The sequence below is a fragment of the Serratia quinivorans genome, assembly GCF_946227985.1.
In the GTDB taxonomy this organism is placed as follows: domain Bacteria; phylum Pseudomonadota; class Gammaproteobacteria; order Enterobacterales; family Enterobacteriaceae; genus Serratia; species Serratia quinivorans_A.
On sequence record NZ_CAMKGL010000001.1, the window covers coordinates 1,089,805 to 1,147,475 of the forward strand.

Genomic DNA, 57,671 nt, shown 5'->3' on the forward strand with positions numbered 1-57,671 from the left:
CGCCGGCTGGATAGGCAAAATTACGCCGAAGGGCACGCTTGGCTACATGGAGGAGGAGTCGCGGGCGGTATTCCAGAACGGCGATGCCCTGTTTATGCGCAACTGGCCATACGCCTACGTGCTGGCACAGGACAACAGCAGTGCGATCCGCGGCAAGGTGGGCGTGATGCCGCTGCCAAAAGGTGCCGATGGCCGTTCAGTCAGTGCGTTGGGCGGTTGGCAGTGGGCGATAAACGGGTATACCAAAAACCCTCAGGCGGCGATCGCGCTGCTGAAAATCGTCAGCGATGCCGAATCACAAAAAAGGGCGCTGGCACTGCTGGGCCAGGCGCCTTCCCGCACGGCGTTATACGACGATCCGCAGGTACTGGCACAGGCGCCTTATCTGGCTGACTTTAAGGGCATTTTCGCTCAGGCGATGCCGCGCCCGGCAACCCAAACCAAAAGACAGTATGCGCAGGTCTCCCGGGCTATCTACAACGCCACCTTTAACGTGCTGCGCGGCGATAGTGACGGTGTCACGGCAGTGGCGGATCTACAGCAACGGCTGGAACGAATTAAAGCCAGAGGATGGCGTTAAAAGCAGGGTCATTATCCATTAACCGCCGGAGTCTGATGCATGAAACGCGATACTCACGCTTTATCCCTGACGGCCACGCCGGCGCCTGCCCATGCGCGGGCGTTCAGGCGCAGCAAGCTTAATCACCAACAGCGTCGCAGTCGCATCGCCTGGTTACTGGTGGCACCGGCCATGCTGTTGCTGGCGACGGTGGCGGGTTGGCCACTGCTGCGCACCCTGTTTTACAGCTTCACCGACGCCATGCTGGACGCGCCGGACGACTATCGCTTTGTCGGTTTCGCCAACTACCTTGACCTGACTACGGACGGCCAGCATTACGGGGTGCTGGCGGATCCGCTGTGGTGGCTGGCGGTGGGCAATACCTTGCGCTTTAGCCTGTTATCCGTCTCGCTGGAGCTGGTGTTTGGCATGCTGCTGGCGTTGCTGATGAATCAGAAATTCCGTGGGCAGGGGCTGGTCCGTACCGCCATTTTGGTGCCCTGGGCCATCCCGACTATTGTTTCCGCCAAAATGTGGGGCTGGATGTTTCATGACCAGTATGGGGTGGTCAACGACCTGCCGCTCAAAAGCGGCATCATCGCCACGCCGTTGGCCTGGGTGGCGGAGCCGGGGTTGTCGATGTGGGCAGTGGTGATTGCCGACGTCTGGAAAACCACGCCGTTTATGGCCTTGATGTTGCTGGCTGCGCTGCAACTGATCCCTGGCGATTTGTATGAGGCCGCGCGGGTCGATGGTGCCAACGCCTGGCAGCGCTTTCGCCGCATTACCTTGCCGTTGATTATGCCGGCGATGATTGTCGCGCTGATTTTCCGGGTGATGGATGCGTTGCGGGTGTTTGATCTGATCTACGTGCTGACCTCGAATAGCGAGGCCACGGTGTCGGTATCCGGTTATGCCCGCGACCGCATGGTCAGCTATCAGGAAATGGGCTCTGGCTCGGCCGCTTCGGTGCTGGTGTTTATGATGGTGGCGGGTATCGCCGCCAGTTTCCTCACGCTGGGTCGCCTGAATGATAAGGAAAAACGCGCATGAAACTGAGCCGCCTACAGCAAAAGTACGGCCACAAGGCGCTGATATTTGCCGCCGCCGCGTTGGCCAGCCTGATTTGCCTGTTTCCTTTCTATTACGCGCTGATCACCTCATTGCGTTCGGGGCAGGATTTGTTCCAGGTCGCCTATCTGCCGAGCAACCTGCACTGGGGCAATTACCTGACGGCACTGATGGAAAACGGCATCGCCCGCAGCCTGCTCAATTCCATCGTCGTGGCGACGCTGACGGTAGGCATCTGTCTGCTGGTGTCAATTACCGCCGCATTCGCCCTGGCGCGCATCCGTTTTCGCGGCCGCAAGTATCTGCTGTTCACCATTCTTTGCGTGTCGATGTTCCCGCAGGTGGCGGTGCTGTCCGGCATGTTCGAACTGGTGCGCTTTATGGGGCTGTATGACTCTCTGGGTGCGCTGGTGTTGTCCTATACCACGTTCTCACTGCCGTTTACCGTCTGGGTGTTGACCACCTTTATGAAGGCGATCCCGGCGGAACTGGAGGAGGCGGCGATCGTCGACGGTGCCGGTACCTGGACCATCATCAGCCGTATTTTTGCGCCGATTATGGGCCCGTCGCTGGTGACTACCGGGCTGCTGGCATTTATCGGTGCCTGGAATGAATTCATGTTCGCGCTGACCTTTGTCATCTCCAGTGGCAAACGCACCGTGCCGGTAGCGATTGGCATGCTGCAGGGCGCTTCTCAGTTCGAACTTCCCTGGGGCGCCATCATGGCGGCCTCGGTCAGCGTCACACTGCCGATCATCGCACTGGTTCTGATTTTCCAGCGCCGTATCGTCAGCGGATTAACCAACGGTGCAGTAAAAGGCTGATTTTCGATTAACCCTAAGCAGGAGCAAACCAATGGCTACAAAAATCGTTTTAGTGGGTGCGGGCAGCGCGCAATTCGGCTACGGCACGCTGGGGGACATCTTCCAGAGCAAGACGTTGTACGGCAGCGAAATTGTGCTGCACGACATCAACCCGGCCGCTCTGGCGGTGACAGAGAAAACCGCCCGGGACTTTTTGGCGGCGGAAGATCTGCCGTTTACCCTCAGCGCCACCACCGATCGTAAAACCGCGCTGCGCGGGGCGGAGTTTGTGATTATCTCCATTGAGGTGGGTGACCGTTTTGCGCTGTGGGATCTGGACTGGCAAATCCCGCAGCAATACGGTATCCAACAGGTCTATGGTGAAAACGGCGGCCCCGGTGGCCTGTTCCACTCGCTGCGTATCATTCCGCCGATCCTCGACATCTGCGCCGACGTCGCTGACATTTGCCCAGATGCCTGGATATTTAACTATTCCAACCCGATGAGCCGCATTTGCACCACGGTGCATCGACGCTTCCCGCAGCTCAATTTTGTCGGCATGTGCCACGAAATTGCCTCGTTGGAGCGCTATCTACCGGAGATGCTCGACACTTCGTTTGAAAACCTCAACCTGCGGGCCGCCGGGCTTAACCACTTCAGCGTGTTGCTGGAAGCCCGCTACAAAGACAGCGGTAAAGACGCTTATGCCGATGTGCGTGCCAAGGCACCGGATTATTTTTCCCGCCTGCCGGGCTACAGCGACATTCTGGCTTACACCCGTACCCACGGCAAACTGGTACAGACCGAAGGCAGCACCGAGCGTGATGCACTGGGCGGCAAAGACAGTGCCTATCCCTGGGCCGACCGCACGCTGTTTAAAGAGATCCTGGAAAAATTCCACCACTTGCCGATCACTGGCGACAGTCACTTTGGTGAGTATATCCGTTGGGCCAGTGAGGTCAGCGATCATCGCGGCATCCTCGATTTCTACACCTTCTATCGCAATTACCTCGGCCATGTGCAGCCGAAAATCGAACTGAAGCTGAAAGAGCGCGTGGTGCCGATCATGGAAGGAATACTGACCGATTCCGGCTATGAAGAGTCGGCGGTCAATATCCCTAACCTGGGGTTTATCAAACAATTGCCGGAGTTTATTGCGGTTGAAGTGCCGGCCATTATCGATCGCAAAGGCGTGCATGGCATCAAGGTCAACATGCCGGCCGGCATCGGTGGCTTGCTCAGCAATCAGATTGCCATTCACGACCTGACCGCTGACGCGGTCATTGAAGGCTCGCGTGACCTGGTGATCCAGGCGCTGTTGGTGGATTCGGTCAACGACAAGTGCCGGGCGATCCCCGAGCTGGTGGACGTGATGATTTCGCGTCAGGGGCCGTGGCTCGATTACCTTAAATAAGCCGGATGGCGGGGCGCTTGTTGTCGGCGTCCCGCTCAATGCCAACTGGGTGTGAGAACGGGAGGAATATGGCGCAATTAACGCTGGAAAAACTGCAAAAACGCTACGGGGCTAACGCCGAGGTGATCAAATCGCTGGATCTGCAGATCAATAGCGGCGAGTTTGTGGTGATCGTCGGGCCTTCCGGCTGTGGCAAATCTACCCTGTTGCGGATGATCGCCGGGCTGGAGGAGATCAGCAGCGGTGGCATGTATATCGATGGCAACTACGTCAACGACGATACGCCCGCCGAACGCGGTATCGGCATGGTGTTTCAGTCTTACGCACTTTACCCGCACATGAGCGTGTATAAAAACATGGCGTTTGCGCTGGAGTTGGCGGGGCATTCGGCGGCGGAGATCGACAGTCGGGTGCGTGAGAGTGCGCGAATCTTGCAGCTTGAACCATTGCTGGAACGTCGGCCGAAGGATCTTTCCGGTGGTCAGCGGCAACGGGTGGCGATTGGCCGCGCCATCGTGCGCGAACCCAAGCTGTTTCTATTCGATGAACCACTGTCCAATCTCGACGCGTCGCTGCGGGTACAGATGCGTATGGAGGTGGCATCGCTGCATAAGCGGCTGAGGTCGACCATTATTTATGTCACCCACGATCAGGTGGAAGCAATGACGCTGGCCGATCGCATTGTGGTGCTCAACCAGGGACATGTTGAACAGGTGGGGACGCCGCTGGAACTGTATGACCAGCCGGCCAATGAGTTTGTCGCGCAGTTTATCGGTTCGCCAAAAATGAACCTGATCCCGGCAATTTTACGGCGTGTCGGTGAACGCCAAAGCGTGGTGGAACTGGACAACGGCAAGGCGCTGGTGCTGCCGATCGCCACGCCAGCCGGCGCGGAAGGCCAGAGCGTTAACGTCGGCATTCGGCCGGAGCATATTCGCGGCGGTGAACGGGCCCAGTGCGAGTTTCAGGGGGAGGTGATGTTCGTTGAACACATGGGCAATGAAACCTATCTCTATCTGGATAATGGCAACGCTTGCGAGCCCTGGGTACTGCGTAACCCCGAGCGTTCGACCATTCAGGCCGGTGATACGGTGGGTGTGCGTCTGCCGGTGGAATGCTGTTATCTGTTTGACTCTCAGGGCCAGGCGTTCCAGCGTATTTTGACGTCGGCACAGGCACATTAATAGATAAAAGGAAAATGACATGAGTGGTGGGCAAAGGGTGCGCTGGTGGAAACAGGCGGTGGTTTATCAGATCTATCCGCGCAGCTTTATGGATTCCAACGGCGATGGCATTGGCGATCTGAATGGCATCACCGACAAGCTGGACTATTTGCAGTGGCTGGGCATTGACGTGATTTGGATCTGCCCGATGTATCGCTCGCCAAACGACGACAATGGTTACGATATCAGTGATTATCAGGCCATTATGACGGAGTTCGGCACCATGGCGGACTTTGACCGTTTGTTGGCCGAAGTGCATGCCCGCGGCATGCGTTTGATACTGGATTTGGTGGTCAACCATACTTCGGATGAACATCCGTGGTTTATTGAATCCCGGTCATCTCAATCGAGTGCCAAACGTGACTGGTATATCTGGCGAGACGGCAAAAACGGCGCGGAGCCCAACAACTGGGAAAGCATCTTCAACGGTTCCGCCTGGAAATATGACCCCGGCAGCGAACAATACTTTCTGCACCTGTTCTCGGAACGTCAGCCTGACCTGAACTGGGAGAATCCGCAGGTGCGTGCGGCGCTGTATGACATGATGCGCTGGTGGCTGGACAAGGGCATTGACGGTTTCCGCATCGATGCCATCTGCCATATGAAAAAACAGCCGGGGCTGACCGACATGCCCAACCCACAGGGGTTGCGTTACGTGCCGTCGTTCGAACGGCATCTTAACTACGACGGCCTGTTGGACTATGTCGATGACCTGTGCGAGCAGGTATTTAACCGCTACGACATCATGACGGTGGGCGAAATGAACGGCGCTTCGGCGCAGCAGGGTGAGGACTGGGTGGGGGAACAGCACGACCGCCTGAATATGATCTTCCAGTTTGAACACGTCAAACTGTGGGAAACCAGCCATCAGCAGTCACCGGACGCTGGGCTCGATGTGATGGGTCTGAAAGATATCTTTACCCGCTGGCAGACATTGCTGGAAGGTAAAGGTTGGAACGCGTTGTACGTCGAAAATCACGATATTCCGCGCGTAGTCTCGAAATGGGGTGACGATAAGCAGTATTGGCGTGAAAGCGCCACCGCCATCGCCGCCATGTATTTCCTGATGCAGGGAACACCGTTTATCTATCAGGGCCAGGAACTGGGGATGACCAATACCGTCTTCAAGAGTCTGGCCGACTTTAACGATATTGCCGCCAGAAACCGCTTTGCCAGGCTGCGGGAACAGGGCATGGATGAAGCGCAGATCCTGGCGTTCCTCAGTCGTAGTGGGCGCGATAATTCACGAACCCCAATGCAGTGGGACGACGGGCCTCACGCTGGTTTCAGCACGGTGACGCCGTGGTTCGCATTGAATGCCAACTTTGAGCAGATTAACGTGGCGCGTCAGCGTAACGAACCGGATTCGGTACTGAGTTTTTACCGGGCCTTGATCCGCCTACGCAAGCAGGATCCGATGTGGGTCTATGGCCGCTACCAATTACAACTGGCGGCGCATCCTAATATTTACGCCTACAGCCGTAGCCTGGATGAACGGCAAGGGTGGGTATTGTGCAACCTGAGTGGTGAATCACAACAAATTGACTCTCAACTCTTGCCGTTGGGAAAAAGATCATTGTTGTTGAGTAATTATTCCCACCAGGGTGAACGACAAATGCTTCGCCCTTATGAGGCACGAATCTATCAATAGGGGAAATATTGCAATGGATTGAACCAGGCCCTAAATTAGTTTCTATGGGAAAGTTATTTAAAATCGTCAACTTTCCCAGTTAATGACTTCCCAGAACAATTGCAAAAATACGGTTTGTTCTACTTTAAAGCGTATGGGATGGCTTAAATGACCAGAAACCCTACAGACTTTTGTTTGATTCCTCCCCCCGCAGCCACGACATTCTTTAATATGTTGATATTTAAATGATTTTATTTCGTTCATTTTGAGGGGAGAGCATTTTACGGGCTGTGCCCCAACAGTAACACCCCCTAAACCAAGGTGAAATTTTATGATTTTTTACGATTTCACTTTTAATTTCACATTAACAACGCGTGTATTGGCCCTAATGTTATTTTTTTTCACATGCCAGCGTGCAACTTTAGCGCTACTCTGACCAGGCTGTGTCTAATTAAGGAAGATGCCATGTGGAATAGGCAAACTAACATAGGGATATGTTATGAATTCCTCTGTTACCCCATTGAATTTCATTTCCTCGAGATTCTTTCCCAAAGCACACCTTTTTCATGACTCTGCGATAATACTCATGGCTTAGGAATTAATTGGTATTTATCTTAAATTGTCAGGGTAACAATAATAATATCATATCGTGATTATTATTTAATTGTTCTTTTTCAATCGGATGAATTTCTTAGCCAGTCTATTTATTCACTCAGGAGCACACTAATGAACCCGTGTTTGGACTTTATCGGTATTGGCATCGGTCCGTCCAACCTCAGTATTGCTGCGCTTGGCAGCGAAATCGAAGGTTTTAATTGCAAATTCCTTGAGCGCAAAACGCAGTTTTCCTGGCATCCAGGCATGATCCTGGCGGAATGTAGTATGCAAACCAGCTTTTTGAAGGATCTGGTGACCGCCGTCTCGCCAACCAACCCTTATAGCTTCCTCAACTATCTGGTGAAAAGGAAAAAATTCTACCGTTTCCTGACAACGGAACAACGCACAGTGTCACGTGAAGAGTTTGCCGATTATCTCAACTGGGCTGCCACGGGCCTGGATTCGCTGGTTTTCAACCAGGACGTTCAGCGCGTGGAGTTTGATAGCCAACAGCGGCAGTATGTTGTCACCACCCAGAATGAGGTGTTTTACGCTAAACACGTCTGCGTGGGTATTGGCAAGAAGGTTAAACTGCCGGACTGCGTGACCGAACAAAATGATCAATGTTTTCACGCCAGCGAAATGATGTTTCGTCAGCCAAACCTTAGCGGAAAACGCGTGGCCATTGTGGGCGGAGGTCAAAGCGGAGCCGACCTGTTCCTTAATATTTTTCAGGGCGAGTGGGGCCGGCCAGAGCAACTGAGTTGGATCTCCCGACGTAACAACTACAACGCTCTTGATGAAGCGGCATTTGCTAACGAGTATTTTACGCCCGATTACGTCGACGACTTCTACACGCTCAGTGACACGGCCAAACAACAGATGCTGCGCGAACAAAAAATGACCTCCGATGGCATCACCAGCGAGTCTCTTTTGGCTATTTATCGCGCCATGTATCACCGTTTCGATGTCCTGCAAGAAAAACGCTGGGTACGCCTGCTCCCCAGCCGCTCCGTGACCGCCCTTAATAGCCAGGATAATTTTTATCGGTTGGAAACACAGCATCATCTTGATCGTGGGCGTGAGACCCTGGATGCCGATGTGGTTATCTTTGCTACCGGTTATGAACAGGCTCAACCGGCTTTTCTTGCCTCCCTGGCGGATCGGGTGTTGACCGATGCCGATGGGCAATATCGTATTGCCGCTGATTTTACCCTTGAGCGCGAGGCGGGGCATGAGAATGCTTTGTTTGCCGTCAATGCCAGCATGCACCACCACGGTATTGCCGATCCTCAGCTCAGTCTGGTGGCCTGGCGATCGGCCCGCATCCTCAATCGGGTACTGGGCGAGAATAAATTTGATCTGAGTACCGCCCCGGCGATGATCCAATGGCGCAGTGAGCAATAACAGCCAATAGCAATAAACCTCCTTTGGTTCCTGTCAGGAGCCGTTTTAATACTTTGTTCAAGTTATGAGACAGGTTGTATGAAAAAGAATATTAATAAATTTATCATGAACCAATTGGCTACATTCACACCGACTTTTAAAACCAAATTAATATATAAAAAAGCGTTCGGGAAGAGATTAAATCTTAACCCACCAGTGACCTGGAACGAAAAGATAAATTATCTGAAACTTAACGGTTACAGCAACAATGCGCTGGTTACGCAATGTGCGGATAAATACGCAGTCAGGGAGTATTTGAAAGCGAAAGGCTGTGAAGAAATTCTCAATGAGCTTTACTTCGTTTGCGATTCAGTCGATGAGATCCCTTGGGGGTCTTTGCCCGATAAGTTTGTGATTAAGGGCAACCATGGTTCAGGTTACAACCTGATTTGCCAGGATAAAAAGTCACTGGACGTTACCAAAGCCGCTAAAACCATTGATAACTGGATGAAAGAGGACTACTGGAAAGTCTATGCAGAGTTGAACTATAAGCGGATAAATAAAAAAATAATAGGTGAGAAATTTATAGAGTCATCCAGTGGTCATGGCCCTGATGATTATAAAATATACTGTTTCCATGGTGTTCCTTACTGCACCTTACTTTGTGTTGGCAGAGAAACCGGCACGCCGAAATATTACTTTTTTGATAAAGACTTCAAGTTTCTTTGTTACAGCCAGGATTGCCTGGCGCTTAGCCAACAGGAGATAGATGCCTTTGTTAAACCCGAGGGTTATGATGCTCTCTTCGAGTACGCCAGGACATTATCTGCGCCCTTTGAGTTTGTCCGTGTTGATTTCTATATTGCCAACGGCAAACCCATTTTCGGCGAATTAACCTTTACGCCCTCCGCCGGTATTGATACGGACATGCTCGAATCAACCGATATTTTACTTGGGAAGATGCTAAAGCTGAAATAACAGCAAATAATCCCCGGGTAGGGTGCAGTGGTACCCGGGGCTTTCAATCAAAAATCTACCGTTGCCTGCAGGCTCAGGCTGCGCGGTTCTCCCTCAATCACCCGCAGGTTGCCTGCGCTGGACGCATAGTACTCGCGGTTGAACAGGTTTTTGACGTTCAGTTTAATTTGAGTGTGTTTGCCGACAAGCTTGCTGTCCCAGGCGATAAACGCATCTGCCACGGTGTAAGCCGGCATGGTAAAGCTGTTTTCCGGATCGCCGGCACGACGACCGACATAACGCCCCCCACCGCCAAGACGCACATCACCAGGAACCATCGGCAGCGTTATGCGATGGCTCAGGTACAGGCTGCCCATGTTGGTAGGGGCGTTTACCAGCCGGTTGCCGACGTTATCCGGGTTGAGGTTGTCTTCCACAATCTCGGTTTTGTCGTAGCTGTAATTGGCGGTCAGATCCCAGTTACGGGCGACTTCGCCGTTCAGCTCCAGTTCAACACCGGTAGAGCGTGCCTTGGGAATACTGCGAGTCACACCGTTAATAAAGATCGACATATTGTTTTCATCAATGCGATACAGCGCCAATGTGGCATCCAACGCCGGATTTACCTGCCATTTGCCACCCACTTCATAGGTGGTGCCGGTTTCTGGTGTCGCGACGTTGCCATTGTCATCCACCGCCGTTGACGGGGTGAAGGATCGGCTGTAGTTGGCATATAAAGAAACGGCCGGCGTCAGTTTATACACCACACCCGCCTGCGGCAGGAATTTGTCATCTTTGTCGTTCAGCGTATTTTTCGGGTTCTGGAAGCCGTTACTGTTGTTCTGATAATAAGACTGGTAGCGAGCGCCCAGTACCGCTATCCACTGGTCAGTCAAATGGATGCTGTCTTTGACATAGGCCGAGCGGCTGTACAAGGTAGTACGCAAATTACTCAGAGCATCATTGTAGGTGCTGCTGTTGGTTACCGGCGTTTCGCCATACGCCGGGTCATACATATTGAAGCTTTGCGAGACCTTGCCGCGATAGGAATAGGCCTTATAGGTTTGATTTTTCTCATAGTCGACGCCAATCAGCAGGTCATGTTGCATGCCCAGTGCAACCGGCGAACCATTCAGATCCCAGGAGTAATAGTCGGTCTGATGGTTGAAGCCGCGGTTGGCGTCCGCACGGCGTGAAACGATGCCGGTGGTGGTGTTGACTGCGGTGGCACGCACTTCATTACTGTCGTAGCGGCGTTGCATCCAGGCATAGTTAAAGCGGGTGGTCCAGGTGCTGTCCAGCGCATACTCATAGTGCGTGTTCAGACGTTTGTTCTTGCCCCAGGCGTGGTTGGCGTAGTCATCCAGCCTGCGGTTATAGGGGACATCGACCGGTTTGCCATTGATAAAGGCGGTACCCCGATCATAAGGGATATCGTACTTGTACTCGCTGTAGGCGATGTTAAAGGCAGCCTTGTCGCCAAACCAACTGAGCGAGGGGGCGAGCAACGTATGTTCGTCGGTGCCGAAATTGCGCCAGTAATCCTGGTGTTGGCGTTCGGCAATAAAGCGGAAAGCAAAGCCGTTCCCCAATGGCCCGGTGACATCAACGGAACCACTGCCGCCACCAAAGTTGTTGGTGGCGCCGCTGATACGGGTATTCCAGTCGTACTGCGGTTTTTTGCTAATCAGATTGATGATGCCGCCGGGGCTGAGAATGCCATACAGCAGCGAAGCCGAGCCTTTGAGAACCTCAACACGATCGGTGGTGGCATCCATGCTCAATCCCTGATTGCTGCGGATGCCATCGATAAATACCGAACCATCCGAGTTGACGCCAAAGCCACGTTTGACGAAGCCATCTTCGGTGCCGCCAAGGGTATTGCCCTGAGTCACGCCGCTGACGAATTTCATGGCGTCGTTGACGCTTTTGACTTGAAAGTCGTTGATCACCTCGGGGGTTACGACACTAACGGATTGGGGCACCTCGTTGAGCGGGGTGTTGGTTTTGCTGCCGGTTGATGCGGTATCTGTGCTGTAACCCTCGGCAGATAAAGCGTTGGTGGTCACAGTGAGTGAATCATCCTCGGCCAGTACGGCGGTGATGGGCAGCGCGGGCAAGACGCTAACGAGGAGGGGAAGCGAACGAAGAGCCTGACGTTTTTTGGTTTTTTTAAGACGATGATTTTCTACCTGGTGCATACCATTCCATATCAAAGTAATAAATAATAACGATTATCATTTTTATTATAATTCGCATATGTACGATTTGGATAGTTAATGTTTGTCCTGCGGATGCAGAAGGAAGTCCATCTTGGGTACAATGTTTTGATACTGGGCTTGGGGTCTCTCACTGACCCCGGCTGGGTTAAGGAACTTCACCAATAGCCTCATTCCTCTGATTTTCCCCTCACCAGAACTTAGCCAAAGCCCAACGCTACAGATTGAAACATAATAGTATTTTTATATTTTCAATTAACGGATGCCAGACCCGCGAAAACTGGCAATAATGTCGGTGGGCTGTTCACCAAGTAGGCATTGGCAGGCCGGGTGAGCAGGCTAATGGCCGCCATCATGCAGGCCGAATTTTATTCGTATTCTTCGCAAGCTTCTGGAAGCAAGATGAACACCACTGAGTTACCTGGCGCCCAAAAGTTACGCCACGCGCTAATCGTTTTTTTGCTGGTGTTCTGCACCTGCATCTTTGGTATCGAAAGCCGTCCCATCGGTTTGTTAGCGCTATTTTGGCCCACCAATGCGGTACTGTTGGCCGTGCTGGTACGTTACCCGGCCATGGCCAGTCCTGTTGGCTGGTTGATGGCGATGTCAGGCTATTTGGCGGCAGATCTGATCACCGGTAGCCCACTGGGCAAAGCCATCTTGCTCAATGGTGCCAATATTACCGGCGTGGCGGTCGGGTTTTATCTGTTTATGCATTTATCGCCGCAGGTCAGAACGCTGGAACGCGCCTCCTCGAGCATTTACCTGTTCGCCATCTGCCTGGCGAGCGCGACGGCTACGGCGTTACTCGGCGCCGGGGCTTCGGTGCTGTTGTTTGGCCGCCAGTATCTGCCTTCATTGGCATTGTGGCTGTCTTCGGAATTTACCAACTACACCACGCTGATGCCGTTTATCCTGGCTTTTCCGCGGGACTGGAAAGGTTATCTGCGCAGCATTTTCCAGGCCGTAACCCTACGCAGCCAGTGGCCCAATACGGTCAGAAAAATCGCGGTATTACTCCTGCTGCTGTTGGCCTGCTTCGGTAGCATCCTGATTGGTGGCCCCGGAGCGGTGATTTTCCCGATGCCTATCCTGCTATGGCTGGCGATGTCATTCTCGCTGTTCAGCACAATGATCGCGGTGTTGGTCTATGTGTTGTGGTGCCATCTGGCGATCGATCTGGGCCTGATTACTACTAACCTCGATATGAAAATGCTGCAAAATACGGTGTCGATGCGACTCGGCGTGGCGTTGCTGGCGCTGGGGCCGATTGCCGTTGCCAGCATGAATTTTGCGCGTAATGCGCTGCTGCAAAGGCTTGAGCACGTGGCGAATCATGATGCGCTGACCCACGTATTGACCCGCAGTGCTTTTATGCAGCGCGGAACGCGGCTGGTCAGCCAAAAAGGGGAGCAGGTCTGCATTATGATGCTGGATATCGATTATTTTAAATCGATCAATGACCGCTTTGGGCACGCCGGCGGCGATGCGGCGCTGCTGTCCTTTACCCGCGCCATTACTGGCGATCTGCGCGATAACGATTTGTTTGGCCGCATGGGGGGTGAAGAGTTTGCGATCGTCGCCCCCATTGCGCAACAGCAGGATGCGCTGTCGTTGGCCGAACGTCTGCGCCGTCGAATTGAAATTGAATCTATCACCATGCCTGCAGGCGCTTCTTTGCAGATCACCGTCAGCATCGGCATGGTCACCTGTATGGGCGGTTCCGGACAGGATCTGGATAACCTGCTAAAAATCGCCGATCTGGCGGTCTATAAAGCCAAAAATAGCGGCCGTAACCGGGTCGCCACGCCAGAATTCCTGCCGCACCATTCCCCCGAGATCTCAAACCCGGCTGGCTCCGTCAATGGTTGACCCCGCTAATGGGGTCTAAAATGGAAGAGGGCGCAGGCAGTTCCGCCGGTGCCAACCCGACTGTCTAATCGACAAGAGGAAACTCCGATGAAATATGTTGATGGTTTTGTAGTGGCGGTGCCGGCCGCCAATAAGGAGGCGTATCAAAAACTGGCCGCCGCGGCTGCACCGCTGTTTAAAGAATTTGGGGCTACGCGGATCGTCGAATGCTGGGGCAATGATGTTCCCGACGGAAAACTCACCGATTTTCGCGGTGCGGTTAAGGCTGAGGCCGACGAAGTGGTGGTGTTCAGTTGGATCGAATATCCGTCAAAAGAGGTTCGCGATGAAGCCAACCAGAAAATGATGGCCGACCCGCGCATGAAAACGCTCGGCGATCAAATGCCGTTTGACGGCAAACGTATGATCTACGGCGGCTTCGAGCCTATCCTGGACCAGTAGCGGAGGGGCGATTGTGAAAATAACCCAACATTTGTGGTTTGAGAAGGATATGGAAGCGGCGCTGCGTTGCTATATCGCCTTGATCCCCGGCTCCTCTCTGACCTGGCAATCCACCTTGCCGGCCGATACTCCCAGCGGCCCGGCCGGCAGCGTAAAACTGGCGTCTTTTACCCTTGGCGATCAGCGCTATGCAGCGATTGAGGCCGGCCCGTTGGATCCCTTCAATCACAGTTTTTCGATTATGGTCGAATGCGCCGATCAGGCAGAAGTAGACCGACTTTGGCAAGCGCTGAGTGACGGTGGCCAGGTTGAGCAGTGCGGTTGGCTGCGCGATCGCTGGGGCCTGAGCTGGCAGATAGTTCCCAAACGCTTGGCCGAGCTGATGAGTGATCCCGACAGTGCGAAGGTGCGCAGGGTCACCGAAGCGATGCTGCAGATGGTCAAACTGGATATCGCCGGGTTGGAGGCGGCGGCGCGCGGATAAGATTACGCGGGTTGATGCCCCGTAGCATCCAGGGTTACGGGGCGTTTAGGGTGATTCAGTATCACTCAAACCGTCAGTACGGCTGATAAATTGACGGACATCATCTTTTTGCATCAATTCTGCTCACGCAAGGCTAAAATTTTATCATTTGTCAGCCTGGGAAAATCGCTGCACCCTAGGGCATAACTTTATGCAGCGCAGAGAACAACCATGGAAAAGACACAGATTCAGCAGTTGGTTAAGCAATTCCCGCTGGTGCAGGAACTGATCGCACTAAACCCGGTGACCTGGTTCAACCCACGAGCGACCACTTTACAGGACGGACTGCCGTTTGTTGGGCTGGACGCCACCGACGTGAGCGATGCAGAACAACGTCTGGCGCGTTTCGCCCCTTATCTGAGTGCCGCCTTCCCGGAAACCCGGGCTGCAAATGGCGTGATTGAATCCGCAGTGGTGGCGCTTCCCGCAATGCAAACTGCGCTCGACCAACGTTACGGCTTGCCGCTAGCCGGCCGGTTGCTGTTGAAAAAGGACAGCCATCTGCCGATTTCCGGCTCTATCAAGGCGCGTGGCGGTATCTACGAGGTGCTGGCGCATGCGGAAAAACTGGCTCTGGCAGCAGGGCTGCTGCAACTGACTGACGATTACGCCAGGCTGTTCTCGGCGGAATTTCGCGAATTCTTTGGCGGTTACCGCATTGCCGTCGGCTCGACCGGTAATCTGGGCATGTCGATTGGCATCATCAGCGCTCGGTTGGGGTTTAGCGTCAGCGTGCATATGTCGGCAGATGCTCGCGAATGGAAAAAACAGAAGCTGCGTGACAATGGCGTCAACGTGGTGGAGTACGAACAGGATTATGGCGTTGCCGTTGAACAGGGGCGTTTGCAGGCGGCGAGCGATCCGCGCTGTTTCTTTATCGATGACGAGAACTCACAGACGCTGTTTCTGGGCTATGCCGTGGCCGGTGGCCGCCTGAAACGTCAGTTTGCCGAAAGTGGTATCCAGGTTGATGCTCAGCACCCGTTGTTTGTTTATTTGCCTTGTGGCGTTGGCGGCGGGCCAGGCGGGGTGGCCTTTGGGCTGAAACTGGCTTTCGGCGACCACGTACACTGCATCTTTGCCGAACCGACGCATTCACCTTGCATGCTGCTTGGTGTGCATACCGGCCTGCACGATAGTATCGCGGTACAGGATCTGGGCATTGATAACCAGACCGCGGCGGACGGGCTGGCGGTAGGGCGCGCATCCGGCTTTGTCGGCCGCGCTATGGAGCGCCTGCTCTCCGGCTTCTACACCCTCAGCGACCGCGAGATGTTTGCACTGCTGGGGCTGTTGGACAGCCATGAAGATATTCAGCTTGAGCCTTCTGCATTGGCGGGTATGCCGGGGCCGTGGCGCGTAACGGCTAACACTGAGTGGTTGGCGAGCCAGGGGCTGAATGCACTACAAATGAAAAATGCCACCCACCTGGTGTGGGCGACCGGTGGCGGCATGGTACCGGAGGCGGAGATGACCAAGTACCTGGCCAGCGCGCGCCAGTCGATTTAATGGCTTAGCAGAGAAAGCTCCTGCGCGCCTTCGAGCAGGATCGGCAGGATGCGTTCGGTCAGTTCGCTTAGTGGGACATGGCCGGCCTGCACCCCGACGTTTAACGCGGCAGTGACGCCGCCGTTGACCGAGGTAATCGGTACCGCGATGGATCGCAGACCGATTTCCAACTCCTGATCGTTAATCGCGTAACCCTGAGTGCGCACCTTATCCAGTTCATCACGCAGTTTATCAATCGAACCCAGGGTGTATTGCGTGTAGCGCGTCAGGATGATGCGTTGCAGGTAATCCTCACGCTTATCACTCGGCAAATGGCTCAACAACACCCGACCCATCGAGGTGGCGAAGGCCGGCAGGCGGCTGCCGATGTTCAGATCTATGGTCATGATGCGTTCGGCAGAGGCACGGGCGATATACAAAATATTGTCGCCGTCCAGCGTGGCGATAGAACAGGACTCATTCAACAACTGGCTAATGTGTTTCAGCACTGGCTGGGTGGCTTTCGCCAGCGGCGTGGCACCGAGATAGGCATGGGCCAGCGTCAGGATCCGTGGGCGCAGCTCAAAGTTTTTGCCGTCCTGCGCGTAGACAAACCCCAGCTTGTTCAAGGTATACAGACAACGACGCACCGCAGCGCGCGGAATGCCGGTTTTCTGGCTGATTTGTGAAATCGACATCAGACGACGCTGTGGAGTAAAAGCCTGGATCACCTCAAGGCCGCGGGCCAGCGAGGCCATAAAATTGGGGTCGCCCTTAAAGGGATCGCCGCTGGCGGCGGACGCTAAACTATCAGGCGCGGTAATTTCTTCGCCGACGGTGATTTTGGTCATCACAATCTCCCAGGGGGCAGTGCTTACAGCGCCAGATAGCGCAGGGTGGCCACCACGGCCAACTGACGGATATGACGAACCTGATCTTCCGGCGGTTGATGGCTTTCAAACAGGGTATTAAAGGTGTATTGGTTGGCAACGTAGTGGAAACACAGGCTGCTGATCAAGCGATGCACATCGGCTGCGCTGGCGTCCGGCGTGAACACTTTTTCCTGCTTGCCGCGCTGCAATATATCTTCCAGCAGGGTCAAGGCACTTTGATTTAACGCCTTGATGCGTGAAGACTGGCGGATATACTGGCCGCGCATCATGTTTTCCATGCAGATAACCCGGATGAAGTCGGGGTGCTCCGCATGGTAATTAAAGCTTTCCTCTACCAAACGAGTCATGGCGGCAACGGGCGCCAGGGTTTGCAGATCCAACCCGGTTTCGTGCGCACGGATATGCTGATACACGTGTTCCAGCACCTCCAGGTACAGTGATTCCTTGGTCTTGAAATGATAAACCACCATGCGTTTGGTGGTGGCCGCGTGCTCGGCAATGTTTTCCATGCGGGCACCTTTCAGACCGGCCTCGGCGAACTCGGCCAGCGCCGCAGCGAAAATACGCTGTTTCAGCCCAACAGGGTCGTTTTTGCGTTTAGTCGCGGGGATATCATCATTGTTCAAAACATCAGTCACTTATCTTGGAGGAACACCGGTTAAGAGTAACTGGGGTGACCCGGTAATACAATCCGCTGCCGCTGAGCTTTTGTGAACGACGTCATATTGCTCACATGTAAACCCTGGCGGCAATAGCCGCAGGGTTGGGACGTTCCCTCTCACAATTTGACAACATTATTTTCCGCGTGGCCAGAGTGTATTTCCGGGCAGTAAATGGAATTTTTGGTTCTATCGCAGCGTATTGTCTTGCCAGTGAGCGTTGCCGTGGTTTTTTTTGATGGTTAGCGAACGTACCATTGGGTTCAATGAGCGCCGGGTTATCAATAATCTCCGTTGCCGAGCCGCACGGGAGTTCTTACAGTAGACGCCAGAATATTTTATTTCGGTTCGATTATCGAACATTTGCATTATTGGCGTCTGTACCAAGGAAAAATTGTGGCTTCAAACGAAATTGATGTGCGAACGCTGATCAACGATCGTCCGATATGCGGTTTTCAAAAACTGATTATTCTGCTGGGGTTTATCGTTGTTGCTCTGGATGGCTTCGATATTACCCTGATGGGGTTTATTGCCCCTGAGCTGAAAAGCCAGTGGGGCGTCAGCAACCAGCAACTTGGCATGGTGATTAGCGCCGCGCTGGTCGGCCTGACGATCGGTGCGCTGCTGGCCGGCCCGCTGGCAGACTGGCTGGGGCGTAAGGTGATCATTATCAACAGCGTGTTCTTTTTTGGCATCTGGACGCTGGTCACTGCGTTTTCGCACAATATTGATCAAATGATATTTTTCCGTTTTATGACCGGGTTGGGGCTGGGGGCGGCAATGCCGAACGTCGGCACTTTAATCTCCGAATATGCGCCAGAGAGAAAACGATCCTTCATTATCACCGTGGTGTTTTGCGGCTTTACCTTCGGTGCCGCGCTGGGCGGGTTTGCGGCGTCATGGATCATTCCACAAATGGGGTGGCATGTGCTGCTGTTGCTCGGTGGCATATTGCCGCTGCTGAGCGTTCCGCTGTTGATAGCCAAACTGCCTGAATCGGTGAGGTTTTTGGTTACCCGGCGAGCCAGCAATCAACGCATTGGCAAAATTGTGGAAAAGCTGGCGCCGGGCAGTACCCATGCCGACACCCGTTATACGCTGCCGCCACTGGTGGCACCTGGCAAGGGAGCCATGCAGATTGTGATCTCGCGGCAGTACCGATTTGGCAGCCTGATGCTGTGGCTGGGCTATTTCATGGCGCTGTTTCTGGTTTATCTACTGGGCAGTTGGTTGCCGACGCTGGTGAAAGGCATCGGCATGAGCGTGGCGCAGGCGGCGGTGATCACCGCGCTGTATCAGGCCGGTGGTACTTTCGGCTCGCTGTTTGCCGGCTGGCTGATGGATAGGGTGGATCCACACCGGGCGCTGGGCATGATTTACCTGCTGGGTGCAGGGTTGACACTGTTGATTGGCCTGGCGTCTCACAGCAGTCTGATGCTTGGGGTGTTGGCACTGGCCTGTGGTTTTTGCCTGAACGGTGCCAATACCGGCATGAACGCGCTATCGGCGCATTATTACCCGACCGAGGCACGCGCCACCGGGTCTAGCTGGATGCACGGCGTTGGGCGTATTGGTGCCATCCTGAGCGCTTTCGCCGGTGCGCAAATGCTGGCGCTGGGCTGGGGGTTCGACCGCATTTTTGCCATTATCGCCATTCCGGCGTTGATCACTGCCTGTGCCATCTTTATCAAAGGTGCCAGGGGGTATAACCGTCAGGCGCAGTTGGCCACTCAGGAAACGGCCAAAGGCCTTTGAGCTCAATGGCTGAGGCGTTGCAATTGGACTTGATCGGCCTGCCGCGCCTGCTCTGCCAGTGAGGAAAACTGTGCCGGGCGATAGAAAGTTTTGGGTGCCGGCAGGCGGCGCATATCGCTGCCTTTATGAATTTGCAGTTCGCCCAGATGGCTTAAGGTCAACCCGGCTATTTTCACCGGCATGGCCAAGCGATACGGCGGCGCTTTTTCGAAAGGCACAGCGGTAGGAATTCGGTTTTCGCCAAGCGAGTAATTGCGTTTCAGGACTAAAAATTTATCAGGCACCCGACGTTTGCTGTTCCACCAGTCGCCATCGACCTCACGGAATTGGCGTGCTGTTTCAGCCTCATTGACCGCCTCAAGGCCAATTAAAGCTTGCCTAAGCGCCTTATCCATCGCCAGATTGTAGTTCTCCACAGAGCCGGCATGCCCCTGCAAAATCACGTTTACCGCCAGCCTCGCTCCCAGCAAATTAGCGTAAAGGTCTTCCGGTGAAAAAGCAGAAATTTCCTCAGAAAATCCGGCCACCGACTGGAAGCCGTACCACTGGGCAATCTCATGCCACTGCGCCAGTTGAAACGCCACATGCCCGGCCAGCCATGCCGCCAGATTATACCTGTCGGTCATCGATGCCGGAGGGGTAAACGCGTAAAATTGAGCGCGTCTGAGCCCTAACTCCTCACTGTAAAACAAGCGCCATTCCTGCCCCAGTTTCGGATACAGACGGGTGAACAGATAAAAGGTGTTATCGGCGGTATCGCGAACATGGGCGATATCAATAAACCCGCCGCGTCGCGTATAGATAAGCCCGTTGGCTTCGTCACTCAGACCAACGATATTTTTCACCGCGCCCAGCGCACTGTCATTGTAGTGATGATGGCCTAGCGTACTGAGTGAGAGCAGGTTGCCAATTTGATAAACGGGGATCGGGATGCCGGCCGCGCGCACCTGAAGGTTATAGCCAAATGCACAGCAAGGGCGAAGTGCTTCCGGTGGCGAAAGGTTTTGCGCGACGGGCCAAACGCGTCTTGCCTGCTCAAAGGGTAAAACGTCGCTCTTGCCAGGTTGCGCACCTGCCATACCGGCGACAACCAGCAACAGTGCGAGAAAAAAAACACGCATTAAAAGGCCTCCGCGACCTGAAAATAAAATCCTGCGCTCTCGCGTCCCACGCCGAGATCGAGTCGCAGATTCATATTAGGTTTGATTTCAAAACGATACCCTGCACCCAGGGTCGGCAGAATAGGGTGTTGTCCCATTTTATCCAGGCTGTCACCCAGTGAGCCCGCGCCTAGCCAGAGCACGTAACCATGACGCCAGTTTAATTTTTTGCGGTATTCGATTTGGCTGCTCACGACATCTTTGTCACGGTAACGCCCCTGATAGTAGCCGCGTAATCGGCGGTCATCACCGGCCTGCGAAAGACGATCCCATGGCACATCTCCGCGGGCAAAACGTCCCCAGGCATCGAATGCCAGCACGTCACTCTCGTTAAGCGGAAAATAGTAATTGTATTGCAACTGCAGGGCAGTGAAATGGCTATCCGAGCCCAGCGACGGATCAAACAGACTGTAGCTCGCGCTGGCATACTGCCCTTTTTTCGGCTGCGTGATGGCGTCGCGGGTGTCGTAATTGAGGGCGAAAGTGGCGCCAGAACTCAGTGGCGTGGTGGAGTCCGTATAGCGAGAGAAGGTATCACCAGGCTGGGGATCATCAACTTTGGCATTCAGCGTGGAAAAATCCCAGCCCACACCGGCATAAAGATTCTCGACCAGCCGATAAAAAACCTGCGGATGCACGCTAAACGAATCCTGAGTATATTTCTGGCTCGATCCCTGCGCCGCATCGTAACCTACGCCCCAGAATTTCGTCGGGATCTTGGCAACCGAACCGACAACAAAGAGACGCCACTGATCGTCACTAAAAAATGTGTAATTATTCAAACCCAGGCCCAACGCGCCGCTGGTGCTGACAAAACCGGTAAATGAGATGGAGGAGTTTTGCGTCACCTTATCCTGTGGATCGACCCGATAAAGTCCGGCCGCGGCCGCCCCCAGACCCAGTTTTAACTCAGGGGTATAAAAAGGGCCGGGCAACACCGTCCAGTTCACGCCTTTAGCCTGGTCGTATTGGTCGTCGGCCCCCATGGTGCCGAGAAACGCATCAATGGACTCACGCGTAAGCAGCTCCGCATGAATCGGGGCAACCAACAGGCTCAGTAGTCCACTCAGTAACCGCACGGCTATCTTCATTAGAATCGATATTCACCCGCCAGGAAAAAACTGTTCCGCTCATTGAAACCGACTTCGGCCAGGACGTTGAAGTTCTGTGTGAGTTCGTACTGCGCCCCAATCAGCGTATTCCACGGTGAGGAGAGATGCTGTTTAACATCAAAGCGCCCGGCGTTGTCCTTATTCACCGTGTCAATCAGCGGCTGAAGCTCTGCCGGCATATGCAGGTCCGAAATGTTGCCTTTAAACTCCTGGTCCACATCCTGATACATGCTGCCAATCCAAAGGCTCAGGTGGGAAGGGCCAGAGATGGCAGGCATATCAAAGCGATAGCCTACACGCGGCGAAACCGTAATGGCTGAAATTTTGCCATCCAGAATGTCAAATTCCGTGCGGGTATAGTTGGTATCAACCAGTGCAAACCATTTCTCATAGCCCCCCGCCAGGGTAAACCCGGTGCCCCAGGTGGTGCCTTTAAAGTCGAGTGCAAAATCAATATCCTGGAGATCGCCACTTTGATTAAGGCGATGTACCGCAGAGGCGATGATACGGTCGATGCCGGTGTATTGCGACGGATCGGCATCAACAGAAACCTGGGATAAAGAGGAGCCTCTGGTGTGCCCGACCAAACCATAGATGTTTAAAAAGGGGAACACCCACATATCCAGCCGAAGGTTCTCACTTTTGCTGCGCTGGCGTGTCTTCCCGACGTCAATATTGAACAGATCGCTGGGGATCGGGTGATCGCCGAGTTTCAGACCGGAAAAGGTAATGCTATCGACATCAATATTCTGGCGTATATTCATGTAACTGAGATTGACGCCAAACGGCAGCGGAATGCTATAGCCGCGAGCGCGGGCTTCTTCCCCCCAGATAGGAAAGGTGCTGTCGTTTTGGGGTGGGGTATTGGTTGCCGCACCAAAGGCGGCACCCGACCACAGCAACAGGGGAAGAATCATTCGTTTTGCGTACTGGAGCGGGAGGTGATTGCCGCTACTTTGGCAATGCCACTGTATTGTCATTATTTGATTCTCCACGTCAGACAAGGTGAGAGAAGGCCGGTATCCACCGACTTACAGCCCAGATCCGACATTGAAATAAAGCGCCCGATCGCTATTGCTAAAGGCGACATCAATCCCGGTATGTAATCCAAATTTGCGCGCGATCAGGTAGCGAAATCCGCCGCCCCACGCCACTTCGGTTTTATCGAAAAGCGTTTGAGCATCGCGGCTGGCGCTACCGGCACCGACAAAGCCCTGCACCACCCAGCGCGGTGTTACCTGCCACTCCAATTGAGTTTGCCCAACGGCGACGTAATCCCCCTGATAGCGGTAGCTTGGGATGCCACGCAGTTTGATATAGGGGCGCGCCAGCGGGGTTAGATGGTTTTCATAATTCGATAATGACTGGTAGTTACCGGCTATCGCCAGGGTGAAATTTCGGCCAAGCGGATGGAAATATTTCCCGTCCAGGGTCAGCATGTCGTAGCGATAATCGCCGCCGAGGAAACCGGTATAAAACTGATATTCAGCGGAGGCCGATAGTCCATTACGTGGGTAAAAGAAGTTGTCCGTGGTGTCATATTCCATCACCAGACCCAGGCCGGAACTGCTGCTGGACTCCCCCAGTACCCGTTGCAGAGCCTGGCTGATGACGGGGTTGTCAGCGGAAATTTCCGTCTTGGCATAAAACTGCGAACCGCCGACAAAGAAAGGCGTATCGGCAAGGCGGAACAGCAGTTTTTGCGTTCCGCCATAGCCTTTTGTTTGGGTGCTGACCCCATGACCACCGCCGAACCCGGCAATATCACCGCTGTAAATATCCAGGTTGATATCCGCATAACCGACCGCCACCAGATAGCGAATAGCGTCGTTATTCCAGGTATGCCGATGTCCGCCACCGACAAACCAGGTGCCGTTTTGTGTCGCACCGCCGCCAAAGGCGCTGATTGCCGGTGGCGCGCTGTTTCTTCCTGAACGAGGTGTGGCATTGGGTTGGCCGGTATCGTGCAAAAAAAGCCCAAATAAACCCCCGCCATAACCCACGGCAGGTTCGGTGATCACCACCGGGACCGGCAAAAAACCGTAGCGGTTGTCGCTCATGTATTCGCCCATATCCAGCATGCCGTCTTCCGCGCCGCGCATTCCCGCCGCCTGAACGGCTGGGGGGAAGGCAAGGCAGGAGGCCAGCATCAGCATGGCATTCCATTTTGTCATGAGGGTTTATCCGGTTGCACGGCAGGCGCGGTGTACCAATTCTCTCGAGCGACCATCACCGCATTTTCGGGCTGAAGCACGAAGTTAGGCGACATAATCTGGACGTTAAATTCATTGAACACATCCTGAATATGGCTATGTAATTCGCTTTTAACGCTTGCCAGCGCTTCGCCGGCACCCAGCTTGACCTGTAATTCATAGGCGATGTACCAGTCCATTAAACTGAGCTGACGAACAAGGGGAGGAACCCGGTTGTCGATACCCCTGGTGCGATTGGCAGCAAGTTCCAGCATCGCGTGTACCTGACGCCATGGGGTGTCGTAGCCAATAGTCACGCTGGTGGTCAGATTCACCCCATCACCGGGTTTAAGCGCGCTGAGGTTGGTGATTTTCCCGCTGACAACAACGGCATTGGGTACTGTTACAATGTAACTTTCGCGGGTGAGGATTTTGGTGGCCAGCATCCCGACTTCGCTGACCATGCCTTCATTGTCACCGATCCTGATAACGTCGCCTTTGCGCAGCGCGCGCGAATAAGTCAGTACCAATCCGCTCATGGCATGATTCATCAACCCGGCCGAGCCGAGGGTAAGCATCAGCCCAAAGAAAACGCTGATGCCTTTAAATGCCAGAGAGTCGGCACCCGGTAAAAAAGGATAAGCGGCCGACAACGCAAACAGCCACACCATTACCGAAATCAGTTTGCGTGTGGCGCCCACCGTTTCGGGATGCAAACCTGGCACCACCAGCTTTCCACTCTCGACGCGTTTTAACAGCACTTTGAGCAGCTTGAGAATAAAACCGGTCAGCAAAAAGATAATGGCGACAATCGCCAGGCCAGGAAAAGCAGACACAATGGATAGGGCGACTTGCTGTATCACGCTGATAGACCAGTTACCCAGTGAGTCGCCCCAAATGCGCGTCCACGGAAATAACCGAAATACCCAGCTCAACCAGAGATAAAAAGCGCCGATGCTCAGCAAAACCATCAGCAGCGCATACAGGCGAGCTTCAAAAGCCCCGAGCACCATACGCCAGCTTTGCGGGATCCATCCTCGTTTGAGCGCAATTCGGGTGGCATAAAACTTTTTAACTCGCTGCCAGGATTTGAATGCTGCGTAAAGTACCAACCCCAGTACCAGGGTTCCGGCTGCGCTTTTCGCCACCGCAATGGCCAGATAAGCAGAGGAGTATTGTTCCAGCAACGCCGTGCGTTGGGCATTGAATCTTGCGAGTACTCGCTGGGAAGCCTGATCAAGAGTCAGATCATCTCCTTCATCAAGATCTCCCTGCGTTAATAACATAAATGGCTTGCCGTTAATGGTAAACAGCCGTCCCTGCTGGTTATAGCGCTTTATTACATGAACCTGTACCGGCTGGCGGATATCTTCTTCGGTGAGAGAGCGCAGGGTGTTGCGGATGCGCAGAACGCGTTGTTCCGGGGTGGTAAAACCAAACTTTGCCTGCAACATGACTATCGGTTGATGAAAGACATACAGCGTGCGGGCTTTTTCCTGATCGGTAGCGAGTTGGCGCGGTTCCGCACCAAAACACAGGGAAGACATTAGAAATAACAGACAGCAAACAACGCCATTCACCTTTTTGCTCATGGTTACCTGCCCAGTCAGTAATTTATTTTTTATTGTTTTGTGCTCTTCAATTTCAGCTTAGCCCAGACGCTTGGGCTTTCAAGTCACTCAATCAAGCTCAGTTTTAGCGACGAGCAATGAAACCTGCCGGTCGAGACAGACTGAATCCCAAACCCCGGCAGCGGCTGGGTAAATAACAATGGAGCAGGATCAGGAATGGTTTCATCAATGTTAATCAGCTCACAGAACCCGTACGCCATCTTTTGGCGTAAAAATAAAGCATCCAACTGATAATAAAAGCCTTCCTGTAACGTCGTCCTTTTCTCGTTCGGTTATCGCACGCTAATTAATTTAACAATATTGAAACTTATTATTGGCGATGCTTTGATAGAAAGGCGATTAACGAACCAAGTTTCGATAATCGCACAAATGCGACTTTGCCAGGGATATGCCTGGCCGTTACCGCCGGGGCTATTGAGCCTGGCCAACCCAGGAAGCGCACTATGTCCCAGCCATATACCATAGAAATTCAGTCATTTATCAATAACAGTCCATTCTCCCGCTATCAGTGGCTGATCCTGCTCCTGTGTTTTCTTACCGTGGCGCTGGACGGCTTCGATACCGCGATTATCGGTTTTATTGCCACCTCGCTGGTGCAGGACTGGGGGATAGAGAAAACCTCACTGGGGCCGGTGATGAGCGCGGCGCTGGTGGGGCTAGCCGTGGGGGCGCTCACCGCAGGCCCCCTGGCGGACCGCATTGGCCGCAAGAAGGTGTTGGTGCTGTCGCTGGTGCTGTTCGGTGGTTTTAGTCTGTTGACGGCGTTCGCCACCACCTTGCCAATGCTGACATTGTTGCGCTTTTTAACCGGGCTGGGGCTGGGTGCGGCAATGCCGAACGCGGCCACCCTGATGTCGGAATATGCGCCGGAGCGTAAGCGCGCCCTGTTGGTCAACCTGATGTTCTGCGGCTTCCCGCTCGGGTCCTCGATGGGCGGTTTCGTTTCCGCCTGGCTGATCCCGCATTTCGGTTGGCAGAGCGTGATGGTGCTGGGCGGCGTGATGCCACTGCTGCTGGCGGTGGTGCTGATGGTTGCATTGCCGGAGTCCGCCCGTTTTATGGTGGTACGGTGTTACCCGGCGCAGCGTATTGCCGCGGTGCTCAAGCGCATTGCGCCGCTCAATTTAACCGAACCGCTGCGCTTTAGCCTGACTGAAGAAGGCCAGGTGAAAGCCAAATCGGCGCTGGGGGTGATTTTTTCCCCGCGTTATCTGTTGGGCACCCTGATGCTGTGCCTGACCTACTTTATGGGCCTGATGATCTTCTATCTGTTGACCAGTTGGCTACCGCTGTTGATCCGTGAAACCGGGGCGTCTATTCGCCAGGCGTCGTTGATTACCGCGCTGTTTCCTTTGGGCGGAGGCATTGGCGTGCTGATCATCGGTTGGCTGATGGATCGCATCAATCCGCACAAGGTGGTGGCGGTGGGCTATCTGTTGACCGGAGTGTTCGTCTGCGCCATTGGCTACGTTTACACCGATCCGATACTGATGGCGGTGACGGTATTTATCGCCGGTACCTGCATGAACGGCGCACAGTCCTCAATGCCGGCGCTGGCCGCCGGTTTTTACCCCACCCAGGGACGGGCGACCGGTGTTGCCTGGATGCTGGGGCTGGGGCGTTTCGGCGGCATTCTTGGCGCGATGAGCGGCGGGGTGCTGATGCAAATGCAGCTGTCATTCAGCACCATTTTCACCCTGCTGGCGATCCCGGCGCTGGTGGCCGCGCTGGCGCTGATAATCAAACACTTTTCTGCCAAGGCGACGGCATTGTCCGGTTCGCTCAACAAAGCCCTATAAGGAGATAACCATGCGCACACAAATCGCGATTATTGGTGCCGGCCCGGCCGGATTGATGCTGTCGCACCTGCTGCATCTGCAGGGTATTGAGTCGGTGGTATTGGAAACGCGCGGCCAGCAGGCGGTGGAGTCGACCATTCGCGCCGGGGTGCTGGAGCAGGGAACGGTCGATTTACTCAATCAGACCGGGTTGGGTGAACGTATGCGCGCAGAAGGGGCGCAGCACCATGGTATTCGGTTGGCGTTCGGTGGCCAACAACACCGGATTGACCTGACAGAACTGACCAACCGGGCGATCACCGTCTACGCCCAGCATGAAGTACTGAAAGATTTGATTGCCGCGCGGCAGGCGGCGAACGGACAGCTCCATTTTGAGGTGGAGCAGGTGGAACTCAAGGCGCTGGACAGTGAGCGGCCGCAGGTGCATTACCGGCATCAGGGCGAGCAACGGCGAATTGACTGTGATTTTGTCATTGGCTGCGACGGTTTTCACGGCATTAGCCGGGCGGCGATGCCCGGCGGACTGCGTCAGGATTATACCCGGATTTATCCCTTTGGCTGGTTCGGTATTTTGGTGGAGGCACCGCCGTCCAGCGATGAGCTAATCTACGCCTGCCACCCGCGAGGCTTCGCGCTGATCAGCACCCGTTCGCCTGGCGTTCAGCGGATGTATTTCCAGTGCGATCCGGCGGAAAATGTCGACCAATGGTCGGACGATCGCATCTGGAGCGAACTGGAGAGCCGGGTAGAAAATCACGACGGCTGGTCGCTGAAAAAGGGCCGTATATTCCAGAAAAACGTGGTCGGCATGCGCAGCTTTGTGACCGAACCCATGCGCTGTAAACGCCTGCTGCTGGCGGGTGATTCGGCGCATATTGTGCCGCCGACCGGGGCGAAGGGGCTGAATCTGGCGATGGCGGATGTCTGTCTGCTGTCTCAGGCGTTGGAGGCGTTTTACCGTCACAAAAACTGGCGGCGTCTGGACAGCTACAGTGACGACGCGCTGCAACGTGTCTGGCGTGCGGAACATTTCTCCTGGTGGATGACCAACATGTTGCACACCCGCCATGACGACAGTGCATTCCAGCAACGCCTACAGTTATCGGAGCTGCAATATACCGTGAAGTCGCGCAGCGCCATGACGGTGCTGGCGGAAAACTACGTCGGCTCACCGTTTCAGATGATGTGATCCGGGCGATATCACAAAAACCAATAAATTCGCTCTATGTACCGATAATCGCCCAAAGAAGCGTTTATCGTTCTTGACGCTGCTGACCGCGCCGCGCCATCATCGGGAAATAGCTTTTTTGCCCGGAGGAACTATGGAATTACTGACGCCGCTGCTGCGGTCTTCAGCGGTGACCCCTTGCTTTAGCGATACCGCTACGCTGCAGGGTATGCTGGATTTCGAAGCGGCGCTGGCCAACGCTCAGGCGGAGCTGGGCATTATTCCTGCCGAGGCTGCACGGCACATTAGCCAGGCTTGCCACAGCCATTTATTCGATGCGGCCGATCTGGCACAGGCAGCCGCGCAGGCGGGCAATCTGGCGATCCCATTGGTGAAACAGCTAACCACCCGGGTAGCGGAGCAAAATGCCGAGGCCGCACGCTACGTTCACTGGGGCGCAACCAGTCAGGACGCTATTGATACCGGGTTGATACTGCAACTGCGGCAAGCCATCGAACTGACGCACAGCGATTTAAACCGGCTGATCGCGGCGTTGGTATCACAAATAACTCGCCATCAGGATTGCGTGCTGGTTGGCCGCACCTGGATGCAGCACGCTTTGCCCACCACATTGGGGTTAAAGCTGGCCGGCACGCTGGATGCCTTGTTGCGCTATCAACAGCGGCTGGATGAAATGCGGCCACGCGTATTGGCACTCCAGTTAGGCGGTGCCGCCGGTACTCTGGCTTCGCTGGGTGAGCAGGGAGAGACACTGGTGACCGCGCTGGCAGCCAGATTGCAACTGACCGTCGCAGATACCCCCCTGGCACAGTCAACGCGACCGCCTGCTGGAGATCGCCGGTTGGTATGCCGGATTAAGCGGCTCGCTGGGCAAACTGGCCCGCGATATCTCGTTGCTGACGCAAACCGAAGTGGCCGAGGTGGCAGAACCGGTGGCCGCTGGGCGCGGTGGCTCTTCGACCATGCCGCACAAACGTAATCCGGTAGCCTGCGCGGTAATCCTCTCTGCGGCCAATCGGGTACCTGCGTTGGTCGGCGGGCTGTATGCCGCTATGGTGCAGGAGCATGAACGCGGCCTGGGCGGCTGGCATGCCGAATGGGAAAGCCTGCCGGAATTGGTGATGTTAACGGCGGGCGCCCTGCACACCGCCGGGGACCTGATTGACGGGCTACAGGTATTTCCAGCACAGATGGAACATAACCTGAAGTTAACCCACGGCCTGATCATGGCAGAGGCGGTCACCATGGCGTTGGGTGAAGCCATTGGCCGCCAGCAAGCGCACCAGCACATCGAAAAACAGTGCCATCAGGCGCTGGCACAACGGCTGACTCTGCTTGAGGTGTTGCTGGACGATCCGCTGGTGATGGCTCATTTATCCGCTCAGCGGCTGACCGAGCTGTTGGATCCCCAGCGATATCTTGGCAGTGCCGGCGCCTTTACCCGGCGGGTGCTGGAACAGGCGGCCGCCGCAACTTCAGGAGCGAATAAACATGAATGATGAACAACGGTATCAGCAGGGTATTGAGGTGCGCAGGGCGGTACTGGGTGACAGTCATGTAGACCGTAGCCTCAGCCAACTCACCCCGTTAAACGAAGAGTTTCAGGACTTTATCAGCCGCTATGCCTGGGGTGAGGTCTGGACCCGACCGGGACTGGCGCGCCATACCCGCAGCCTGATCACCATAGCGATGCTGATTGCCCTTAATCGCGAAGGCGAACTGCGCATGCATTTGAAAGCGGCGGTAAACAACGGAGTGACTCGCGAGGAGATTAAAGAAGTGCTGATGCAAAGTGCGCTGTACTGCGGCCTGCCGGCGGCCAACTCGGCGTTTCATCTGGCGGCAGAAGTCTTTGCCGAGCAGGATCGGGAAGCCGACTAAGCGGAACGTGCCGCGCCAGCGATACCGCGCACCGTGGCGATAAATGCCAGCACGGCGTCGCTTAATTCCCCGTCGTTACGGGTCAGAATACCCACCGCTTCTTCCATTCCCTGGGTCGGCAGCGGCAGTGGGATCAACTGACCGGCGGCAATATCGGCTTTCACCGCGCTGGAGGGCACAAACCACAGATAGTCAAATTGCAGCGTCATCTGACGGGCCAGCGAAGCGGACAGCGTTTCTATATATTGGCCGGGCAGGCTGAAACCCTGGGTCGACAGCAGATTCTCGGTATTGTGGCGCGGCACTGTGCCCTTTGGCGAGATAATGGCAGGATAATGCAGTGCGCGCTCCAGAGTGATGGTTTCGCTTAACAGTGGATGGTCCGGACGCGTCACCATCAGCAAGGATTCCAACAACAACAGTTCAAAAGCCAGCCCACTCATCATTTCCGGATCGGCCATGCGGCCAATCGCCACGTCAATCTCACCCGCTTTTAGCTGCGCCAGCAACTCGGCATTTTTGCCGGTAATCACCTGAATGCGTGAATGAGGATGGGCCTGCTGATACTGGCCGATGGACTGCGGTAGCATACCCAGTGCGGTGGTCGGCAGCGCCCCGATGCGCAATACCCGCGCCGGGGCATCGTCGAGCCGGTCAAGCGCGTGCCCGGCGGCGGTCAACGCTTCCAGCACCCGCGTGGCATAGCCGAGGAACTGCTCCCCTTGTTCGGTCAGCAGGGTTCCCTGGCGGTTACGCACCAGCAGGCGGTTGCCGGTCAAGGCTTCCAGCTCGCTCAGCGTCTTGGACAGTGCCGGTTGGCTCAGGCTCAGCTTATCGGCCGCGCGGCTTAGCGAGCGTTCCTGCGCCACGGCAACAAAGCCGTTGATGTGGCGTAAACGCATGCGTTGGATGAATAAATTTGCTTTTTTCATCCCCCAGTGTAGGGAGTTTTTCCCATCGCTAACAAGTGACGGCGGCCGCATTTTTGCACAGACGTACGATTTTTTGCGGCCGCAGACTGGCGGCGTTTACAGGTCGAAGAACACCGTTTCGCCTTCGCCCTGGATCACGATATCAAAACGATAGACCCACTCTTCACCCCGGCGTTCTGGCTGGGCAATCAGCGTTTTGCGCCGTATCTCGAGTTCGATCAGGTTCAGTACCGGATCCTGCTGATTAGCGGCATCCTCGTCGGCAAAATACAGCCGGGTGTGCAGGCCAATATTGATACCGCGCGCGACGATCCACAGGTTAATGTGCGGTGCCATCATCCGGCCGTCCCGGCCACAGACGGCACCCGGCTTGATGGTTTCAAAGCGGTAGAGGCCGGTTTCAAAGTCGCTGCAGCTGCGCCCCCAGCCCCGAAACGCGGCATCCAGCGGTTTGTTATGTTGCTGGTCGCCGGGGTGGCTATAGCGGCCGTGGCTGTTGGCCTGCCAGATTTCCAGCAGTACGTCGCGGATAAGGCTGCCGCTGCCATCGAATACCCGGCCTTCCAGGGTAATGCGCTGGCCCTGAGTTTCCGGCTGGGTCAGTACCTGGCCGAAATTATTTTCAAAAATCTCAAAACCCGCGGCCAGAGGCGCGAGGCCAATGTGTACATAAGGCCCGGCGGTTTGCGACGGGGTTTCCGGTAGGTAGTTTTGCGGCATCATGCTTTCCCCTGCAGACGGTTTTCAAACAAGGTGGCGCGGTGGCCGCGTAACACCAGATCGAAACGATAGGCCAGGCTGTCCAGCTGTACCGCGGCGGTTTTGTCCAGCCCGGCGATCAGCGAGCGCACCGCATCGTCATTTTTGATGGCGCGCACGATGGGGCAACTGGCAATCAACGGGTCGCCCTCAAAGTACATTTGAGTGATCAGCCGTTGGGCGAAAGCGCTGCCGGACAGCGAGAAGTGGATATGCGCGGGGCGCCAGTCATTGACCCGGTTGCGCCAGGGATAAGGGCCGGGCTTGATGGTGCGGAAAAAGTAATAGCCATTTTCATCGGTCAAAACCCGGCCGCAGCCGCCAAAATTGGGATCTATCGGTGCCAGATACTGATCCTTCTTGTGGCGGTAACGCCCACCGGCATTGGCTTGCCATACCTCGACCAGCGCATTGCGCATCGGCAAACCGTTTTCATCACGAACGTAGCCGTGCACGATAATTCGCTCGCCGATCGGCAAGCCTTGTTTGGCGTAGTTGAGGATCAGGTCGTTATCCAGCGCGCCGAGTTCGTGTTGGCCAAATACCGGGCCGGTGATCTCGGACAGTGAGTTTTGCAGGGATATCAGCGCATTTTTCGGTGAGCGCAGCACGCTGGTTTTATATTCCGGTGCCAGCACCGGCGGATGGCGATCGTAGTTACGTTGGTAGAGTTCATCTATCTGGCTCATGCGGAAATCCTCATGGCGTAGGCAGGGTGCAGAGGGCTGATCTGTTTTGGTTTAATGTCAGCACGAAGGGGAGAATAGCTTTCCCTATCCCGAGTCTCGCAAGCCAGAGTGTTACGATAAAGTGAAATTTAGCGGTGTTTTGCATAACCTGAGGTTATATAAAGAAAGCACGTAAACACCATGCACCACGGAGATATCAAGAGGCAAAGGATCTCGGACGTCGGTCACGGTTGTTTACTTAACGTGTTGACATTGCATTTGAGGTCGCTGATATTCCAATTTCGATAATTATTATCATGGTGGTGTATTTTAATCGCAAAGGGATTTCATTGGATGAGTAAGCGCGAAGATATTCTGGATATATCCAGATTTGGTTCGGAAAAAGGAATTCGTCATGGACTTATTTATTCGGAAATATTGGGCTGGATTGACATGGGGCATGCTCGTGGTGATGACGTGCGTGCGCTTATGGCCAGTTTTTCCACTGGTGAATCAAATGGTAAACCCTATTACCAAGTGCGTTATGAACAAACAATGGCGTTCGGCCGGTTTGCAACTGGGCGTTTTAACGTTTGGAAGATAAAAAAAGGCAGAACACCAGCTGAAAGACGAAGTATAGCTTTGGCTATGATGATGAGCACTGCTGTTGCATTTGAAAACTGGCAATCAATGCCTTTTTTTAGCTGGTATACTGACAGCGGGTTCAGCGGTGAAGATCTTATTTCTGATTTATTCGGTTTCTACCGGGTTAATTTTCCTTGTGTATATTGGGGAGGATTGAAGATTGTCTGCAAAGAATCCGCGCTTCGCCGATGGGATCACTACGGCCCTATTGGGCGCTATAAAAACAGTGGTTTTTCACCACTTTTATTCCCTGATCCTGCGGAAAAATTCACCTGCCACAGACCTTATAAAGGGCAACTCCCTAGATTTATGATGCAAGTTACCCCATATAAATTCAGCCAAAATGAAGACATTGTTATTCGTAGCAGCAATAAAAGCGGAGTAATAAATGCTATTACGTAATAATAATGCCAATAAACTGAAGGGAATGTTATTTGGCTTTCTGGTCATTGTTATCATTTTTTTTCTATTCGACTTTAGTATGCAGAAAGTAGCGGAGGAAAAAGATGGGTATACAAAATCAAATGTATGGGCATATTATCTATATACAGAGAAAGATATCAGGTCTGCGCCAAAAGGGGATGTGTATTATTATTTTACATTTATAGCCCAGGATGGTGGTCAATCAAGAGAAAGTAGTATTGTCTACAGTGATGATGCAGTTTTGCCAGAGGTCAAAAAATACCTAATCACTTTAGGATACAAGGTGTCAGCACATGATGGGTTGTCTGAAAAATGGACGAAAAAAGATGAAGTTTTACCTTATTTCTATATATCCATAGATAAGGACAATCATACACTGATTTTAAGTAAAGTCAGTTTTAGATGATTATTCAGGGGCGAAGGCTATCTGTATATTTTAAAGCCCCCCTGAAAAAGGGACAACTAGCTAAGCATAACTCCAATAAAACTGAGCCACAGGGATGTGGCTCATAATGGATTATTGGGCAGATGATTAAAGCTGTTCGCCGTTGCTGGCGATCACGCGGCGGTACCAGTCGAAGCTCTTTTTGCGTGAACGCTCAAGGGTGCCGGTGCCGTCGTCGTGTTTATCGACGTAGATAAAGCCGTAGCGCTTGCCGTATTCACCGGTAGTGAAGGAAACGCAGTCAATACAGCCCCACGGGGTGTAACCAATCAGATCCACGCCGTCTTCGATCACCGCTTTTTTCATCTGTTCGATATGCGCACTCAGATAATCGATGCGGTAGTCATCGTTGATTTGACCGTCGGCCTCGACCTTGTCGAAGGCACCAAAGCCGTTCTCAACGATAAACAGCGGCTTCTGATAGCGCTCGTACAGCACATTCAGTGAATAACGCAGGCCAACCGGGTCAATCTGCCAGCCCCAGTCGGAGGCTTTAACATGCGGGTTAGGCACATTGCCGGGGAAACCGAACATCGGGTCGCTGCTGCTCACCGCATCTGCCTGCAGGGCGTTGCTCATGTAGTAGCTGAAACCGATGTAATCCGCGCAGCCTTCACGCAGGGTTTGTTCGTCCTGCGGCTGCATTTCGATCTGGAAGCCTTTGCGCTGCCAGTCACGCAGCAGGTATGACGGATAGTAACCGCGCACCTGAACGTCGGTGAACAAATAACGCTGGTGCATGGCTTCAACGCTGTACATCACGTCATCCGGCTTGCAGGAGAACGGGTAGAAGGGCACGCAGGCCAGCATGCAGCCGATTTTGAACTCCGGGTTAATCTGGTGGCCCAGTTTCACCACCTGGGCGCTGGCGACGAACTGATGGTGCAACACCTGATACAGCGTCTGTTCCGGGTTTTGTTCTTCGCTGTACACCACGCCGGAGCAGCAGTAGCCGAATAGCGGATACTGGTAGTTGCTCTGGTTGTTGATCTCGTTAAAGGTCATCCAGTATTTAACTTTGTGCTGGTAGCGACGCATTACCACTTCACTGAAACGCACAAAGAAATCGACCACCTGACGGTTTTTCCAGCCGCCATACTCTTTCACCAGGTGATAAGGCATTTCGAAGTGGGACAGGGTGATCACCGGCTGGATATTGTATTTCAGCAGTTCATCGAACAGATCGTCGTAGAATTGCAGACCGGCTTCGTTTGGCTCAAGTTCGTCACCCTGCGGGAAAATGCGCGTCCAGGCGATTGAGGTGCGGAAGCATTTGAAACCCATCTCGGCGAACAGCGCGATATCCTGCTTGTAGCGGCCGTAGAAATCCACGGCCTCGTGGTTAGGATAACGGTAACCTTCCAGTACGCCGTCGGTCATTACGCGATCCACACCGTGCGCGCCGCCTGACAGTACGTCAGCAATGCTTGGGCCTTTACCGCCCTGATCCCAGCCGCCTTCAACCTGGTGTGCGGCAACCGCGCCACCCCACAGAAAATCTTTCGGTAACTGTTGCTGTTTCATCGTTGGTTTCTCATTCGCTTATTAATGAAAGGTAATGAGAAGATATTAGCAAGCTGGAAGTGAATGTCACGATATAACAAAACAGCGTTCGGGTAACGTGTCACATTAAAAAAACAGGCTGTTTTATTTGGCAGCGTTAATATGGCCCAGCCGCTTGCCGATGGTTTCGATAATGTAAATGACTGGGATCTGGGTGGTGATATTATGTTGTCCGGCGATCAGCTGTGGGGGAACGTGATAGGAGAGGTTGAAGTCCGCCATGCGCGCCAGCGACGAGGTTTCGTTGTTGGTGATGCTGACGATCTTGCAGTGGTGCAGGCTGAACTGGCTGGCGAGGCGCAGGATCTCTTCGGTCTCACCAGAGACGGAAAGCATAATCGCTACCGCGCTTTTATACATGTCGCTATTGATCGGATAATAAGGGTCATCAATATGGGTGCTGAATTTCCCCACGTTGGAAAAGAAACGCGCACCATATTTACCCAAGGTGCCAGAAGTGCTGACACCGACAAAAATAATGCGTTCGGCGGAGGCAATATGTTGCACCGCCTGGTCAATCAGCTGATTAAATTCGTCGTTGTTAATGCTCTTAAAGAAACTGATTATTTCGCTGGTGCCAAAGTCTACCGGCGGCGCTTCATTTTGCTCAAGATATAACTTAAAGCGAATACGGAATTCGGAATAACCCGCGCAGCCCATTTTCTTGCAAAAACGCAGCACGGTGGTGGTAGACACCCCGGCGGCCTCGGCCAGCTCGCGGATGGTCATATACATCACCGCGTTTTTGTTTTTGATGACGTAGTTATAAATCATCAACTCCAGCGTATTGAGTTCGGCAATGGCTTTATGGGTAAACATAGACCTATCCGGCGAGTAACAACAGACCTTAATCAGAGCGGGCTAACATAGCAAATTTTGCCGTTGCCCGCTCGTGGTTTTCGTTGTTATTCAGGCGCGTTTGGCCTTATCCAACAGCGAGTCATGCGCCGGCTCACTGCTGGTCAGGTCGCATTCTTTCGGCAGGCGCCAGGCGATGATACCGGCAATGATCAGCGATACCGCTAATGCACAAACTGCGACGTTTTGGCCGTACAGGTAGATCATCACCCCCACCAGATAGGGCCCGCAGAAACCGCCCAGGTTACCCAGGCCGTTAATCACACCGCGCGCGCCACCGGCCACCTCCGCCGAAGCGATACGCCCGGGCATTGACCAAAACGGGCTGGTTGCCGCCTTCAGGAAGAAACCGCAAACCACCAATGCGATATAGGCCGCCACCACGTTATGGCGGAGCACCACCGAGGCCAACAGGGCAGCGGCGAAGCAGAACAGGGAAACCATGACCCACAGGCGTCGCTTGCCGGTTTTATCGGTCAGCACCGAAATCAGGTAAATCCCCAGCAGGGTGGCGACGAACGGCAAAATGGCCAGGAAACCGACCGAGGCCATATTGCCACCGGTCAGGTTTTTCAGAATGGTCGGCAACCACAGGGTGTAACCATAGTCACCGGTCTGGTAGAAAAAGTTCAGCAGTACCAGCTTCATCAACCCTTTGTTACGGAACACGTCTCTCAAAGGTGCATTGCTGACCGGCTGGGTTCTGCTGCGAGCCTGGCGTTCGCGTGTCAGTTCTGTTATCAGATACTCGCGCTCACGGGCCGGTAACCAGCGCGCCTCCTGCGGCCGATCGCTGATCAACAGCCACCAGACGGCCAACACCACCAGTGACAGCAAACCTTCGAGGATAAACAGCCAGCGCCAGTCGAGCTGGTTGATGATGGCACCAGAAATGGGGGCGGTCAGCATGCCACCCAGCGGAGCGAACATCATGACGAAGGCGTTGGCACGGCCCAGTTCTTTTTCCGGGAACCAGTTACTGATCATGGTCAGCACCACCGGCAGCATACCCCCTTCGGAAATACCCAACACAAAGCGCAAGATCAGCAGTTGATAGTGGTTAGTAACAAAACCGGTAGCCACCGAAACCACCGCCCAGGCACACAGCGACCAGGCGATAAAACGTTTGCCGCTGCCGTTAACCGCAATGCGCCCACCGGGAACCTGCAGAAACAGATAGCCGATAAAGAAGATGCCGCTGGCCAAACCGGCCATCTGGCTGGTGATGCCCAAATCACTTTCCATACCGCCGGGCAGGGCAAAACTGATATTGACCCGGTCCATAAAGGAAATAATGCAGGCGATCAGGATCGGGGCAATAACCCGCAGCCAGCGGGTGTTGGGTATTTTATTATCCATGGCGATCTCTCTTTATAAGGCGCAGGGAGAACCTCTCAATTCAATAAAGAGGTTCTGTGGTACGGCGATAATAAATTCGAAAGAAAAGGCTTAATTACTCAATGGCGTGGGGCAACGGCGCCTGGTTGAAAAAGGCGTCAACGTTGGTAAATACGATGTCGCTCATTTTTTGCCGGGTTTCCTGAGTGGCACTGGCGATATGCGGCTGCAGCACGACATTATCCATGGCGATCAGCTCGGCAGGCACCTGTGGCTCGTGGGCATAGACGTCCAGCCCGGCACCGGCAATGTCACCGTTTTGCAACGCGGCGATCAGGTCCTTTTCGTTGACAATGCTGCCACGGGCAATGTTGACCAGCAGCGCATGCGTCGGCAAGGCATCAAATAGAGTTTTATCCACCAGGCCTGCGCTGTCCTTGCCACCGGAGATGGCGATCACCAGGAAATCGCTTTCCCGTGCCAGCGCCAGTAAATCCGGGTAATAAGCATAGGGCAGCGTGGTGTCCTGCCGATGACTGGCATATTGGATACGCATGTTGAAACCGGCTGCGCGCTGGGCGATGGCGCGGCCGATATTGCCCATGCCAAAAATACCCAGTCGCTTACCGCTGACCTGCACCGACAAGCCCGGTGCCTGTTGCAGCCAGTGTCCGTCACGGACAAAACGGTCATTGAGGCAAAGCTGGCGGGCGGTCGCCAGCAGCAATCCCAGCGCCATATCCGCCACGTCTTCGGTCAATGCGCCGGAGGTGATGGTCACCGCGATGTTGCGTTGCCGGGTGTAGCTCAGCTCAATGGCGTCGGTACCCACGCCGAATACCGCTATCAGGCCCAGTTGGGGCAGTTGTTCAAGAATCGGCGTGGCGACCCCGACATCTCCACGGGTGATGATCGCGCGGAAGGTCTCACCTTTGGCGGCCAGAAAAGCGACCGGGTCAGCCTGCTCATACAGCCGATGTACCACAAAGTTGGCTTCCAGTCGGGCCTGCAGGTTTTCCATCACTGGGGCAATTAACAGCACTTCATTGGGGGTTGCGGTCGTCATGGTGTCACCTGTTTAAATAGCGTTAATGCGTTATGGCTATCAAAGCGGTTTTCCGCAGGCGGTTTTGCGACAGATATCACGCTGAATGATGTTAAAAAAGGGTGTTACCCGGAATGTGATCGACGGGGGAAAAGTAGTAACAGCAAGCCGTAACATACCAGAGCGAAGGGTATAACTTTCGAATTCGGATGGTTGAGGAGCCTGTCCGCTATTTTTAGCTCGAACACTGGCCCCCATGAATATGATTACGGACATCTATCAGAATTTAATAATAAATACCCACTTTTCGGTAAAGCAATTTGCGCTACATCACCTTAACATTGCTAATGTCTTTCAATGATTATAATTAGCAGGCTGTGAATTATTCATCACAGTGATATTAGGGAGCAATCCCTTTGGTTAAGGATATATTTCACCATGGAAATCAACATAAACGGCCGGATGGTCGCCCTTGACGACGTCTCGCCCGAAACGCCTTTACTCTACGTGTTACGCAACGATCTTGGCCTAAACGGCCCCAAATACGGCTGTGGTTTGGGGGAGTGCGGTGCCTGTACCGTGCTGATCGAGGGCGTTGCTGCTCGTTCTTGTTCCATCCCTCTGAGCGGTGCGCTCAATAAATCCATTACCACGCTGGAAGGCCTCAGCGAAGCGGGGCAACTGCATCCGGTTCAACAGGGCTTTATCGATGAGCAGGCAGCGCAGTGCGGGTATTGCACCAACGGTATGATCATGACCCTGGTGGCGCTGTTTGAGCGCAACCCGCAGGCCGATGAGCAACAAATCAAAAACGAACTGGCCTATAACCTGTGTCGCTGCGGCACCCACATTGAAATCTTGCGCGCCGCCGCCAAAGCCCGACAGCTGCTGGCTGAAAGGGGGCAGGCATGAACCGCCTGGAAATAACCCGCCGCCATCTGTTACAGGCCGGCGGCGTGGTGATGGTCAGCAGCCTGTTGCCGGTTTCACTTAATACCCTTGCCGCCGCGCCTGCCACCCTGGGCAACCTGCCGCTGGATCGCGTGGACAGCTTTATCGGTCTGACCGCCGACGGCCGGGTCACCGCCTTTAACGGCCATGTGGATCTCGGTACCGGCATTCGCACGGCGTTGGCGCAGATTGTTGCCGATGAAATCTGCGTCCCTTTTGATCATGTTACGGTCATTCTGGGGGATACCCAGCGCACGCCGGATCAGGGTCCCACCATCGCCAGTGCCACCATTCAGGTGACCTCAATACCGCTGCGTCAGGCGGCGGCGCAGGTGCGGCAATTGCTGCTGGGGTTGGCCGCGCGCGCTTTCGCATTGCCGGTGGACAGGCTGCGTGCAGAAAATGGCCGGGTGTTTGCGGTGGATAAACCCCATGTCAGCCTGAGTTATGGCGATCTGGCCAGCGGGCAAAACTTACAGGTGGCACTGGATAAAACGGTCAAGCTGAAGAGCGTGACGGAGAGTCGTTACGTCGGTATGGCGGTGCCACGGGTGGATATCCCGGCCAAGGTTACCGGCCAGCTGACCTATGTGCACGATCTGCGCCTGCCGGGCATGCTGCACGGCAGAGTGGTGCGGCCGCCTTATACCGGGGCGGACAGCAGTGCGCCCCTGGGCAGCGGGCTGCTGTCGGTGGACAGAGCTTCTATCTCTCATTTGCCAGGCATCGTAAAACTGGTGGTGATTAACGATTTTATCGGCATCGTGGCCGAGCGTGAAGAGCAGGCGATCGACGCCATGCGCCAATTGAAAACCGTATGGCGCCCGTGGTCCGGGCTGCCGGATCTCTCGGCGGATGGCCTGCATGCGGCGTTGGTGGCTAACCCGAAAACCGATCGCGTACTGCGTGACGATGTCGGCGTCGATGCCGCGTTGGGGTCGCTGCATACCGAGGTTAATGCCGATTACGTTTGGCCCTATCATCAGCATGCCTCCATCGGACCTTCCTGTGCGGTGGCCGATGTCACCAGTGAACATGCAGAAATCTGGTCGGGCACGCAAAACCCTCATGACCTGCGTAAAGACATTGCCCATTTGCTCGACCGGCAACCGGAGCAGGTGCACATCAACCGCATGGAGGCCTCCGGTTGCTATGGCCGCAACTGCGCCGATGACGTGTCGGCAGATGCCGCGCTGTTATCACAGGCCACCGGCAAACCGGTCAGGGTACAGTTGATGCGCGAGCAAGAGTCGGGCTGGGAGCCCAAGGGCACCGGGCAGCTGATACGGGTGCGCGGCGGGCTGGATCAGCACCGGCAGGTGGCGGCCTATGAGTTGAAAACCAGTTATCCCTCCAACAATGCAGTGACGTTGTCACTGGTATTGACCGGCAAGGTGGCCAATCGGGCCGACGTACAGCAGATGGGCGACAGAACCGCCATTCCGCAGTATGAATATCCGAATATGCAGGTGATCTGCCAGGATGCTGCGCCGATCGTGCGGGCTTCCTGGATGCGCGGGGTTTCGGCGCTGCCCAACGTGTTCGCCCACGAGTCGTGGATTGATGAACTGGCATGGCATGCCGGGCAGGATCCGATCGCTTTCCGTCTGCAATATCTGAAAGACCCGCGTGCGGTCGCGTTGATCAATGCGCTGAAGAAACAGGCTAACTGGCAGGATGGCCCGTCGCATCGCAACCCGGCACCGGATACGCAGGCGTGGGTCAGTGGGCGTGGCTTTGCCTATGCGCGTTACTTCCACAGCAAATTCCCCGGTTTCGGCGCCGCCTGGGCGGCCTGGGTGTGCGACCTTAGCGTCAATCGCCACAGCGGCCAGATCAAGCTCGATAAAATCTTCGTTGCTCATGACTGCGGTCGCATCATCAATCCGGCCGGAGTGCGCCATCAGGTACATGGCAATATTCTTCAGTCCGCCAGCCGGGTGCTGAAAGAGTTTGTCACCTTTGACGCCTCGGCGGTGACGTCGCTGGACTGGGGCGGCTACCCGATCCTGCGTTTTGATGAATTGCCGCAGGTGGATGTTCAACTGCTGGACTATCCGGATGAGCCGCCGATGGGGGCAGGAGAATCGGCTTCGGTGCCGAGTGCGGCCGCCATCGCCAATGCGTTATTTGATGCGTTGGGAGTACGTCTGAGGGAAGTGCCGTTTACTCCCGAGCAGGTGCTGAAAGCGTTAAAACAGCAGGCTTCCGCCAACGCAGCAACCAGGGATAAGTCATTATGAGCAAATTAAAGAAAGCCGCTGGATGGGGCAGCCTGGCCGTCATCGCCGTAGCGGTCGCCGGTGCTACTATCAGCTGGCAGCCGGAAATTGCGCCGCGTGATGCAAACGAGACCCAGGTTTTTAGTCAGCAACAGATTGCCCGTGGCAAAATGCTGGCCGATCTCGGCGACTGTTCGGTTTGCCATACCCGGCCGGGCGGTAAACGCAATACCGGCGGACTGGCGATGGAGATCCCCTTCGGCACCATTTACACCACCAACATTACCCCGGATAACGAAACCGGCATTGGCAAATGGTCGTATTCTGCTTTTGAACGAGCAATGCGCCACGGGGTCGATCGCCAGGGGCGCTATCTCTATCCTGCTTTCCCCTATACCGCCTTTACCCGTACCAGCGATGAAGATCTGCAGGCGCTATACGCCTATCTGATGTCACAACCGGCGGTGAGCTACCAGCCACCCGTTACCGCACTGAGTTTTCCGTTTAACATTCGCCAGGGCATAGTGGCCTGGAACTGGCTGTTCCTGACGCCGGGCGCGATGAAAACCGACCCTGAACAAAGCGCCGAATGGAACCGGGGAGCCTATTTTACCGAGGGGCTGGGTCACTGCAGTGCCTGTCATTCACCGCGCAATCTGATGTTTGGCGAAAAAGGCGGCAGTGCGCACTTGACCGGCGGCGTGGCGGAGGCCTGGACGGCACCGTCACTTACCGGCAGTTCGGTGGCACCGCTGGATTGGGCCCGGCAGGATTTACTCAACTTTATGCGCAGCGGATATTCGGCGAATCACGGCGTAGCGGCAGGGCCGATGGCACCGGTAATCGAAGAGGGGCTTTCACGCCTGCCGGAGCAGGACCTGCAGGCCATCGCTACCTATCTTCGCAGCTATCACCCGCAGCAACCCAGGGGCGCAGAGGCTCAACGGCTGAATGGTAGGGCAGAGTTAAAAACGGAACCCTTGACCACCGACGGGGCGCGTATTTTCTCCGGTGCCTGTATGGCTTGCCATGCTCAGGAAAAGGGGGCGCAAATGGCCGGTGTCAGGCCTTCACTGGCGCTCAATACCAACCTGTTTGCCGATACGCCAGACAATGCGATTCGGGTGGTGTTGGACGGTATCCAGCGCCCGGCCAATATCAATCTGGGATATATGCCGGCATTCCGCCATAACCTGAACGATGGACAGATTGCGGCCTTGCTTGATTTCCTGCGGCAAAGTTACGCCGGGAAAGCGCCGTGGCCTGACCTGCAGGCGCAAGTCAGCCGCGTACGCAGCGAAACTGAAGATAGATAGGATTGGATTACTAAATTGGCGGGGGCCATTGCAGGCCCCCCGATTTAGTGAATCACGCACAGCTCATTCCAGTAGCTGAAACGGACGCGCTGTTTCAGTCGGTTATTCCACAAATAAAGCGTCATCGTTTGTTCCTCCGCCATGTCTGTCTCAATAAATAACAGCTATTACCAAACGGGGCGAATGCCTTATTTTGCTGAACTTTTGATATTTTTGGGATAACCCTGCCTGATGTGTATCGGTGATAAAAACGGGTTTTAAGGTGTTGGGCTCTCGTCCGCCAGACAGGGCTTTTTCTTCGCCCGCATCAGTCGCCAACCAAAATTCATACCCGCCGCCGCCAGCAAGATGGCCGCAGCGCCCAACAGTTGCATCAGGCTCAGGCGGTGACCGAACACCGACCAGTCGACGATAATCGCCACCAATGGATAGATAAACGACAAGGCACCCACTAGGCTGGTCGGGATTTTCTGGATCGCGCTGTACAACAGCGAGGACATCAACCCGGTATGCACCAGGCCAAGGGTCGCCAGCAGCAGCCAGGCATTTGCCGTTGATGGCAGAACGCCCAGCCCGGCGAAGGGGGCCAACAGCACCACGCCAACGGTGAGCTGAATCAACACAATCAGATGCGGTGGCACCCCTTTCAACTGTTTGACAATCGCTGCCGCGACCGCATACATAAAAGCCGCACCCAGCGCCAGCATCACCCCGGTGAAGTAATGGGAGCCGGGCGCGTCACCGTCATGTTTGCCGGTAATAATCAGCAACATGCCGCCAAAGGCCAGCAGCAGCCAGCCGATTTTACTCGCGTTCAGTTTTTCACCAAAAAACAACAGCCCCAGTCCGACCAACATAAAGGGCTGCACGTGGTAAGTGACCGTTGCCACGGCAATAGAGGCGTAGGAATAGGCAGCAAATAGCAGCGTCCAGTTCAACACCAGCGCGATCCCACCCAGTACCGCAATTGCGGCCTGTCGCCAGGTTAACCGGCCCCTTTTCAGCAGGCCGAGCAGGGCGCAGGCAACCAGCATCGCCAGCGCGCCAAAGGCACAGCGCCAGAAGACCACCGTGGTTGCCGGTTGCCCCAGCATCACCACCGGCCAGCCTACGGTGCCGGAAATTATCATGGCGAGCGTCATCTGCCATACGCCGCTGGTTTTCACTTTCATTCCCCTTCACCCCGTTTGCGCTCAGTGCTTGCCGATATCGGCAGCTACCATTAAAATGAACAACTGAACATTATGATGAACAGGTCGCAAGTGTTCGTCAAGTCGAACAAATGGATGATATGGTGAACAATGAGCGCTAATACCGACAGTAATCTCACTCCTATTGGCCTGCTTTCTAGCGCTATTCGCCGCGAACGCGAGCGGCTGGGGCTGTCGGTTACCGAGTTGGCCCGGCGGGCGGGTATAGCAAAATCGACGCTTTCGCAGCTGGAAACCGGCAACGGTAACCCCAGTCTGGAAACGCTGTGGGCGTTGGCGATGGCGCTGGATGTGCCGGTCAGCCGGTTAATCTCCCAGCCGCGTCAGCACGTGCAGGTGATCCGCGCCAATGAAGGGGTGACCACCGTTTCCGAACAGGCCAATTACGCCGCGACCTTGTTGGCAACCTGTCCGCCGGGCGCGCAGCGCGATATTTACCGCCTGAGCGTTCAACCGGGCGAGGCACGTATTTCGCGCCCGCATATGCCGGGCACCATTGAGCACGTGATTATCAGTAGCGGCAGGGCGCTAGTCGGGCCGAAGGACCAGGCGGTGGCATTGAGTCCGGGGGATTACATCAGCTACTCCGCCGATCGGGAGCACATTTTCGAAGCCCTGGCCGCGGATACCACGGCGGTGATGCTGATAGAGCAAGGCTAGTCCCGTTGGGTCACTCAAGCAGGGGGGCGGTGTAAAAGGTCATTTTTTCATAATGGTCGTTGAGCAGATTGACCTCCGCCGTCACGTTGAACCCCAGCGCTTGATACATTCTGCCCAGATAGGGTTTACTCTTGTCGGCCAGCAAGCCGACCTTGTGGAAACCCTGTTTTCTGGCCTCAAGCGTCACCTGATTAACCAAACGTTTTGCTATACCCTTACCCCGGCATTCCGGTAAAACCGCCAGTGAATCAATATAGATTTCATCCGGTTCAGACTCATTTTCCATATCGGGCAGATGTTCGGTGATGGACTGAAAGCCGGATTCATCTTCACCGCGAAAGTAGAGAATACACCCCAGGATCCCGCTGTGGTTTCTGGCGACAAAGATGTTTCTGTAACTGAAGTAGATATCATCACGACTGAAATTTATTTCATACTGATGGAGGGCATCGTTAATATCATCCTTACCGGAAAGCGCCAATACGGCATCTTTATCTGCCAGGGAGGTGAGCCTTACAATTTCTGCAGCATCGGTTTTTTTCGCTTTTTCGATAATGATATTTTCCATAAATAGCCTTCCTTTTAAAACGTGGCCTTTGTACTTTGAAACTTGCTGCCCCGAATGATACCTCGGATCCTGTCCGGGAATCGGTATTTTATTGAAAACGCTTCTCATTTATACTAATGTGCCCGTAGTTGCGACGGTGACCCACGCCTGATTAAGACCACCGTCATGGTTTAAAAACCTTCAAGGATTGAAGATGAAAATTGTTGTTCCCTCGATACTTTTGCTTGCCGGTCTGACGGCGGCGCAACCGGTAACGCTGCTGGCCGCAGAGGCCACGACGGCGACCGCACAGGAAAACGCTGCCCGTAATGATTTTAGCTTTGTGCGTTACCGCGCCGATTATCAAGTGCGAGCCAATGCCAGCAATGTGAAAACCGAGAGCTACGAAGTCCTGCTCAAAACCAAAGCCGCAGTCGAAAAATTCAGCCAAATCCGCCTGAGTTACAGCGAGAAAATGGAAACGCTGGAGGTGCTTTCCGCCTATACGCTGACCGCCGATGGTCTGCGCCATGATGTGGCACCCGATCGCATCTATACCCAGGAAAGTTATTCCAGCGCCTCGGCACCCTTGTATGCCGATCGCAAGGTGCGGGTTATCGTTTTCTCCAATCTGGCACCGGGTTCGCGCGTGGTGTATGAACTGCGTCGCACCCAAAAAACGCCGTATTTCCCAGACTACTTCGGCCTGTGGGAAACCTTCAGCGTATTCGATCAATTTGATGACGCGGAAGTTAACCTGCATGCGCCGGCAGATTTGCCGATGCATGTGTTTACCCGCGGCGTGGAAGGTGGCAATGCGCCGCAGGTGCGCGATGGCCAGGCACACTGGCGCTGGCGTTATCAGCGCAGCGATCCGCTGAAGGCCCAGAACTGGTCGGCGAACAGCTGGACGTTCAGTCCAACCATCATGGCCAGCACCTACCGTGAATGGCCGCAGTTGGCCAAAGCCTATCAGTTGAAAGCCAGCCAGGCGGCGAAAGTCACCCCGGCAGTGCAAAGCCTGGCGGATAAGATCACCCGCGATATCAGCGATCGTCGCGAGCAGACGGCGGCGATCTACCGCTGGGTGGCGCAGAATATTCGCTACGTTGCCGTGTATTTGGGCAACGGCGGGCTGGAGCCAAATCCGGCACAGAGCATCCTTGATAACCATTACGGCGACTGCAAGGATCACGTGGTGCTGCTGGAGGCATTGTTGGCCGCCAAGGGCATCGTCAGTTCGCCGGTACTGATCGGTATGGATGAAGGGCCAACTCTGCCAACGGTGCCGCTGTTGGGGCGCTTCAACCACGCGATTACCTACGTGCCGGAATTCAATCTGTATCTGGATTCCACCAATCCCTGGGCGCGTTTTGGTCAACTGCCAGAAGCCGATCTCGGGGCGCCGGTATTGCTCACGCGCGAAGCGAAATTAGCGCGCACCCCAGACAATGACGAACTGCGCAATAACACATCACTCAGCGTGGATTTTGTCTTCGATAAAGCGGGCAATATGCGTGGGCAGACGGAGCGTAAGCTGGGCGAGGTGGATGAGATTGATCTGAGAGGCTATTTTTCCCAACTCAATCAGCAAAACCAGGCGCGGGTGGAAGAAACCATCATGGCGTCCTCCGGTATTGATGGCCGCGGGGAAATTGCGTTGCACGGCGATCCTTTCGATCTCAAAAAGCAGTTTGGTTACAGCTATCGTTTCAAGGCCGAGGACTATGTCGATTTTGGCGTAGTAGGAGGAATGACGGTGCCAACACCGCCCGGTGGAAAATCTTTCCGTACGCTTTACTCGACGACGTCGGCACCGACCAACGAAACGCCGTTCTATTGCAACGCACAACGCTATGATGAGACCTATCGTCTGAATTTGCCCGCCGGCGTGCCGATTATTGCGGTTCCAAAGAACCAGCAGTTCAATAATGCCGCCGGTGAATACCGGGTGACATGGCAGTTGGAGGGGCGGCAGGTGGTGGTTAACCATTGGCTGCAGATGAATGCCATTCGCGGCAAGGATGCACTTTGTCAGCCGCAGGATTACCCGGCATTCCGTGAGCTGTTCCAGCAGGTACGTCGCGGTTTCCGTGGGCAGGTGGTCTATGGTGAATTGACTCAAGGGGCCGTTAACGCGGCTACTGCTGCGAGGTAATAAAGCCAACCGGGCGGGCTTACTGTGAAGCCGCCCGGTTTTTATCGTTACTTTTTCACCACCAACCCCACGCCGCGGCCACGAGGATCAGAGGCCGTCTCTGGCGTATCGCCTTTGACGCGGATCGCCTGAATATCCCCCATATACCAGCCCTGATCTTCCAGCTTATAGCCCATGGCTTTCAGTTGTTCCGCTACTTTGCCGGTCAGTGGGGCAAAGCTGTCGAAGAAGATGGTGTCCTTGGGTAGCAGTTGGTGATGAACGCGCTGGGCGGCCACGGCTTTGTCCAATGGCAGTTGGTAATCATAGATGTTGTTTATCACCTGGAAAATCGAGGTGAAAATACGCGAGCCGCCGGGGGTACCAATCACCAGACTGACGTTACCGTCACGGGTGATAATGGTCGGGCTCATGGATGAAAGCATGCGTTTACCCGGTTCAATGGCATTGGCATCGCTGCCGACCACGCCAAAAGCGTTGGCTACACCCGGTTTGGCGCTGAAGTCATCCATCTCGTCATTCAGCAGGAAGCCGGCACCTTTCACCACCACGCCACTGCCAAAGTCCCAGTTCAAGGTATAGGTGTTGCTGACCGCATTGCCCTGGGCGTCAACAATCGAGAAATGGGTCGTCTGGTGTGGTTCTAAGCCAGGACGCACTTTTTCGGTTGGCGAAATGGCGGTGGGGTTGATCTCCGCTGCACGTTTTTGCAGATAGTCCGGCGCGACCAGTTGAGCTACCGGCACCTTGGCGAAGTCCGGGTCGCCAAGGTAATCGGCGCGATCGGCAAACACGCGTTTCTCAATTTCGGACAGCAAGTGGATATAACGTGCGGAGTTAAGCTCTACGCCTTTGAAATCGGCGGCGCGGTCTTCTTTGATCCCCAGTAACTGCGCCAGCGCAATGCCGCCAGAGCTGGGCAGCGGGGCGGTGTAAAGGGTGTTGCCGCGCCAGGAAATTTGCATTGGGTCACGCCATTTCACCCGGTAGTCAGTCAGATCTGCCTGGGTAATCAGGCCGCCATCGTGCTGCATCTGGGCCACCAGCAATTTGGCCGTTTCCCCCTGATAGAAGTCTTCAGCGCCCTTATTGGCGATACGCTCCAGCGTTTTGGCCAGCTCCGGTTGTTTAAACACCGCACCGGGTTTCATACTGCCAAAATAATCGCCAAAGTTGGTTTTTCCGGCGAACAGCTTGTTGGCGTCTTCACGGTACTGATATTGCTGATCGGCGACCTTAAAACCCTGCTGCGCGTAACCGATGGCCGGGGTCAACAACTCTGCCCAAGGCAATTTACCAAAGCGTTTATGCGCCTCCCACAGCCCCAGTACCGTGCCGGGCACACCGGCGGCCTTGGTTCCTACCAAACTGAGGTTTTCAATCACTTCGCCTTTTTCGTTCAGGTACATGGTTTTGGTGGCGGCTTTGGGGGCGATTTCACGGTAGTCGAGGAAATAGGGTTTGCCGTCGACGTACAGCGTCATAAAGCCGCCGCCGCCAATGTTACCGGCTTCCGGATAGGTCACAGCCAGGGTAAACGCGGTGGCGACTGCCGCATCGACCGCGTTACCCCCGGCCTGCAAAATTTGTGCGGCCACTTTGGCACCGTATTGATCCGGTGCCGCTACGGCGGCGGCATTCAGATTTGCGGCCAACACCGAGGGGCTAAGCGTGGCGAGTGCTACGCTGAGTGCTAAGGTTTTCAATAAGCCAGAATGCATAGCGGTTCCTTTTCGAATTGAATGATGGCAGGTGACTTCAATCTCAACAATTACTTAGCGCCATTCTGTGCAGGTTTTCGGGCGCCTGATTGAAGGTAGCATCGCTCAATCCGCCATGCTTTATCCGCTGCATGGATCCGTGAACTGGAACATTAAACGGTGGACGGTAATTGTGTTAGCAACCACTCACAAAACTGCCGGGTATGCGGGCTATGTTCGCTGTCGCGGTGGACAAGCCAGGCCCAGTTTGGGCCGCGTACGCTTTGTTCCGTCAGGGGGTGCAACACGCCTTTTGCCTGTGCCTGCCGTGCCAGCAATTGGCTGACCAGCGCGATACCCAGGCCATCGCAGGCGGCATCCAGTAACAGGCCAGGATCTGAGAAATTCAGCCCATGGCTGCTTTGCCCCACATTGACGCCGCCCTGAACGGTCCAATGGCTCCAGTCCATCTCTCGTTCCCCGTGCAGGGTGGTACGTTGTTCAAGCTCCAGTTTCAGCAGGTCAGGATGGCAAGCCGGATAGAGTCTGTCCTGATGTAATGCCCGGAGGTTGCATTCGGCTTGTGCGCTGAGATCGTCACGGATCGCCAGATCGACGGTTTCCGTCGCCATATCCGGTGGGTCGAAGGTGGTGAACAGCCAAAGGTCGATATCCGGGTGCTGCCGATGAAAGCTTTTCAGGTTCGGCACCAGCCAGTGGCGGGCAAACGCCGGAGTGGTATTGACGATCAGTTGGTTGGGTTTGCGGTATTGATCCAGACGGCGGATGCCGACCGCCAGTTGTTGCAGCATCACCTGGGCGGTGCTGTAGAGATCGTGCCCGGCGTCGGTCAGGCTGACGCTGCGGCCACTGCGGAAAAACAACGGTTGTTCCAGATAGGCTTCCAGGCTGCGTATTTGCTGACTGATCGCCGACTGGGTGAGGTGCAGCTCATCGGCGGCCTGGTGGAAACTGCCCAGGCGGGCAGCGGCTTCAAAACCGCGTAACGCGTTCATCGGGGGCCAGTGTTTAAGCATTATTGATAAGCCTATCTAATCAGGTGTCTGCTAAATGTATCCTTTGTTATGGCAGTGATGGAAGCCTTAACATGTATTACATCGAAATCACGCCGTCTTTCACTGAACAGAATATCTTATTTCAACGACGGCAATACAGGAGCAAACCATGTCAACGCGTCGTGAATTTATTAAGCAGGCATCCCTGATTGCCGGCATGAGCCTGACGGCATCCATGGGGCTGACGTTACCTGCCCATGCCGTACCAGCCGTGCGGGGGGAAAGTTGGCGCATGCCTGATGAAGGCGAAGAGCAGCAACGCGCTTTTATCGCCTTCGGGGCGCAGCGGGCCATTTGGGCTGATTACACTGCGGGGGTGCAGGATGCTTTGGGGCGCATTGCACGGGCGATCGCGCAATATCAACCGCTAACGGTATTTTGCCGTGAGAGTGAACGTCGGCTGGCGGAAGAGAAATGCGGCAGCCACAATGTGACCTTCATTGTCACCGAGCTTGATGATATTTGGATGCGTGACATTGGCGCCAATTTTGTCGTCAATCAGGCGGGCAAACTGGGGGCGGTGGACTTTAACTTTAACGGCTGGGGCAACAAACAGCAGCACACCTATGATGCGCGTCTGGCGGCGTTTGAAGCCAGTCATTACGGCGTCGCCAATATAGGGCGCAGCGGCCTGGTGGGGGAAGGTGGCGGCATCGAAGTGGATGGCCACGGCACCGGTATCATGACCGAGAGCAGTTGGGTCAACAAGAACCGTAACCCAGGCTGGAGTCGTGATCGGGTGGAGCAAGAGTTGAAGGAGATGCTCGGCCTGCGCAAAATTATCTGGCTGCCGGGAATTAAAGGTAAGGATATTACCGACACCCACGTCGATTTCTACGCCCGTTTTGCCCGCCCGGGAGTGGTGGTGGCCAATCTGGACACCGATCCCGACTCTTACGACCATAAAGTGACCCAGGCGCATTTGGCCATTCTCAAACAGGCGACCGATGCCGATGGCCGCAAGTTGCAGGTGCACACCATGTCGCCGCCGATGGATCCGCGCCGTAGCCGTTTCAGCAAAGGGAACCCGGATTTTGCTGCGGGATACATCAATTACTTTGTGATCAACGGTGCGGTCATCGCCCCCGAATTTGGCGATCCGGAAGCAGATGGCGAAGCGTTGCGATTATTAACCGAGCTTTATCCCGATCGTGAAGTGGTGCAGTTGAATATTGACGCCATTGCCGCGGGCGGCGGCGGTATTCACTGCGTGACCAATCAACTGCCGGCGGTTTAAGTCGGGTAACCGTGCCGGGCCGGCTCTGGCTCTGCGATCACACTTGCGGCCCCAGGCCGTGGGTCAGCAGCGTAATGGCATGGCGGGCGATGACATCGGCGCTCAATGGGTTGCTGTCATCACGCTGCCATTTGGGCGCGGTGGCCAACGGCAGCAACGTCATGCCAAACAGGGTGATAAACAATAACGAGGGTTCCAGCCCGGCATGCAGTTTCCCTTCGGCCTGCCAACGGATGATCGATTGCAGTGCAGATTTACGCTGGGTATCACCAAAACGCGCGTTCATGCGCTGCTTCAATACGCCGTTATCACTCATTACCTCACGCAGCCACAGCGGAGGGAACCACGGATGTTCGCTGGAAATATCGATAAACCGCTGCGCCAGTTGGGTAATGGCAGCCACAGGATCGTCCGCATTGGCGTCAAAAACGCTGCTGGCAGCGAGCCTCACCGGCAGGAAACGTTCGTCGATCAACACATCCAGTAACTGTTCACGGTTGTGAAAGTAGTAGTGCAGCATGGCTGGAGTGACACCGGCCTCACGGGCGATGGCGTTCAACGAAGTATCGGCAATGCCTTGACGGGCAAACATATTTAGCGCCGTGTTGAGCAGGTGCTCGCGTTTTTCTGCGCCATTGGCGCTGCCGCTGGGGCGACCGGGGCGGCGAGGTTTTTGAACGTTTTGTGCTGTCATCGCGGTGAGATCCATTGACCGGAGAAAAGAATAACTCATATATTAATTACTCGATTAATTAATTACAAGCAGGCTCAGCTAAATGGGTATTGATAACCTGGCAGGCACCGAAGAAAACGGCAGGGCGTCCGAGCAGGCACCCTCGATCCGTTTGCTGTTCTCCGCGCTGCTGCTGGTGATGCTGCTGGCAGCGCTCGATCAGACCATTGTCTCCACCGCGCTGCCAACCATCGTTGGCGAATTCGGTGGCCTGGAAAATCTGTCGTGGGTCGTGACCGCCTATCTGTTGGCGTCGACCATTGTGGTGCCGCTGTATGGCAAGTTTGGCGATCTGTTCGGTCGCAAGATCGTGCTGCAGATAGCCATTGTGGTGTTCCTGCTCGGTTCGGTGCTGTGTGGGCTGGCGCAGAATATGACGGAACTTATCCTGATGCGTGCGCTGCAAGGGCTGGGCGGCGGCGGTTTGTTGGTGGTGACCATGGCGGTGGTCGGCGATGTGATCCCACCGGCCGATCGTGGACGCTATCAGGGGCTGTTTGGCGGGGTATTTGGTCTGGCAACGGTGGTCGGCCCGCTGATCGGCGGATTGCTGGTGCAGCATTTCTCCTGGCGTTGGATTTTCTATATCAACCTGCCGCTGGGGATTTTCGCGCTGTTGGTAATTGGCGCGGTGTTCCAGTCTAAGGTCAATCGGGTTAAACATGAGATAGATTTTCTCGGGGCCAGTTACCTCGCAGCGGCGCTGACCTGCATCATCCTGTTTACCAGCCAGGGCGGTACGGTGATGGCCTGGTCGGACGGTCAACTGTGGTGCATTCTGGCCTTTGGCCTGGTGTCGATAGGTGGGTTTATCTACGAAGAGCGACTGGCGAGCGAACCGATCATTCCGCTCGACCTGTTCCGTAATCGCACCTTTGTGCTCTGCGCATTGATAGGTTTTATCGTCGGTATGTCGCTGTTTGGATCGGTGACTTTCCTGCCGCTGTATCTGCAGGTCGTGAAGGATTCCACGCCGACCCAGGCCGGGATGCAGCTGCTGCCGCTGATGGGCGGGATAATGCTCAGTTCGATCATCAGCGGTCGGTTGATCAGCAAGCGCGGCAAATACCGTATCTTCCCGATTATTGGCACCCTGTGTGCCCTGGCAGGCATGGTGTTGCTGGGGACGTTGAAAAACTCGACCCCGGTGCATTTGCTGTACCTCTACATCAGCCTGTTGGGGTTGGGGCTGGGTATGGTGATGCAGGTGATGATCCTGGCGGCGCAAAACAGCGTAGAACCAAAGCATATGGGGGTCGCGACCTCCAGCGCCACGCTGTTCCGCTCTATTGGCGGCTCTATCGGCGTGGCGGTGTTTGGCGCGATTTTTACCAATGTGCTGCACAGCCGGCTGACCACCTTGCTGCCGGAGGGGGCAGAGCTGCCGCGTTCACTGGGGGCTGATGCCGTGCACCATTTGCCGGCGCAATTGCAAAACGACTACCTGCAGGCCTTCGGCGGTGCGATCCACTCGGTTTACCAGATTGCGGCAGGGGTGATGGTGCTGGCCTTTGCCTTGACCTGGCTGTTGAAAGACGTGCCTCTGCGCAAGAAATAACCCCTGAGCCGGTGCGTGAAATACCTGTGTACCGGCTTGCCACACGCTCTGCGATGTACTTTTACTGAATCCTTACGTAACCCTGTCAGACTAAAAACGTCGCTTTCTATATATTGAGAATAAACGTTCTCAATAGGATGGAAAGTCGATGCAAAGGAAAAAGGTTTTACTGGTCAGCCTGTCGCTGTTGTTGTCTGCCTGTGATGGTCAGTCCGCCAGTACACCGGCCGGTGTACCTGAGGTTGGCGTGGCGACATTGCACAGCCAGCCGGTCACGCTGAGCAGTGACCTGACGGGCCGGGTCAATGCCACCATGACCTCGGATGTTCGTCCGCAGGTGGAAGGCATTATAAAGGCACGTCTGTTTACCGAAGGGGCGGAAGTCAAAGCCGGGCAGGTGCTGTATCAAATCGATCCCGCGACCTATCAGGCCAGTTACGATCAGGCCGCCGCGCAGTTGAAAAGTGCCCAGGCCACGGTGAAGTCCAGCCGTTTGAAGGCGCAGCGCTATGCCGCACTGGTGAAGGAGAATGGCGTCTCCAAACAGGATGCGGATGATGCGATGGCAACCTATCTGGAGGCCGTAGCCGCCGTCGCGCAGTATCAGGCGGCGCTGGAAACCACCAAAATCAATCTTGCTTATACCCAGGTACGCGCGCCCATTTCCGGCCGTATCGGTATTTCTTCGGTTACGCCGGGTGCGCTGGTGACCGCCAGCCAAACCGATGCACTGGCAACCATTCGCGCACTTGATCCTGTCTATGTCGATCTCACCCAGTCCAGCAGTCAACTGCTTAAATTGCGCAGGCAGCAGGCTTCACTGCAACGTGACAATGTCACGCCGGTAGCGATCAAACTTGAAGACGGCACGCCCTACAGCCACCCCGGCAAGCTGGAACTGACCGAAGTGTCGGTGGATGAATCTACCGGTTCTGTCACCCTGCGTGCCGTGTTCCCTAACCCCGAGCACGAATTGCTGCCGGGCATGTATGTCCATGCCACCCTGGACAACGGGGTCGATCCCAACGACATTTTGGCACCGCAACAGGGCATTACCCGCAATGCCAGGGGCGAGGCGACCGCGTTGGTGGTTAACGCGCAAAACAAAGTGGAACAACGCACCCTCACCACCGGACAGGTTATCGGCAGCAGTTGGCTGGTCAGCAAAGGGTTGGATGCAGGCGACCGACTGATTGTCGAAGGCACGAATAAGGTGGCCATCGGCGTAGAGGTCAAGGCCGTTGAAGTGCAACAGCAGGCGAATACGGCTGCGACTAACGGCGGGGATCAATAACCATGGCGCAGTTCTTTATTCGGCGGCCGGTGTTTGCCTGGGTGATTGCGATCATCATTATGCTGTGTGGCCTGATGTCGATCAATTCGCTCCCCATCTCGCAATACCCGGACGTCTCCCCACCACAAATTTCCATTTCCGCCACCTACCCGGGGGCCGATGCGGAAACGCTGGAAAACAGCGTTACCCAGGTGATTGAGCAACAGCTGACGGGGCTTGATGGGCTACTTTATTTTTCAGCGACCAGCAGCTCCGACGGTTCGGTGAGCATTAACGTGACCTTTGATCAGGGCACCGATCCGGATATCGCCCAGGTGCAGGTACAGAACAAGGTGCAGCAGGCGGAAAGCCGTTTACCGGCCGAAGTGACGGCCCAAGGGGTAACGGTCAAAAAATCACAGAGCAGCTTCCTGCTGATCGTCGGGTTGTATGACGAAACCGACAAGGCCAGCATGGCGGACATATCCGACTATCTGGTCAGTAATATTCAGGATCCGCTGTCGCGCATAGACGGGGTCGGTGACGTGCAGGTATTTGGGTCAGAATACGCGATGCGCATCTGGCTGAACCCGACCCGGCTGGCGTCCTATTCACTGATGCCGTCCGATGTGGAAACGGCGATTGAAGCGCAAAATACCCAGGTTTCTGCCGGTAAAGTCGGCGATTTGCCTTCCGGTGCCGATCAGCAACTGACCGCCACGGTGAAGGCGCAGTCGCGGCTGCAAACGCCGGAGCAGTTTCGCAATATTATCCTGAAAAGTGATAGCAGCGGGGCGTTGGTGCGCCTGGGCGATGTGGCGCGGGTTGAGCTGGGCAACGAGGATTACTCCTCCAGCGCCCGCTTGAATGGCCACCCGGCCTCGGGGATTGCCGTCAAGCTGGCCGCCGGGGCCAATGCGCTCAATACCGCCAAACGGGTCAAGGCCAAGGTGGCGGAATACCAAACTTCGATGCCCAATGGCTACAAGGTGGCCTACCCGAAAGACAGCACCGACTTTATTAATATCTCGATCGAAGAAGTGGTGAAAACCCTGATCGAGGCGGTGGTGTTGGTGGTGATCGTGATGTTTGTCTTCCTGCAGAACTTGCGAACCACGCTGATCCCGACCATTACCGTGCCGGTGGTGCTGTTGGGCACCTTCGGCGTGCTCGCCGCCTTCGGCTATTCAATCAACACCCTGACGCTGTTTGGCATGGTGCTGGCTATCGGGCTATTGGTGGATGACGCCATCGTGGTGGTGGAGAACGTCGAGCGCGTGATGCGGGAAGAGAAACTGCCACCGCGCGAGGCAACCGAAAAATCGATGAAGGAAATCACCGGCGCGCTGGTTGGCATTGCCATGGTGCTGTCGGCGGTCTTCCTGCCGATGGCGTTTTTCGGCGGTTCCACCGGGGTGATCTACCGCCAGTTCTCGGTCACTATTGTGGCTTCCATGGTGTTGTCGGTGATCCTGGCGTTAACCCTGGCCCCGGCACTGTGCGCCACCTTGCTGAAACCTGCACATGAGGATCTGACCAACAAGGGCCTGCTGGGCAAATTCAATCGCGGCTATAACCGCCTGCAGGAGAAATATGCCGATAAGGTCGGCCGGGTGATCCACAGCCCAATGCGCTATCTGTTGCTGTACGGCCTGTTGTTGATTGCCGCTGCCGTGATGTATATGCGTTTGCCGACCGGCTTCTTGCCCAATGAAGATCAGGGGGTGGTGATGGTGCAGTACACGCTGCCGGCCGGGGCCACCAATGCCCGGACCTCTGCGGTCAGCGACGAGGTAAAGGATTATTTTCTCAACGATGAGAAGGCCAACGTCAGCACCATTTTCACCATTAACGGTTTTGGCTTCAGCGGCAGCGGACAAAACGCCGGAATGGCCTTCG

The 57,671-nt window shown here is 55.0% G+C and carries 47 protein-coding genes and 1 pseudogene (2 of these 48 only partly in view); 28 read left to right on the forward strand and 20 right to left on the reverse strand.

Translation table 11 applies throughout. The features are described 5' to 3' along the window. The 8 genes from OCH02_RS05120 to OCH02_RS05155 all read left to right on the forward strand — a co-directional run. Positions 1-580: the 3' end of an ABC transporter substrate-binding protein gene (locus OCH02_RS05120; protein WP_261430188.1), read on the forward strand. 686 nt of this gene lie to the left of the window's left edge; the window shows 580 of its 1,266 coding nt (coding positions 687-1,266); the start codon falls outside the window, past its left edge; its stop codon occupies positions 578-580. A 39-nt stretch (positions 581-619) separates the two neighbouring features. Beyond that, positions 620-1,612 (forward strand): carbohydrate ABC transporter permease, encoded by a 993-nt coding sequence (locus OCH02_RS05125; RefSeq protein ID WP_261430189.1) that lies wholly within the window; start codon positions 620-622, stop codon positions 1,610-1,612. Continuing rightward, the gene (locus OCH02_RS05130; protein ID WP_261430190.1) at positions 1,609-2,454 is read left to right on the forward strand and encodes a carbohydrate ABC transporter permease; all 846 of its coding nucleotides are present in this window, start codon (positions 1,609-1,611) and stop codon (positions 2,452-2,454) included. Before OCH02_RS05125 ends, OCH02_RS05130 begins: the two co-directional genes overlap by 4 nt. 31 nt (positions 2,455-2,485) lie before the next feature. After that, positions 2,486-3,847, forward strand: coding sequence for an alpha-glucosidase (locus OCH02_RS05135; protein WP_261430192.1), 1,362 nt, complete (start codon positions 2,486-2,488; stop codon positions 3,845-3,847). Between the two features lie 68 nt (positions 3,848-3,915). Beyond that, positions 3,916-5,031 (forward strand): ABC transporter ATP-binding protein, encoded by a 1,116-nt coding sequence (locus OCH02_RS05140; RefSeq protein ID WP_261430194.1) that lies wholly within the window; start codon positions 3,916-3,918, stop codon positions 5,029-5,031. A gap of 19 nt (positions 5,032-5,050) precedes the next feature. Further along, positions 5,051-6,721 (forward strand): alpha-glucosidase, encoded by a 1,671-nt coding sequence (locus OCH02_RS05145; protein WP_261430195.1) that lies wholly within the window; start codon positions 5,051-5,053, stop codon positions 6,719-6,721. Positions 6,722-7,426: 705 nt separating this feature from the next. Next, a complete protein-coding gene (locus OCH02_RS05150; protein WP_261430197.1) occupies positions 7,427-8,704 on the forward strand; it encodes a lysine N(6)-hydroxylase/L-ornithine N(5)-oxygenase family protein in 1,278 nt (425 codons plus the stop codon). A 78-nt stretch (positions 8,705-8,782) separates the two neighbouring features. Continuing rightward, on the forward strand, positions 8,783-9,661 hold the full coding sequence (locus tag OCH02_RS05155) for an ATP-grasp fold amidoligase family protein (RefSeq protein ID WP_261430199.1): 879 nt from the start codon (positions 8,783-8,785) through the stop codon (positions 9,659-9,661). A 47-nt stretch (positions 9,662-9,708) separates the two neighbouring features. Here the strand turns inward: OCH02_RS05155 and OCH02_RS05160 are convergent, their stop codons facing one another. Next, positions 9,709-11,841: a TonB-dependent siderophore receptor gene (locus tag OCH02_RS05160; protein ID WP_261430201.1), complete on the reverse strand. Its 2,133-nt coding sequence runs from the start codon at positions 11,839-11,841 to the stop codon at positions 9,709-9,711. 420 nt (positions 11,842-12,261) lie between these two features. Between OCH02_RS05160 and OCH02_RS05165 the strand changes: the two genes are divergently transcribed. From OCH02_RS05165 to OCH02_RS05180, 4 genes are all read left to right on the forward strand, one after another. Continuing rightward, complete coding sequence (locus OCH02_RS05165; RefSeq protein WP_261430203.1) at positions 12,262-13,731, forward strand: diguanylate cyclase; 1,470 nt, start codon at positions 12,262-12,264, stop codon at positions 13,729-13,731. 87 nt (positions 13,732-13,818) lie between these two features. Further along, entirely contained in the window at positions 13,819-14,172 is a 354-nt protein-coding gene (locus OCH02_RS05170) for a DUF1428 domain-containing protein (RefSeq protein WP_261430204.1), read from the forward strand. Between the two features lie 13 nt (positions 14,173-14,185). Further along, positions 14,186-14,656, forward strand: coding sequence for a VOC family protein (locus tag OCH02_RS05175; protein ID WP_261090671.1), 471 nt, complete (start codon positions 14,186-14,188; stop codon positions 14,654-14,656). Between the two features lie 210 nt (positions 14,657-14,866). Continuing rightward, a complete protein-coding gene (locus OCH02_RS05180) occupies positions 14,867-16,204 on the forward strand; it encodes a D-serine ammonia-lyase (protein ID WP_261430206.1) in 1,338 nt (445 codons plus the stop codon). Here the strand turns inward: OCH02_RS05180 and OCH02_RS05185 are convergent. After that, positions 16,201-17,034 carry an IclR family transcriptional regulator C-terminal domain-containing protein gene (locus OCH02_RS05185; protein ID WP_410001229.1) on the reverse strand — a complete coding sequence of 278 codons (834 nt, stop codon included), beginning with the start codon at positions 17,032-17,034 and terminating at the stop codon, positions 16,201-16,203. The two genes, OCH02_RS05180 and OCH02_RS05185, sit on opposite strands and share 4 nt — an antisense overlap. Before the next feature lie 23 nt (positions 17,035-17,057). Beyond that, entirely contained in the window at positions 17,058-17,702 is a 645-nt protein-coding gene (locus OCH02_RS05190; protein WP_261430794.1) for a TetR family transcriptional regulator, read from the reverse strand. Positions 17,703-18,128: 426 nt separating this feature from the next. On the opposite strand from OCH02_RS05190, the gene OCH02_RS05195 reads away from it, so the two are divergent. Beyond that, positions 18,129-19,490: an MFS transporter gene (locus OCH02_RS05195; RefSeq protein WP_410001242.1), complete on the forward strand. Its 1,362-nt coding sequence runs from the start codon at positions 18,129-18,131 to the stop codon at positions 19,488-19,490. A gap of 2 nt (positions 19,491-19,492) precedes the next feature. Here OCH02_RS05195 and OCH02_RS05200 read toward each other — a convergent pair whose 3' ends face one another. From OCH02_RS05200 to OCH02_RS05220, 5 genes are all read right to left on the reverse strand, one after another. Continuing rightward, positions 19,493-20,611, reverse strand: a complete 1,119-nt coding sequence (locus OCH02_RS05200; RefSeq protein WP_261430209.1) for a DUF4056 domain-containing protein — start codon at positions 20,609-20,611, stop codon at positions 19,493-19,495. After that, complete coding sequence (locus OCH02_RS05205) at positions 20,611-21,741, reverse strand: BamA/TamA family outer membrane protein (RefSeq protein ID WP_261430211.1); 1,131 nt, start codon at positions 21,739-21,741, stop codon at positions 20,611-20,613. The genes OCH02_RS05200 and OCH02_RS05205 overlap by 1 nt, the downstream gene beginning before the upstream one ends. Beyond that, positions 21,741-22,679, reverse strand: coding sequence for a hypothetical protein (locus OCH02_RS05210; RefSeq protein WP_261430795.1), 939 nt, complete (start codon positions 22,677-22,679; stop codon positions 21,741-21,743). The genes OCH02_RS05205 and OCH02_RS05210 overlap by 1 nt, the downstream gene beginning before the upstream one ends. A gap of 114 nt (positions 22,680-22,793) precedes the next feature. Next, entirely contained in the window at positions 22,794-23,936 is a 1,143-nt protein-coding gene (locus tag OCH02_RS05215; RefSeq protein WP_261430212.1) for a BamA/TamA family outer membrane protein, read from the reverse strand. Further along, a complete protein-coding gene (locus OCH02_RS05220; protein WP_410001230.1) occupies positions 23,933-25,546 on the reverse strand; it encodes a mechanosensitive ion channel family protein in 1,614 nt (537 codons plus the stop codon). Before OCH02_RS05220 ends, OCH02_RS05215 begins: the two co-directional genes overlap by 4 nt. Positions 25,547-26,028: 482 nt before the next feature. On the opposite strand from OCH02_RS05220, the gene OCH02_RS05225 reads away from it, so the two are divergent. The 4 genes and pseudogenes from OCH02_RS05225 (at position 26,029) to pcaC (ending at position 30,454) form a co-directional block, all read left to right on the forward strand. Further along, a complete protein-coding gene (locus tag OCH02_RS05225) occupies positions 26,029-27,384 on the forward strand; it encodes an MFS transporter (RefSeq protein WP_261430213.1) in 1,356 nt (451 codons plus the stop codon). Positions 27,385-27,394: 10 nt separating this feature from the next. Next, on the forward strand, positions 27,395-28,573 hold the full coding sequence (locus OCH02_RS05230) for a 4-hydroxybenzoate 3-monooxygenase (protein WP_261430214.1): 1,179 nt from the start codon (positions 27,395-27,397) through the stop codon (positions 28,571-28,573). A 133-nt stretch (positions 28,574-28,706) separates the two neighbouring features. Beyond that, positions 28,707-30,072: pseudogene (locus OCH02_RS05235) on the forward strand (3-carboxy-cis,cis-muconate cycloisomerase). Next, a complete protein-coding gene (gene pcaC, locus OCH02_RS05240) occupies positions 30,065-30,454 on the forward strand; it encodes a 4-carboxymuconolactone decarboxylase (protein ID WP_261430216.1) in 390 nt (129 codons plus the stop codon). The pseudogene OCH02_RS05235 and the gene pcaC overlap by 8 nt, the downstream one beginning before the upstream one ends. Here pcaC and OCH02_RS05245 read toward each other — a convergent pair. From OCH02_RS05245 to pcaH, 3 genes are all read right to left on the reverse strand, one after another. Further along, on the reverse strand, positions 30,451-31,386 hold the full coding sequence (locus OCH02_RS05245) for a LysR substrate-binding domain-containing protein (protein ID WP_261430217.1): 936 nt from the start codon (positions 31,384-31,386) through the stop codon (positions 30,451-30,453). The two genes, pcaC and OCH02_RS05245, sit on opposite strands and share 4 nt — an antisense overlap. A 96-nt stretch (positions 31,387-31,482) precedes the next feature. After that, the gene (gene pcaG / locus OCH02_RS05250) at positions 31,483-32,106 is read right to left on the reverse strand and encodes a protocatechuate 3,4-dioxygenase subunit alpha (RefSeq protein ID WP_261430797.1); all 624 of its coding nucleotides are present in this window, start codon (positions 32,104-32,106) and stop codon (positions 31,483-31,485) included. Beyond that, a complete protein-coding gene (gene pcaH / locus OCH02_RS05255) occupies positions 32,106-32,834 on the reverse strand; it encodes a protocatechuate 3,4-dioxygenase subunit beta (protein ID WP_012145229.1) in 729 nt (242 codons plus the stop codon). The genes pcaG and pcaH overlap by 1 nt, the downstream gene beginning before the upstream one ends. 333 nt (positions 32,835-33,167) lie before the next feature. Here pcaH and OCH02_RS05260 point away from each other — a divergent pair, with 333 nt between their 5' ends. Together OCH02_RS05260 and OCH02_RS05265 are read left to right on the forward strand one after the other, a co-directional pair. Beyond that, positions 33,168-33,860, forward strand: coding sequence for a hypothetical protein (locus OCH02_RS05260; RefSeq protein ID WP_261430218.1), 693 nt, complete (start codon positions 33,168-33,170; stop codon positions 33,858-33,860). Next, a complete protein-coding gene (locus OCH02_RS05265; protein ID WP_261430219.1) occupies positions 33,847-34,287 on the forward strand; it encodes a hypothetical protein in 441 nt (146 codons plus the stop codon). The genes OCH02_RS05260 and OCH02_RS05265 overlap by 14 nt, the downstream gene beginning before the upstream one ends. 126 nt (positions 34,288-34,413) lie before the next feature. Here the strand turns inward: OCH02_RS05265 and OCH02_RS05270 are convergent, their stop codons facing one another. From OCH02_RS05270 to OCH02_RS05285, 4 genes are all read right to left on the reverse strand, one after another. Beyond that, complete coding sequence (locus OCH02_RS05270) at positions 34,414-35,850, reverse strand: 6-phospho-beta-glucosidase (protein ID WP_261430220.1); 1,437 nt, start codon at positions 35,848-35,850, stop codon at positions 34,414-34,416. Between the two features lie 123 nt (positions 35,851-35,973). Beyond that, entirely contained in the window at positions 35,974-36,708 is a 735-nt protein-coding gene (locus tag OCH02_RS05275) for a MurR/RpiR family transcriptional regulator (protein WP_261430222.1), read from the reverse strand. Positions 36,709-36,798: 90 nt separating this feature from the next. Further along, positions 36,799-38,106, reverse strand: coding sequence for an MFS transporter (locus tag OCH02_RS05280; protein ID WP_261430224.1), 1,308 nt, complete (start codon positions 38,104-38,106; stop codon positions 36,799-36,801). A 94-nt stretch (positions 38,107-38,200) separates the two neighbouring features. After that, a complete protein-coding gene (locus OCH02_RS05285) occupies positions 38,201-39,151 on the reverse strand; it encodes a 2-hydroxyacid dehydrogenase (protein ID WP_261430226.1) in 951 nt (316 codons plus the stop codon). Between the two features lie 417 nt (positions 39,152-39,568). On the opposite strand from OCH02_RS05285, the gene OCH02_RS05290 reads away from it, so the two are divergent. The 3 genes from OCH02_RS05290 to OCH02_RS05300 are packed head-to-tail and all read left to right on the forward strand — an operon-like array spanning position 39,569 to position 43,619. Next, positions 39,569-40,042 (forward strand): (2Fe-2S)-binding protein, encoded by a 474-nt coding sequence (locus OCH02_RS05290; RefSeq protein WP_261430228.1) that lies wholly within the window; start codon positions 39,569-39,571, stop codon positions 40,040-40,042. Further along, complete coding sequence (locus OCH02_RS05295; protein ID WP_261430229.1) at positions 40,039-42,324, forward strand: xanthine dehydrogenase family protein molybdopterin-binding subunit; 2,286 nt, start codon at positions 40,039-40,041, stop codon at positions 42,322-42,324. The genes OCH02_RS05290 and OCH02_RS05295 overlap by 4 nt, the downstream gene beginning before the upstream one ends. Next, on the forward strand, positions 42,321-43,619 hold the full coding sequence (locus OCH02_RS05300; protein WP_261430232.1) for a c-type cytochrome: 1,299 nt from the start codon (positions 42,321-42,323) through the stop codon (positions 43,617-43,619). Before OCH02_RS05295 ends, OCH02_RS05300 begins: the two co-directional genes overlap by 4 nt. 257 nt (positions 43,620-43,876) lie before the next feature. Here the strand turns inward: OCH02_RS05300 and OCH02_RS05305 are convergent, their stop codons facing one another. Next, positions 43,877-44,791, reverse strand: a complete 915-nt coding sequence (locus OCH02_RS05305) for a DMT family transporter (protein WP_261430233.1) — start codon at positions 44,789-44,791, stop codon at positions 43,877-43,879. A gap of 129 nt (positions 44,792-44,920) precedes the next feature. Here OCH02_RS05305 and OCH02_RS05310 point away from each other — a divergent pair, with 129 nt between their 5' ends. Beyond that, positions 44,921-45,490 carry a helix-turn-helix domain-containing protein gene (locus OCH02_RS05310; protein WP_261430234.1) on the forward strand — a complete coding sequence of 190 codons (570 nt, stop codon included), beginning with the start codon at positions 44,921-44,923 and terminating at the stop codon, positions 45,488-45,490. 10 nt (positions 45,491-45,500) lie between these two features. Here OCH02_RS05310 and OCH02_RS05315 read toward each other — a convergent pair whose 3' ends face one another. Continuing rightward, positions 45,501-46,058, reverse strand: coding sequence for a GNAT family N-acetyltransferase (locus OCH02_RS05315; RefSeq protein ID WP_261430235.1), 558 nt, complete (start codon positions 46,056-46,058; stop codon positions 45,501-45,503). A gap of 193 nt (positions 46,059-46,251) precedes the next feature. On the opposite strand from OCH02_RS05315, the gene OCH02_RS05320 reads away from it, so the two are divergent. Beyond that, complete coding sequence (locus tag OCH02_RS05320; protein ID WP_261430236.1) at positions 46,252-48,195, forward strand: DUF3857 domain-containing protein; 1,944 nt, start codon at positions 46,252-46,254, stop codon at positions 48,193-48,195. A 47-nt stretch (positions 48,196-48,242) separates the two neighbouring features. Here the strand turns inward: OCH02_RS05320 and ggt are convergent, their stop codons facing one another. Both ggt and OCH02_RS05330 read right to left on the reverse strand, forming a co-directional pair. Beyond that, positions 48,243-49,916 (reverse strand): gamma-glutamyltransferase, encoded by a 1,674-nt coding sequence (gene ggt, locus OCH02_RS05325; RefSeq protein ID WP_261430237.1) that lies wholly within the window; start codon positions 49,914-49,916, stop codon positions 48,243-48,245. 152 nt (positions 49,917-50,068) lie between these two features. Further along, the gene (locus tag OCH02_RS05330) at positions 50,069-50,932 is read right to left on the reverse strand and encodes a LysR substrate-binding domain-containing protein (RefSeq protein WP_261430239.1); all 864 of its coding nucleotides are present in this window, start codon (positions 50,930-50,932) and stop codon (positions 50,069-50,071) included. 148 nt (positions 50,933-51,080) lie between these two features. On the opposite strand from OCH02_RS05330, the gene OCH02_RS05335 reads away from it, so the two are divergent. Continuing rightward, positions 51,081-52,208, forward strand: a complete 1,128-nt coding sequence (locus OCH02_RS05335) for an agmatine/peptidylarginine deiminase (protein WP_261430240.1) — start codon at positions 51,081-51,083, stop codon at positions 52,206-52,208. A 37-nt stretch (positions 52,209-52,245) separates the two neighbouring features. On the opposite strand, the gene OCH02_RS05340 is transcribed toward OCH02_RS05335, so the two are convergent. Next, complete coding sequence (locus OCH02_RS05340) at positions 52,246-52,941, reverse strand: TetR/AcrR family transcriptional regulator (RefSeq protein ID WP_261430242.1); 696 nt, start codon at positions 52,939-52,941, stop codon at positions 52,246-52,248. A gap of 43 nt (positions 52,942-52,984) precedes the next feature. Between OCH02_RS05340 and OCH02_RS05345 the strand changes: the two genes are divergently transcribed. The 3 genes from OCH02_RS05345 to OCH02_RS05355 form a co-directional block, all read left to right on the forward strand. Beyond that, positions 52,985-54,499, forward strand: a complete 1,515-nt coding sequence (locus OCH02_RS05345; RefSeq protein ID WP_261430243.1) for an MDR family MFS transporter — start codon at positions 52,985-52,987, stop codon at positions 54,497-54,499. Between the two features lie 148 nt (positions 54,500-54,647). Continuing rightward, positions 54,648-55,793: an efflux RND transporter periplasmic adaptor subunit gene (locus OCH02_RS05350; RefSeq protein WP_261430244.1), complete on the forward strand. Its 1,146-nt coding sequence runs from the start codon at positions 54,648-54,650 to the stop codon at positions 55,791-55,793. A 2-nt stretch (positions 55,794-55,795) separates the two neighbouring features. Further along, positions 55,796-57,671, forward strand: partial view of an efflux RND transporter permease subunit gene (locus OCH02_RS05355; protein ID WP_261430245.1) — the 5' portion only. 1,280 nt of this gene lie beyond the right edge of the window; the window shows 1,876 of its 3,156 coding nt (coding positions 1-1,876); the start codon lies at positions 55,796-55,798; its stop codon lies beyond the right edge, outside the window.

Coding starts and splice junctions, on each gene's coding strand:
- OCH02_RS05245 (WP_261430217.1), bottom strand. CDS start 31,386: ATGAAAAAAGCAAATTTATTCATCCAACGCATGCGTTTACGCCACATC.
- OCH02_RS05315 (WP_261430235.1), bottom strand. CDS start 46,058: ATGGAAAATATCATTATCGAAAAAGCGAAAAAAACCGATGCTGCAGAA.
- OCH02_RS05305 (WP_261430233.1), bottom strand. CDS start 44,791: ATGAAAGTGAAAACCAGCGGCGTATGGCAGATGACGCTCGCCATGATA.
- OCH02_RS05320 (WP_261430236.1), top strand. CDS start 46,252: ATGAAAATTGTTGTTCCCTCGATACTTTTGCTTGCCGGTCTGACGGCG.
- OCH02_RS05270 (WP_261430220.1), bottom strand. CDS start 35,850: ATGAAACAGCAACAGTTACCGAAAGATTTTCTGTGGGGTGGCGCGGTT.
- OCH02_RS05160 (WP_261430201.1), bottom strand. CDS start 11,841: ATGCACCAGGTAGAAAATCATCGTCTTAAAAAAACCAAAAAACGTCAG.
- OCH02_RS05225 (WP_261430213.1), top strand. CDS start 26,029: ATGTCCCAGCCATATACCATAGAAATTCAGTCATTTATCAATAACAGT.
- OCH02_RS05275 (WP_261430222.1), bottom strand. CDS start 36,708: ATGTTTACCCATAAAGCCATTGCCGAACTCAATACGCTGGAGTTGATG.
- pcaG (WP_261430797.1), bottom strand. CDS start 32,106: ATGCCGCAAAACTACCTACCGGAAACCCCGTCGCAAACCGCCGGGCCT.
- OCH02_RS05185 (WP_410001229.1), bottom strand. CDS start 17,034: ATGACCAAAATCACCGTCGGCGAAGAAATTACCGCGCCTGATAGTTTA.
- OCH02_RS05205 (WP_261430211.1), bottom strand. CDS start 21,741: ATGAAGATAGCCGTGCGGTTACTGAGTGGACTACTGAGCCTGTTGGTT.
- OCH02_RS05140 (WP_261430194.1), top strand. CDS start 3,916: ATGGCGCAATTAACGCTGGAAAAACTGCAAAAACGCTACGGGGCTAAC.
- OCH02_RS05180 (WP_261430206.1), top strand. CDS start 14,867: ATGGAAAAGACACAGATTCAGCAGTTGGTTAAGCAATTCCCGCTGGTG.
- OCH02_RS05145 (WP_261430195.1), top strand. CDS start 5,051: ATGAGTGGTGGGCAAAGGGTGCGCTGGTGGAAACAGGCGGTGGTTTAT.
- OCH02_RS05265 (WP_261430219.1), top strand. CDS start 33,847: ATGCTATTACGTAATAATAATGCCAATAAACTGAAGGGAATGTTATTT.
- OCH02_RS05285 (WP_261430226.1), bottom strand. CDS start 39,151: ATGACGACCGCAACCCCCAATGAAGTGCTGTTAATTGCCCCAGTGATG.
- OCH02_RS05165 (WP_261430203.1), top strand. CDS start 12,262: ATGAACACCACTGAGTTACCTGGCGCCCAAAAGTTACGCCACGCGCTA.
- OCH02_RS05200 (WP_261430209.1), bottom strand. CDS start 20,611: ATGCGTGTTTTTTTTCTCGCACTGTTGCTGGTTGTCGCCGGTATGGCA.
- OCH02_RS05345 (WP_261430243.1), top strand. CDS start 52,985: ATGGGTATTGATAACCTGGCAGGCACCGAAGAAAACGGCAGGGCGTCC.
- OCH02_RS05340 (WP_261430242.1), bottom strand. CDS start 52,941: ATGAGTTATTCTTTTCTCCGGTCAATGGATCTCACCGCGATGACAGCA.
- OCH02_RS05260 (WP_261430218.1), top strand. CDS start 33,168: ATGAGTAAGCGCGAAGATATTCTGGATATATCCAGATTTGGTTCGGAA.
- ggt (WP_261430237.1), bottom strand. CDS start 49,916: ATGCATTCTGGCTTATTGAAAACCTTAGCACTCAGCGTAGCACTCGCC.
- OCH02_RS05125 (WP_261430189.1), top strand. CDS start 620: ATGAAACGCGATACTCACGCTTTATCCCTGACGGCCACGCCGGCGCCT.
- OCH02_RS05230 (WP_261430214.1), top strand. CDS start 27,395: ATGCGCACACAAATCGCGATTATTGGTGCCGGCCCGGCCGGATTGATG.
- OCH02_RS05215 (WP_261430212.1), bottom strand. CDS start 23,936: ATGACAAAATGGAATGCCATGCTGATGCTGGCCTCCTGCCTTGCCTTC.
- OCH02_RS05150 (WP_261430197.1), top strand. CDS start 7,427: ATGAACCCGTGTTTGGACTTTATCGGTATTGGCATCGGTCCGTCCAAC.
- OCH02_RS05310 (WP_261430234.1), top strand. CDS start 44,921: ATGAGCGCTAATACCGACAGTAATCTCACTCCTATTGGCCTGCTTTCT.
- OCH02_RS05295 (WP_261430229.1), top strand. CDS start 40,039: ATGAACCGCCTGGAAATAACCCGCCGCCATCTGTTACAGGCCGGCGGC.
- pcaH (WP_012145229.1), bottom strand. CDS start 32,834: ATGAGCCAGATAGATGAACTCTACCAACGTAACTACGATCGCCATCCG.
- OCH02_RS05290 (WP_261430228.1), top strand. CDS start 39,569: ATGGAAATCAACATAAACGGCCGGATGGTCGCCCTTGACGACGTCTCG.
- OCH02_RS05280 (WP_261430224.1), bottom strand. CDS start 38,106: ATGGATAATAAAATACCCAACACCCGCTGGCTGCGGGTTATTGCCCCG.
- OCH02_RS05330 (WP_261430239.1), bottom strand. CDS start 50,932: ATGCTTAAACACTGGCCCCCGATGAACGCGTTACGCGGTTTTGAAGCC.
- OCH02_RS05350 (WP_261430244.1), top strand. CDS start 54,648: ATGCAAAGGAAAAAGGTTTTACTGGTCAGCCTGTCGCTGTTGTTGTCT.
- OCH02_RS05135 (WP_261430192.1), top strand. CDS start 2,486: ATGGCTACAAAAATCGTTTTAGTGGGTGCGGGCAGCGCGCAATTCGGC.
- OCH02_RS05155 (WP_261430199.1), top strand. CDS start 8,783: ATGAAAAAGAATATTAATAAATTTATCATGAACCAATTGGCTACATTC.
- pcaC (WP_261430216.1), top strand. CDS start 30,065: ATGAATGATGAACAACGGTATCAGCAGGGTATTGAGGTGCGCAGGGCG.
- OCH02_RS05130 (WP_261430190.1), top strand. CDS start 1,609: ATGAAACTGAGCCGCCTACAGCAAAAGTACGGCCACAAGGCGCTGATA.
- OCH02_RS05170 (WP_261430204.1), top strand. CDS start 13,819: ATGAAATATGTTGATGGTTTTGTAGTGGCGGTGCCGGCCGCCAATAAG.
- OCH02_RS05220 (WP_410001230.1), bottom strand. CDS start 25,546: ATGAGCAAAAAGGTGAATGGCGTTGTTTGCTGTCTGTTATTTCTAATG.
- OCH02_RS05300 (WP_261430232.1), top strand. CDS start 42,321: ATGAGCAAATTAAAGAAAGCCGCTGGATGGGGCAGCCTGGCCGTCATC.
- OCH02_RS05335 (WP_261430240.1), top strand. CDS start 51,081: ATGTCAACGCGTCGTGAATTTATTAAGCAGGCATCCCTGATTGCCGGC.
- OCH02_RS05210 (WP_261430795.1), bottom strand. CDS start 22,679: ATGATTCTTCCCCTGTTGCTGTGGTCGGGTGCCGCCTTTGGTGCGGCA.